At 62.5% G+C, this 57671-nt stretch carries 54 protein-coding genes and 1 tRNA gene (2 of these 55 only partly in view); 15 read left to right on the plus strand and 40 right to left on the minus strand.

The window, feature by feature from the left end:
• The 4 genes in view from YH3_RS31005 to YH3_RS31020 are tightly spaced (at most 5 nt apart) and all read left to right on the plus strand, a layout consistent with a single transcriptional unit that may run on beyond the window.
• Positions 1-1165, plus strand: the 3' portion of a protein-coding gene (locus YH3_RS31005) for a branched-chain amino acid ABC transporter permease (RefSeq protein WP_037120375.1). It extends 146 nt beyond the left edge of the window; the window shows 1165 of its 1311 coding nt (coding positions 147-1311); the start codon falls outside the window, past its left edge; its stop codon occupies positions 1163-1165.
• A gap of 5 nt (positions 1166-1170) precedes the next feature.
• Positions 1171-2160, plus strand: coding sequence for a branched-chain amino acid ABC transporter permease (locus YH3_RS31010; protein WP_064444685.1), 990 nt, complete (start codon positions 1171-1173; stop codon positions 2158-2160).
• Positions 2153-3181 carry an ABC transporter ATP-binding protein gene (locus tag YH3_RS31015; protein WP_007728722.1) on the plus strand — a complete coding sequence of 343 codons (1029 nt, stop codon included), beginning with the start codon at positions 2153-2155 and terminating at the stop codon, positions 3179-3181. Before YH3_RS31010 ends, YH3_RS31015 begins: the two co-directional genes overlap by 8 nt.
• Positions 3178-3984, plus strand: a complete 807-nt coding sequence (locus YH3_RS31020) for an ABC transporter ATP-binding protein (protein ID WP_007728720.1) — start codon at positions 3178-3180, stop codon at positions 3982-3984. Before YH3_RS31015 ends, YH3_RS31020 begins: the two co-directional genes overlap by 4 nt.
• Positions 3985-4055: 71 nt before the next feature.
• Here the strand turns inward: YH3_RS31020 and YH3_RS31025 are convergent, their stop codons facing one another.
• Positions 4056-5387 carry an ABC transporter substrate-binding protein gene (locus YH3_RS31025; protein WP_003944031.1) on the minus strand — a complete coding sequence of 444 codons (1332 nt, stop codon included), beginning with the start codon at positions 5385-5387 and terminating at the stop codon, positions 4056-4058.
• Between the two features lie 208 nt (positions 5388-5595).
• Complete coding sequence (locus tag YH3_RS31030; protein WP_003944029.1) at positions 5596-6213, minus strand: ANTAR domain-containing response regulator; 618 nt, start codon at positions 6211-6213, stop codon at positions 5596-5598.
• A gap of 107 nt (positions 6214-6320) precedes the next feature.
• Between YH3_RS31030 and YH3_RS31035 the strand changes: the two genes are divergently transcribed.
• Both YH3_RS31035 and YH3_RS31040 read left to right on the plus strand, forming a co-directional pair.
• Positions 6321-6397: transfer RNA gene (locus YH3_RS31035), tRNA-Leu, on the plus strand.
• A gap of 73 nt (positions 6398-6470) precedes the next feature.
• Positions 6471-7103, plus strand: a complete 633-nt coding sequence (locus tag YH3_RS31040) for a hypothetical protein (protein WP_064444637.1) — start codon at positions 6471-6473, stop codon at positions 7101-7103.
• 166 nt (positions 7104-7269) lie between these two features.
• On the opposite strand, the gene YH3_RS31045 is transcribed toward YH3_RS31040, so the two are convergent.
• On the minus strand, positions 7270-8205 hold the full coding sequence (locus tag YH3_RS31045) for a bifunctional 5,10-methylenetetrahydrofolate dehydrogenase/5,10-methenyltetrahydrofolate cyclohydrolase (RefSeq protein ID WP_193777212.1): 936 nt from the start codon (positions 8203-8205) through the stop codon (positions 7270-7272).
• 278 nt (positions 8206-8483) lie between these two features.
• On the opposite strand from YH3_RS31045, the gene YH3_RS31050 reads away from it, so the two are divergent.
• Entirely contained in the window at positions 8484-8987 is a 504-nt protein-coding gene (locus tag YH3_RS31050; RefSeq protein WP_042923025.1) for an SRPBCC domain-containing protein, read from the plus strand.
• A 33-nt stretch (positions 8988-9020) separates the two neighbouring features.
• Here the strand turns inward: YH3_RS31050 and YH3_RS31055 are convergent, their stop codons facing one another.
• The 12 genes from YH3_RS31055 to YH3_RS31110 all read right to left on the minus strand — a co-directional run bounded on the left by YH3_RS31055 (position 9021) and on the right by YH3_RS31110 (position 25409).
• On the minus strand, positions 9021-9902 hold the full coding sequence (locus YH3_RS31055; RefSeq protein ID WP_003944096.1) for an acyl-CoA thioesterase II: 882 nt from the start codon (positions 9900-9902) through the stop codon (positions 9021-9023).
• Positions 9903-11321, minus strand: a complete 1419-nt coding sequence (pyk, locus tag YH3_RS31060) for a pyruvate kinase (protein WP_003944038.1) — start codon at positions 11319-11321, stop codon at positions 9903-9905.
• Between the two features lie 82 nt (positions 11322-11403).
• Entirely contained in the window at positions 11404-12906 is a 1503-nt protein-coding gene (locus tag YH3_RS31065) for a glutamate synthase subunit beta (protein WP_007728709.1), read from the minus strand.
• Positions 12899-17398, minus strand: coding sequence for a glutamate synthase large subunit (gltB, locus tag YH3_RS31070; protein ID WP_064444638.1), 4500 nt, complete (start codon positions 17396-17398; stop codon positions 12899-12901). Before gltB ends, YH3_RS31065 begins: the two co-directional genes overlap by 8 nt.
• Positions 17399-17531: 133 nt before the next feature.
• The gene (locus tag YH3_RS31075; protein WP_007728705.1) at positions 17532-18359 is read right to left on the minus strand and encodes a TM2 domain-containing protein; all 828 of its coding nucleotides are present in this window, start codon (positions 18357-18359) and stop codon (positions 17532-17534) included.
• Between the two features lie 126 nt (positions 18360-18485).
• A complete protein-coding gene (locus YH3_RS31080) occupies positions 18486-18911 on the minus strand; it encodes a TM2 domain-containing protein (protein ID WP_007728703.1) in 426 nt (141 codons plus the stop codon).
• Positions 18908-19966 (minus strand): prolipoprotein diacylglyceryl transferase, encoded by a 1059-nt coding sequence (gene lgt, locus YH3_RS31085; protein ID WP_172403549.1) that lies wholly within the window; start codon positions 19964-19966, stop codon positions 18908-18910. The genes YH3_RS31080 and lgt overlap by 4 nt, the downstream gene beginning before the upstream one ends.
• On the minus strand, positions 19963-20766 hold the full coding sequence (gene trpA / locus YH3_RS31090) for a tryptophan synthase subunit alpha (RefSeq protein WP_003944010.1): 804 nt from the start codon (positions 20764-20766) through the stop codon (positions 19963-19965). Before trpA ends, lgt begins: the two co-directional genes overlap by 4 nt.
• Positions 20763-22112: a tryptophan synthase subunit beta gene (gene trpB / locus YH3_RS31095; protein WP_007728699.1), complete on the minus strand. Its 1350-nt coding sequence runs from the start codon at positions 22110-22112 to the stop codon at positions 20763-20765. The genes trpA and trpB overlap by 4 nt, the downstream gene beginning before the upstream one ends.
• Before the next feature lie 74 nt (positions 22113-22186).
• Positions 22187-22996, minus strand: a complete 810-nt coding sequence (trpC, locus tag YH3_RS31100) for an indole-3-glycerol phosphate synthase TrpC (protein ID WP_003944016.1) — start codon at positions 22994-22996, stop codon at positions 22187-22189.
• A 125-nt stretch (positions 22997-23121) separates the two neighbouring features.
• Entirely contained in the window at positions 23122-23826 is a 705-nt protein-coding gene (locus YH3_RS31105; protein WP_007728698.1) for a TIGR02234 family membrane protein, read from the minus strand.
• A complete protein-coding gene (locus YH3_RS31110) occupies positions 23823-25409 on the minus strand; it encodes an anthranilate synthase component I (protein WP_007728697.1) in 1587 nt (528 codons plus the stop codon). Before YH3_RS31110 ends, YH3_RS31105 begins: the two co-directional genes overlap by 4 nt.
• A 57-nt stretch (positions 25410-25466) precedes the next feature.
• On the opposite strand from YH3_RS31110, the gene YH3_RS31115 reads away from it, so the two are divergent.
• Positions 25467-25925 carry a peroxiredoxin gene (locus tag YH3_RS31115; protein WP_007728696.1) on the plus strand — a complete coding sequence of 153 codons (459 nt, stop codon included), beginning with the start codon at positions 25467-25469 and terminating at the stop codon, positions 25923-25925.
• A gap of 40 nt (positions 25926-25965) precedes the next feature.
• Here the strand turns inward: YH3_RS31115 and YH3_RS31120 are convergent, their stop codons facing one another.
• The gene (locus tag YH3_RS31120) at positions 25966-26748 is read right to left on the minus strand and encodes a dioxygenase (protein ID WP_003944012.1); all 783 of its coding nucleotides are present in this window, start codon (positions 26746-26748) and stop codon (positions 25966-25968) included.
• 174 nt (positions 26749-26922) lie between these two features.
• On the opposite strand from YH3_RS31120, the gene YH3_RS31125 reads away from it, so the two are divergent.
• On the plus strand, positions 26923-27432 hold the full coding sequence (locus YH3_RS31125) for a MarR family winged helix-turn-helix transcriptional regulator (protein WP_039973005.1): 510 nt from the start codon (positions 26923-26925) through the stop codon (positions 27430-27432).
• Between the two features lie 28 nt (positions 27433-27460).
• Here the strand turns inward: YH3_RS31125 and YH3_RS31130 are convergent, their stop codons facing one another.
• On the minus strand, positions 27461-28999 hold the full coding sequence (locus YH3_RS31130) for an FAD-binding protein (RefSeq protein ID WP_064444639.1): 1539 nt from the start codon (positions 28997-28999) through the stop codon (positions 27461-27463).
• Positions 29000-29219: 220 nt separating this feature from the next.
• Here YH3_RS31130 and YH3_RS31135 point away from each other — a divergent pair, with 220 nt between their 5' ends.
• Positions 29220-29810 (plus strand): TetR/AcrR family transcriptional regulator, encoded by a 591-nt coding sequence (locus YH3_RS31135; RefSeq protein WP_003943994.1) that lies wholly within the window; start codon positions 29220-29222, stop codon positions 29808-29810.
• On the opposite strand, the gene YH3_RS31140 is transcribed toward YH3_RS31135, so the two are convergent.
• From YH3_RS31140 to YH3_RS31235, 20 genes are all read right to left on the minus strand, one after another.
• Entirely contained in the window at positions 29807-30274 is a 468-nt protein-coding gene (locus YH3_RS31140; protein ID WP_007728690.1) for a hypothetical protein, read from the minus strand. The two genes, YH3_RS31135 and YH3_RS31140, sit on opposite strands and share 4 nt — an antisense overlap.
• Positions 30271-30807, minus strand: coding sequence for a hypothetical protein (locus YH3_RS31145; protein ID WP_100245432.1), 537 nt, complete (start codon positions 30805-30807; stop codon positions 30271-30273). The genes YH3_RS31140 and YH3_RS31145 overlap by 4 nt, the downstream gene beginning before the upstream one ends.
• On the minus strand, positions 30774-32093 hold the full coding sequence (locus tag YH3_RS31150) for an MCE family protein (RefSeq protein ID WP_007728686.1): 1320 nt from the start codon (positions 32091-32093) through the stop codon (positions 30774-30776). Before YH3_RS31150 ends, YH3_RS31145 begins: the two co-directional genes overlap by 34 nt.
• The gene (locus YH3_RS31155) at positions 32090-33223 is read right to left on the minus strand and encodes an MCE family protein (RefSeq protein ID WP_193777213.1); all 1134 of its coding nucleotides are present in this window, start codon (positions 33221-33223) and stop codon (positions 32090-32092) included. The genes YH3_RS31150 and YH3_RS31155 overlap by 4 nt, the downstream gene beginning before the upstream one ends.
• Positions 33220-34482, minus strand: coding sequence for an MCE family protein (locus YH3_RS31160; RefSeq protein ID WP_007728671.1), 1263 nt, complete (start codon positions 34480-34482; stop codon positions 33220-33222). Before YH3_RS31160 ends, YH3_RS31155 begins: the two co-directional genes overlap by 4 nt.
• Complete coding sequence (locus tag YH3_RS31165) at positions 34482-35495, minus strand: MCE family protein (RefSeq protein ID WP_007728668.1); 1014 nt, start codon at positions 35493-35495, stop codon at positions 34482-34484. The genes YH3_RS31160 and YH3_RS31165 overlap by 1 nt, the downstream gene beginning before the upstream one ends.
• A gap of 5 nt (positions 35496-35500) precedes the next feature.
• Complete coding sequence (locus YH3_RS31170) at positions 35501-36523, minus strand: MCE family protein (protein ID WP_007728666.1); 1023 nt, start codon at positions 36521-36523, stop codon at positions 35501-35503.
• Positions 36520-37689 carry an MCE family protein gene (locus tag YH3_RS31175; protein ID WP_007728664.1) on the minus strand — a complete coding sequence of 390 codons (1170 nt, stop codon included), beginning with the start codon at positions 37687-37689 and terminating at the stop codon, positions 36520-36522. Before YH3_RS31175 ends, YH3_RS31170 begins: the two co-directional genes overlap by 4 nt.
• Before the next feature lie 9 nt (positions 37690-37698).
• Complete coding sequence (locus YH3_RS31180; protein WP_003944051.1) at positions 37699-38571, minus strand: ABC transporter permease; 873 nt, start codon at positions 38569-38571, stop codon at positions 37699-37701.
• Positions 38568-39308, minus strand: a complete 741-nt coding sequence (locus YH3_RS31185; protein WP_030536769.1) for an ABC transporter permease — start codon at positions 39306-39308, stop codon at positions 38568-38570. The genes YH3_RS31180 and YH3_RS31185 overlap by 4 nt, the downstream gene beginning before the upstream one ends.
• Before the next feature lie 34 nt (positions 39309-39342).
• Positions 39343-40596, minus strand: a complete 1254-nt coding sequence (locus YH3_RS31190; RefSeq protein WP_007728658.1) for a cytochrome P450 — start codon at positions 40594-40596, stop codon at positions 39343-39345.
• Between the two features lie 53 nt (positions 40597-40649).
• The gene (locus YH3_RS31195; protein ID WP_007728656.1) at positions 40650-42287 is read right to left on the minus strand and encodes an acyl-CoA synthetase; all 1638 of its coding nucleotides are present in this window, start codon (positions 42285-42287) and stop codon (positions 40650-40652) included.
• A 26-nt stretch (positions 42288-42313) separates the two neighbouring features.
• Entirely contained in the window at positions 42314-43561 is a 1248-nt protein-coding gene (locus tag YH3_RS31200; protein WP_007728650.1) for a hypothetical protein, read from the minus strand.
• Positions 43562-43566: 5 nt separating this feature from the next.
• Positions 43567-44118 carry a hypothetical protein gene (locus tag YH3_RS31205; RefSeq protein ID WP_007728648.1) on the minus strand — a complete coding sequence of 184 codons (552 nt, stop codon included), beginning with the start codon at positions 44116-44118 and terminating at the stop codon, positions 43567-43569.
• Positions 44119-44155: 37 nt separating this feature from the next.
• Positions 44156-44347: a ferredoxin gene (locus tag YH3_RS31210; RefSeq protein ID WP_020907945.1), complete on the minus strand. Its 192-nt coding sequence runs from the start codon at positions 44345-44347 to the stop codon at positions 44156-44158.
• A gap of 2 nt (positions 44348-44349) precedes the next feature.
• The gene (locus tag YH3_RS31215) at positions 44350-45744 is read right to left on the minus strand and encodes a cytochrome P450 (protein WP_064444640.1); all 1395 of its coding nucleotides are present in this window, start codon (positions 45742-45744) and stop codon (positions 44350-44352) included.
• A complete protein-coding gene (locus YH3_RS31220; protein ID WP_064444641.1) occupies positions 45741-46547 on the minus strand; it encodes an SDR family oxidoreductase in 807 nt (268 codons plus the stop codon). The genes YH3_RS31215 and YH3_RS31220 overlap by 4 nt, the downstream gene beginning before the upstream one ends.
• The gene (locus YH3_RS31225) at positions 46547-47752 is read right to left on the minus strand and encodes a cytochrome P450 (RefSeq protein ID WP_003944019.1); all 1206 of its coding nucleotides are present in this window, start codon (positions 47750-47752) and stop codon (positions 46547-46549) included. The genes YH3_RS31220 and YH3_RS31225 overlap by 1 nt, the downstream gene beginning before the upstream one ends.
• Entirely contained in the window at positions 47749-48315 is a 567-nt protein-coding gene (locus YH3_RS31230) for a TetR/AcrR family transcriptional regulator (protein WP_024487471.1), read from the minus strand. The genes YH3_RS31225 and YH3_RS31230 overlap by 4 nt, the downstream gene beginning before the upstream one ends.
• A gap of 136 nt (positions 48316-48451) precedes the next feature.
• The gene (locus YH3_RS31235; protein ID WP_007728643.1) at positions 48452-49309 is read right to left on the minus strand and encodes a mycofactocin-coupled SDR family oxidoreductase; all 858 of its coding nucleotides are present in this window, start codon (positions 49307-49309) and stop codon (positions 48452-48454) included.
• Positions 49310-49526: 217 nt separating this feature from the next.
• Here YH3_RS31235 and YH3_RS31240 point away from each other — a divergent pair, with 217 nt between their 5' ends.
• The 5 genes from YH3_RS31240 (at position 49527) to YH3_RS31260 (ending at position 54734) form a co-directional block, all read left to right on the plus strand.
• On the plus strand, positions 49527-50993 hold the full coding sequence (locus tag YH3_RS31240; RefSeq protein WP_007728641.1) for an aldehyde dehydrogenase: 1467 nt from the start codon (positions 49527-49529) through the stop codon (positions 50991-50993).
• A 47-nt stretch (positions 50994-51040) separates the two neighbouring features.
• A complete protein-coding gene (locus YH3_RS31245; RefSeq protein ID WP_007728639.1) occupies positions 51041-51790 on the plus strand; it encodes an SDR family oxidoreductase in 750 nt (249 codons plus the stop codon).
• Positions 51787-52722 (plus strand): NAD(P)-dependent oxidoreductase, encoded by a 936-nt coding sequence (locus YH3_RS31250; RefSeq protein ID WP_007728637.1) that lies wholly within the window; start codon positions 51787-51789, stop codon positions 52720-52722. The genes YH3_RS31245 and YH3_RS31250 overlap by 4 nt, the downstream gene beginning before the upstream one ends.
• A complete protein-coding gene (locus YH3_RS31255; protein WP_003944075.1) occupies positions 52719-53180 on the plus strand; it encodes a carboxymuconolactone decarboxylase family protein in 462 nt (153 codons plus the stop codon). The genes YH3_RS31250 and YH3_RS31255 overlap by 4 nt, the downstream gene beginning before the upstream one ends.
• A gap of 87 nt (positions 53181-53267) precedes the next feature.
• The gene (locus YH3_RS31260; protein ID WP_007728632.1) at positions 53268-54734 is read left to right on the plus strand and encodes an FAD-dependent oxidoreductase; all 1467 of its coding nucleotides are present in this window, start codon (positions 53268-53270) and stop codon (positions 54732-54734) included.
• A gap of 10 nt (positions 54735-54744) precedes the next feature.
• Here YH3_RS31260 and YH3_RS31265 read toward each other — a convergent pair whose 3' ends face one another.
• The 3 genes from YH3_RS31265 to YH3_RS31275 all read right to left on the minus strand — a co-directional run.
• Entirely contained in the window at positions 54745-55566 is an 822-nt protein-coding gene (locus tag YH3_RS31265; protein ID WP_007728630.1) for a GNAT family N-acetyltransferase, read from the minus strand.
• A gap of 102 nt (positions 55567-55668) precedes the next feature.
• Positions 55669-56691: an alpha/beta hydrolase family protein gene (locus YH3_RS31270; RefSeq protein ID WP_003944025.1), complete on the minus strand. Its 1023-nt coding sequence runs from the start codon at positions 56689-56691 to the stop codon at positions 55669-55671.
• Positions 56692-56777: 86 nt separating this feature from the next.
• On the minus strand, positions 56778-57671 hold part of the coding region annotated (locus YH3_RS31275) for an amino acid adenylation domain-containing protein (protein WP_154100375.1) (this coding region is incomplete at its 5' end). The annotated region continues 11297 nt past the right edge of the window; 894 of 12191 annotated nt are visible.

The raw sequence follows: 57671 nt of genomic DNA on the forward strand, positions 1-57671 counted from the left end.
CAGCGGAAATCTCAACAACGGTGGCACACGCCTCGAGGGCGTCACCGTCCGTGCGCTCGATTCTTCCGGCACGGAAGTCGCCACCGGAGAATCGGCATCGAACGGCCGTTGGGAACTGGCCGTGGCACCGGGCACCTACACCTTCGAGATCGTTGCCGACACACTTCCCGACGGGGTCAGTGTGCAAGCCGCTGTCGAACGCGAGGTGGTGGCCGGCCGCGCGAACACCGTGATCTTCTCGTTCGGCGAGGTACGTACCGCCTCGAATGTCAGCTTCGGCGAGAAGCTGATCCGCACGACGGTCGACGGTCTGCGGTTCGGCCTCGTGATCGCGATCGCCGGTGTGGGTTTGAGCCTGATCTACGGCACCACTGGCCTGACCAACTTCGCTCACGGCGAGATGGTGACCTTGGGAGCCGTTGCTGCCTGGGTGATCAACACGTCCTTCGGCGTTCCGCTGATTCCCGCCACGATCCTCGCGATCTTCGTCGGCATCGGCATCGGCCTGCTGACCAACGGAATCGTCTGGAAACCACTGCGTAAGCGCAAGACCGGGTTGATCGCGCAATTGGTGGTCTCGATCGGTCTCGCGATTTCATTGCGCTACTTGATCCTGATCTTCTTCTCCGACCGCGCCGAACCGTTCGACGACTACCAGGGCCAGGTCGAGAAGAACTGGGGCCCGATCGCACTGACCGACGCCAACGCGATAGTCATGATCGTCAGTCTGGTCGTCCTGGTCGGCGTCGCACTGCTTCTGCAGAAGACTCGCATCGGAAAGGCCATGCGTGCCGTCTCCGACAATCGTGACCTCGCCGCTTCGTCCGGCATCAACGTCGAGCGCGTGATCATGTTCGTCTGGGGTCTCGGCGGCGGATTGGCCGCCCTCGGCGGTGTGCTGTTCGGCATCTCCGAACTCGGCGGACGCGTCCAGTGGGAAATGGGATTCAAACTGTTGCTGCTCATGTTCGCCGGAATCACCCTCGGTGGTCTGGGAACCGCGTACGGGGCGCTACTCGGCTGCGTCATCGTCGGACTTCTGGTCCAACTCTCGACGCTCATCATCAACCCAGACCTCAAATACATCGGCGGACTTCTCGTCTTGATCGTGATCCTCGTGGTTCGCCCCCAGGGCATCCTCGGATCCAGACAAAGGATCGGGTGACGAACATGGACATCATGGGAGCTTTCCAGGTTTCCTTCGCCCAGCTGATCGGGCCGTCGGCAATCTTCTACGCACTGTTGGCAATCGGGTTGAACCTGCACTTCGGCTACGCCGGACTGCTCAATTTCGGTCAGATCGGTTTTGCCCTTCTCGGCGGCTACGGCGTCGGCATCATGACCGTGACCTACGACCAGCCGCTCTGGCTCGGCATCCTCGTCGGACTCACCGCAGCCGGCCTTCTCGCGCTCGTGCTCGGTATTCCGACGCTGCGTCTGCGCGCCGACTATCTCGCCATCGTCACCATCGCGGCCTCGGAGATCTTGCGTCTGATCTTCCGCTCGACCGCGTCGGATTCGATGACCGGTTCCACCAATGGCCTGTTCGGTTTCGCAGACACGTTCACCGCACTGAGCCCCTTCGACTCGGCCAAGCAGTACTCATTTCTCGGCGTGAAGTTCTACGGAGACGACCTCTGGTCGATGGTCGTGGGGTGGACGCTGGTCTTGATCTTGTGCGGATTTGTCTACCTGTTGACGCACAGTCCGTGGGGGCGCGTCCTCAAGGCGGTTCGCGAAGACGAGGACGCAGCGCGATCGTTGGGCAAGAACGTCTTCGTGTACAAGATGCAGGCGCTGGTTCTCGGCGGCGTGATCGGTGGTCTGGCCGGGGTGTTCAACGCTTTGCAGACCAAGTCCATCAACCCGGACTTCTACTCGACCGCGCAGACGTTCTTCGCGTTCGGCGCACTGATTCTGGGCGGGGCGGCAACGGTGTTCGGCCCGGTGGTCGGCGCAATGTTGTTCTGGTTCCTCCTCGCCATCCCTGATGCCTTGCTGCGTCAGGCGATCTCCGGCGAGAATCCGCTGCTCTCGCTGACCGAACAACAGGTCGGGGCCACCAGGTATGTCCTGCTCGGATTGATGATTGCTCTCCTGATGGTCTTCAGACCGCAGGGAATACTGGGTAACAAGCGGGAGGTGCAACTCAATGCTTGACGCCGATACCAGAGCACAGATCTTTGCCGACGTTCCTCACCTTCCCGGATCGGCGAAACCCGACCCGGTGTTGGTCGCTGACAACGTCTCGCGGACGTTCGGCGGTCTCAAGGCCGTCGACGTCGATCACCTCGAAATTCAACGAGGGTGCATCACGGGTCTCATCGGTCCAAACGGTGCCGGAAAAACGACGCTCTTCAACCTCCTTACCGGATTCGACCGGCCGGACACCGGTACGTGGTCGATGGACGGTCAATCGCTGGGCCGCATGTATCCCCACCAGGTAGCCAGGAAAGGAGTGGTACGGACGTTCCAGTTGACCAAGGCGCTCTCCAAACTCACCGTGCTGGACAACGTACGTCTCGGTGCCACCGGCCAACGTGGTGAACGCATTTTTGCATCTCTAGTCCCGTGGATCTGGAAAGGCCAGGAACGCGAGATCACCGATCGCGCCAACGAACTCCTCGCACGATTCAAACTCGACACCAAGGCAGACGACCTCGCCGGTTCACTCTCCGGTGGGCAGCGCAAACTGCTCGAAATGGCTCGCGCACTCATGACCTCGCCCTCGGTGGTGATGCTCGACGAACCGATGGCGGGGGTCAATCCTGCTCTGACGCAAAGCCTGCTCGGACACATCAAGTCATTGCGCGACGACGGAATGACCGTCGTGTTCGTCGAGCACGACATGGACGTGATCCGAGATATCAGCGATTGGGTGGTGGTCATGGCGCAGGGCAGCGTCATCGCCGAATCCACCCCGGACGAGCTCTCGTCCAATACAGCCGTCGTCGACGCATATCTGGGCAGCCACCATGACCAGGCCCTCGAGTTCGACGACAACGGAAATCCGGTGGGCGAGACGGCCGTTCTGGCCGCCGCCCTGGCTGAAGCCGAGGTCGAAACCCTCGAGTCGGGCGGGGACCTGTCGGAACCCGACGTCGACAACCTTCCGGCCGATCTCGCCGCGACGCTGGAATCGAGTCCCGAGGAACCGCGCGGAAGGCACGAGAAGCCATGAGCGAGAACCACGCACGTTCACTCACGCCTGCAGAGTTCGCCGCGACGGCCGAGGAGCATCAGCGACTGTCGGCAGGTGCCCTGCTCCGCGCCGACAGCCTCGTCGCGGGCTACATTCCCGGCGTCAACATCCTGCGTGAATGCAACTTCTTCCTGAAGGAAGGGGAAATCGTCGGGATCATCGGACCGAACGGCGCAGGCAAATCGACACTCCTGAAATCACTGTTCGGACTGATACCGGTACGCGAAGGGTCGGTCACCCTACGCGAGGACAACATCACGTCTGCGCCCGCTCACGTCCTCGTTCAGAAGGGAGTCGGGTACGTCCCTCAAACGCAGAACGTCTTTCAGACTCTGACCATCGAAGAAAACCTCGAAATGGGCATTTATCTGCGTCCCAAGGCATTCGCGGAACGATTCGCCTTCGTGAGTGAACTGTTCCCTCTTCTGAGTGAACGACGAAAGGTGAAGGCCGGCGCACTCTCCGGCGGCGAACGCCAGATGGTCGCGATGGGCCGGGCCCTGATGATGGATCCGTCGGTGCTGCTGCTCGACGAACCGTCCGCGGGCCTGTCCCCCATGTTCCAGGACGAGGTGTTCATCCGCTGCAAGAAGATCAATGCTGCGGGTGTCTCGGTCATCATGGTCGAGCAGAACGCGCGCCGCTGCCTTCAGATCTGCGACCGCGGTTACGTACTCGATCAGGGTAAGAACGCGTACACCGACACCGGCGCCAATCTGATGAACGACCCCAAGGTGATCGAGTTGTACTTGGGAACGCTCGCTGGAAGCAAAGAGAAGTAGTACAGACACGAGAATGGGCCAGGGTCGCGAGACCCTGGCCCATTCTCGTTGGCTGCTTACCTGCCCACGACTTACTTGCCCACCACCACGAATCCTTCTGTGGTCAGGGTGTTCTCAGGGCCGAACTTGAGCTTTCCGTACGAACCGATGGACGGCTCCCCCGAATCGTTGAAGTCCAACTCACCGGTGATGCCGTCGTAGTCGATGTCGGTTCCCGCCTTCACCAACGGCAGGCACTCGACGTAGGACGTGCACTTGGTGCCGCCTTCGGTGACGCTGTTGATGTTGGCCGCGATGTCGGTACCGGCCGTCGACTTCGCCTGCTCGGCAGCGAGCGCTGAGATCACCACCGCGTCGTATGACTCTCCGGCGTAGTTGAAGTCGATCAGAGAGGGGTTCACAGCCTTCAGACGATCCTGGAAGGCAGCTCCGACGTCCGTCAGGGGCGTCGTTCCCTGCATGGTGTCGAGCAACGGCTTCGCCACGGATTCGCCGAGAGCGTTGCCCATGTTGCCGTCGACGCCGTACATCGCCATTCCGTCCGACGGGCCGATGCCCACTTCGTGCATGCGCGTGATGATCTTCGCCGACTCTTCGAAGCCCACCAGTGCCACTGCATCCGGATTGAAGTTCTTGACTTGATCGACTTCGGAGTTGAACGACTGCGCGTTCGGGTCGTAGATGATCTTCTCGATCTGATCGGAGGGGACACCCGAATCGATCAGATTCTTTTCGATGTTGTCCGCCAGACCCGTCCCGTACGGGTCGTTGAGGGCCATGATCGCTACGCGCTGACCACCGTCGTCCGAAATGAGCTGTGCGACGGCCTGAGCCTGCAGTACGTCCGTCGGAGCGGTGCGGAAGTACATGCCCTTGTCTGGGTAGCAGACGAATTGGTCCGAGGTGTTGGCAGGCGAGAACATCACGACGCCTGCGCTGGCGATCTTGTCGATCACCTTGAGCGAGACCGAAGACGACGCGGCGCCGACGATGACCTGAGTGCCTGCAGCCAATTCGCGGTCGACGGTGGTATTGGCGGTGTCCGTTGTGGTGTCACCCGAATCGCCGGGAATCAGCTGGACCGGTTGGCCGAGAACGCCTCCGGCTGCATTGACGTCGTTGACTCCCAGCTGGGTGCCCGCGACCATCGGCGGCCCGAGGAACGACAAGCTGCCTGTATCGGGAAGAAGCGTGCCGATGCGCAGCGCTTCCGTGGACGGGGTGGCGCCGGCCTTGGCCTGCTCCGGGGTGCAATCAGTCGTGACGGATGTCGTCGCGGCAGAAGCGCCGGACGTAGAGCCACTCGAAGACGAGTCATCCGACTTGTCCGAGCTACAGCCTGCAAGTGCCAGTGATGCCGCGCCGAGAACTGCAGCAGTACGCACAAGTGTTCGTCTAGCCATCCCACGCTCCTAAGATCAGCCGGTGCTCGCGCCACCCGAACTGGCGCTCGCTGTGGGATCAGACGCTAGACCTTGGAACCGTTTCGCGATCCTTCAAGAAAGCCCTGTGACCTGACTGTTATCTGAAGGTGCACAGTGTTTACACGGCTGTAGCGCTGCGCGACGTTTCGACGGTCGACGCAGCAACCGGGTAACCCGGACACTTTGCTCAAGCGTCCGGTTCACCGCCCAGAGTTTCCAGTACGACCTGTGCGACCGCCTTCATCGTGGAGCGCCGATCCATCGCGGCGCGCTGAATCCACTTGAACGCCTCAGGTTCGGTGAGCGCTTGGCGCACCATCAGAACACTCTTGGCTCGCTCGATCAGCTTGCGTGCTTCGAGCCGGTCCGAAAGATCAGCGACCTCACGCTCGAGCGCCGTCACCTCGCGGAAACGACTGACCGCCAATTCGACAGCGGGAACGAGGTCACTGATCGAGAACGGCTTGACCAAGTAAGCCATGGCGCCGGCATCGCGTGCGCGCTCGACCAACTCGCGCTGACTGAACGCTGTGAGAATGACAACAGGAGCGATGCGTTTGGCGGCAATCTCCGAAGCGGCGTCGATGCCGTCTCTCCTGGGCATTTTCACGTCCATGATGACCAGATCAGGCTTGAGCGACTCGGCCAACTCCACCGCGACCTGCCCGTCACCCGCCTCACCGACGACGTCGTAGCCCTCTTCGCGGAGCATCTCGACCAGATCCATGCGGATCAACGCCTCGTCTTCAGCGACGACAACACGACGGGGTGCGAGCTGATTGCCTTGCGGCTGCGGCGAATTCATGGCCACCATCCTCCTCCATCGAACCGCCCCGACACGAGACGCGAACGATTAGAGGGTACCGGTGTTTGACATTGAAATCGCATCTTCTAATGTAGTCATCGCAACAAGCCCTCGTATCCCAATTGGCAGAGGAAACGGATTCAAAACCCGTCCAGTGTGAGTTCGAGTCTCACCGAGGGCACCACCTGCCGCAGCCGCCGCACCGCAAGGTTCGGCATTCGGCTGTACCCCAGATCAACCGCAGCTAGATTCGATCCATGAACGGTCGTCGCCTGATTGCTCTGCTCGGAGCCATATCTTTTTTCGCGCTGCTCACCGGGTGTCAAACAGACGGCCAATCCAATACTGCCGGCGAATCCAGCACTGCCGGCGAATCTTCCACCCAGGCCGCGCTCGATGCTGCAACACAGACCGGCACCCTTCAGGTCGGCTCTCCCCCTGTCGATGCCCCATCCACCGAGATCTCCATGCCTCCCCCGTTCCCGAACGACACGGAGGTCCCTTCACCGACTCCGCGCGTCGACGTGACCGAGATCGACGTGATCGATCACGATGGTTTCACCCGCATCACCTATCGCTTCGACGGAAGCGGATCTGTGTTCTGGAAAACCGAATACGTCAGTGAAGCAATCCGAGCGGGTGACAGCACAGTCGTGGACGTCGGAAGTCGATCGATACTTCAAGTCGACCTGATGGGAGTCCAATCGGATTCGTCGATCAACTCCGTATCTCACGAGGGCGAAAACATCACGCGCATAGACAGTGCAGCCAGGAACAGTGCGATCCTGCAGTCGTTTGTCGGCACGGTCGACATCCGTCCGGCATACACCGTATCGACATCCGATTCACCGTCCCAGTTGACGATCGACATCCCCACAGCACACAGCTGACTGTCGAATACCCAATTGCGCGCTCAGCTCAGCCATTCCAGCGCAGCGGTGCTCGACGCGGTAATTCGGGTATCGCGGGGCGGATGAATACTCCGTCTCGAAACCGAGGTCTCACAATCGATCCGAGGCGATTGCGGGGTCCGGTTCAACACGACTGTCATGATTCTCACTCCATGCCCGAACTCTCACTGCATGCCCGAACTTCCGCTGCTCGAACTGCTGCTGCCAGTGTTTGTTCCAGCAGGACTGCCACCGTCATGGGGCCGACGCCACCCGGCACTGGTGTGATCGCACCGGCATGTGGGAGCGCAGCGGTGTACTCCACATCTCCGACGTTGCCCTCGTTGTACCCCGCATCGATCACCACTGCCCCAGGCTTGATCCACGCCCCTTTGATCAGTTCCGGAACACCGACGGCCGCGATGACGACGTCTGCCGAGGCGACGTGGGCGGCCAGGTCGACGGTTCGCGAATGGCAGTATGTCACCGTTGCGCCTCGACGCAGGAGGAGCATTCCCATCGGCAATCCGAGTATCGGGCTTCGGCCGACCACGACAGCATGCTTTCCGGTGAGTTCGACGCCTGTGGCGCCGAGCAGGCGCAGGATGCCACTCGGCGTACACGATTCGAATCCCCCACCGGTCAACGCCATTGCCGCAAAAGATGCCGAAGTGACGCCGTCAACGTCTTTGTCGGCCGAGATGGCATCGAACGCGGCCCGTTCGTCGATGTGGTCTGGCACCGGGTGTTGCAGCAGTATGCCGTCGATCGAAGGGTCCGCCGACAACGCTCTCAGCACGCCGACCAGTTCTTCGGTGGTTGTACTCACCGGGAGTTCGACCGTCCGCGACGTCATTCCGACGGCGACAGATCGTTTGGCCTTCATCTGTACATACGCCTTCGAGGCCGGGTCCGCTCCCACGATGACGGCGGCCAGGCAAGGAACGTGCCCCGCCTCATCACGAAACTGCCTGGTGCGCACTGACAGGTCCGCGAGCGCACCATCGGCAATTGCGCGTCCGTCGATTATTCGAGCGGGCGCGGTCTGGGTCGACAGATTCTTGGTAGAGACGTTTTCGGTAGGCCGATTCTCGGTAGACATGGATCCCCCTTCACACAAGATGTGTGAAGCACCCAGGCGGTCGATGCCTCGCGATGTGCACTCCCCGGTGGTAATCCCCACCCGCGCCAGTCGTGCGTGGTCAGCGTACCGCGCGGTTGCTTCACCGCCACGAAACGCGTCGAGAACGCCACTCACAAAACGAGACAAATCGACATAACCTATCAATAGGTAACGATCTGACCTGCAGTTATTCCATCCTGTGCAATTAGATGGCACGATGGGGGCAACCGCACGGGCACCAAGCATTGGAGGCACCGATGGACAACGGCAAGATAAACCTGACCTATGACGGTCGGGTGTCACTGAGCTTCCAACTGGCGATTCCGCACGCACCGGACAAGGTCTGGAAAGTGATAACGGAACGCGAGTACCTCGACGCCTGGTTCCCGGCGGACGTCGATTTCGATCTCACTCCCGGCGCGGATCTACTGTTCAAGGTGACACCGGAACAAGTCGAGCGTTTCGGACTGCCCGCAGATCACGTGACGCGCGGGACGGTCATCAGCGTCCACCCGCACCGAATTCTCGAATTCCTCTGGGACGCAGATACTCTGCATTGGGAACTGGCACCGGACGGCACCGGCGGCTGTTGGCTGACTCTCACCCACACGATGGAAGACGAAGAGTCCGCGTACGCGCACGCCGCCGGTTGGCACGCGGGCTTGGAAGTTGTTGCGGCCCAACTCGATGGACGCGAAGTCGACTGGTCTCCGTGGGACCGCGCCGACGAACTCTCACCGCAATATCGCAAGTCTGCTTGATTCTGGGCCCGAGTTCAGTCTCGGGCCCGCATCTCATTCCCCTTTACGCGGGAAATGCCTGATCATTCCTTCTTGGACCACCGTCGCCAACAGCAGTCCTTCCACCGAGAAGTACCGTCCCGTTGCCAGACCGCGCGAACCTGCGGCGACCGGCGATTCGGTGGCGTACAGAACCCAGTCGGTGAACCGGAACGGGCGATGGAACCAGATCGAATGATTGACCGTCGCCGCGACGATACGATCATGACCCCAGGACAAACCATGAGTGGTCAGAATCGAATCGAGCACGGTGGTGTCGGACGAATATGCCAGCGTCGCAGCGTGAATGAGCGAATCGTCCGGCAGATCACCGTCGGGGCGCATCCACACCCGATTGTGGTTGAGTTTCTCGCCGGTGCCCTTGAGGATCCACGCCGGATCGTTGGCGTACCGCATGTCGATCGGCTTGAGCGCCGCACTGAAATGCGGCAGTTTTTCCTCGTACCCCACCAGATGATCGCCGATGGGAGGCAACGACTCCGGAAGTGGAACATCCGGGATCTCGACAGCATGGTCGAGCCCCTTGCCGGAGTCCTGGAACGCCGCGAGCATCACGAACAATTCGTTCTCACCCTGATAGGCAGTCACCTGACGGTTGGCGAACGCCCGCCCGTCGCGATGACGATCCACCCGATACTCGATGGGCGCCTTGACATCTCCGCCGCGAATGAAATGGGCATTCACCGCATGGATGGGGCGATCACCGTCGACGGTCCGCCCGGCGGCCATCAGTGCCTGAGACACCAACTGACCGCCGAACGTCCGCGAACCTACCTGTTTCGGGTGGTATCCACGGAACGCGTCTTCACCGATCTGCTCCAGATCCAACAGACCGAGGAGAGTACCGAGGTCGGTGGACGCGTTCGCGTGGGTCACTCAGTGGTCCTCTTCGCCGATACGGTGGACGTGAATGAGGTTGGTGGAACCGACAGTTCCCGGAGGGGATCCGGCAACGATGACCACGAGGTCGCCCTTGACGTACCGCCCGAGGGAGAGCAACGCACTGTCCACCTGACGCACCATCTCGTCGGTGGTGGCCACCGCATCGACCAGGAACGTCTCGGTTCCCCACGTCAGCGTCAGCTGACTGCGCACCGCGGGCAGCGGTGTGAAGGCGAGCAACGGCAGCGGCGTGTGCAGACGAGCCAGTCGACGCACCGTGTCACCGGACTGAGTGAACGCAACCAAGGCCTTGGCGTCGAGACGTTCGCCGATGTCGCGTGCTGCGTACGAGATGACACCGCGCTTGGTGCGCGGGACGTGGGTCAACGGTGGGACACGGGTCGATTCGTTCTCGACGGCCTCGACGATGCGGGCCATGGTGCGAACGGTTTCCATGACGTACTTGCCCACCGAAGTCTCGCCCGAGAGCATGACTGCGTCGGCGCCGTCGAGAACGGCGTTGGCGACATCGGATGCCTCTGCGCGAGTGGGACGTGAGTTCTCGATCATCGACTCGAGCATCTGCGTCGCGACGATGACCGGCTTCGCGTTCTCACGAGCAATCTGGATTGCGCGCTTCTGAACGAGCGGGACCTGCTCGAGCGGCAACTCGACACCGAGGTCACCGCGGGCGACCATGACGGCGTCGAACGCGAGCACGATGGCTTCGAGATTGTCGATGGCCTCGGGCTTCTCGAGCTTCGCGATGACGGGAACGCGGCGCCCGACTCGATCCATGATGGCGTGAACCAATTCGACGTCCGCCGGTGAGCGAACGAAGGAGAGTGCAATGAAGTCGACACCCAGCTTGAGAGCGAACTCGAGGTCGGCGATGTCCTTGCCCGACAGGGCTGGAACGGAGACGTTCATACCGGGCAGTGAGAGGCCCTTGTTGTTGCTGACCGGACCGCCTTCGGTGACCCGACAGACGACGTCGTTGCCGTCGATGGACGTGACGACCAGGCCGACCTTTCCGTCGTCGACCAGCAGTCGATCGCCGGCCTTGGCGTCGCGCGCCAATTCCTTGTACGTGGTCCCGACGCGATCGTGCGTTCCCTCGACGTCGTCGACGGTGATACGAACCTCTTCACCGTTGGCCCAGGTGGTCCGCTCGTCCTTGAATCGGCCGAGGCGAATCTTGGGCCCCTGAAGGTCGGCGAGAACACCGACGGCCTTTCCGGTGGCGTCCGACGCGGCGCGGACGCGAATGTAGTTTTCTTCGTGATCGGCATGCTCGCCGTGGCTGAAGTTGAGGCGCGCCACGTCCATGCCGCTCTCCACGAGCTCACGGATGCGGTCGCCAGAAGCTGTCGCAGGTCCAAGTGTGCATACAATTTTTGTCCGTCGGTTCACGGCTCGAGCCTAGTCGCTACCCCACCGCACTTCTATCCGGCATTTGCGACCTGCACTTTCTGTACTTACTCGATTCAGTTGGTCAGCTCACGAACAGCGGAAATGCCTTTGGATGAACCGGAGCCGGAAGCGCCGACTCGCCTGTGAGAAACATGTCGACGGCACGTGCGGCCGACCGTCCCTCGGCAATCGCCCACACGACCAGCGACGCCCCGCGATGCGCGTCGCCGCAGACGAATACGCCGGGTGTCCGGGTCTGCCACCCGACATCACACTCGATTCTGCCGAGTGGATCGGTGCCGACATCAAGGTCGGTGAGCAGCGGGGCGGTTTCGACGCCGTCGAAACCCAGAGCGAGCAGGACCATCTCACACACCAGATCCGTCGTGTCGCCGGTCTCCACCAGGGTCCGTTGTCCGTCCTTCGCTCGTGACACGGCTACCGGAACCATCCGGATTGCGCGGACCGCACCCCCACCATCGTCGAGAAATTCCTGCGCCGCCCATCGGAATCGTTTGTCACTGCCCTCCTCGTCCGCCGGCGAGGTGCGTAGGAGCCGCGGCCACAGCGGCCATGGGTCGCGATCTCGATCGCGGTGTGCCGGAGGTGGGACGTGGTAATCCAATTCCGTCACCGAGAGGGCGCCTTGGCGATGCACCGTGCCGAGGCAGTCGGCGGCCGTGTCGCCGCCACCGATGATCACGACGTTCTTACCTCGCGCCGAGATGCTCGACGCACCATCACCCTCGCATTCGTGGTTGGCCGCCCGCAGGTACGTCATCGCACGATGGATTCCGCGAAGACTACGACCCGGTACGTCGGTGTCTCTGGCACGATCAGCCCCGACCGCCAGGACTACCGCCTCGAAATCCGTCGAGAGGTCGTGCGCGCTCACGTTCACTCCGACGGCGCAGTCGGTGACGAATCTGGTCCCCTCGGCGGTCAGTTGGTCCAGCCGCCGGTTGATGAGGGCCTTGGGCAACTTGAATTCCGGAATTCCGTAGCGAAGCAGTCCCCCGATCCGATCGCTCCGCTCGAACACCGTGACACTGTGTCCGGCTCGTGTCAGTTGTTGAGCCGCGGCCAGTCCCGCCGGTCCCGAACCGACAACCGCAACACGGTTTCCGCTGTGAACTACCGCAGCCTGCGGCCCCAACCAACCCGACTCCCAGGCGTTGTCGACAATCGCCTGTTCGATGCGCTTGATGGTGACACCCCCCGACGTGTGCTCGTCGTCGAGTGCGAGAACGCACGCCGTTTCGCACGGTGCGGGGCACAGATGTCCGGTGAACTCGGGAAAATTGTTGGTGGAATGCAGATTCTCCGAGGCTTCGGACCACCGTCCACGCCGAACCAGGTCGTTCCATTCCGGAATGAGATTGCCGAGCGGACACCCTACGTCGGCCGAATGGCAGTACGGCACAGCGCAGTCCATGCAACGCGAGGCCTGTGCAGATACGTCTCGATTCCGCACGACGAGATCCAGCGACTCGTATACCGACGCCCAGTCGCCGACGCGCACGTCGGTCGGTCTGGTCGGTGCGTCGGAACGTTTCACGTTGAGGAACCCGCGTGCGTCAGGCATGAGCCGGCTCCACCAGTTCGTTCTCTTCCACGACCTTCCGGTAGTCGACAGGCAAGACTTTGGTGAATCTCGGACTCTGGCCAACCCAGTCGTCGAGAAGTTTTGCCGCCACCGGCGAGCCGGTCGCAACCAAATGCTCGCCGAGAATGTCGACCAGCTGACGACAGTCTTCCGCCGAGGGCTGCTCCAGAACGACCATGTCGCGGTTGACCTTTTCTGCCTTCACGTCGAGTACGAAGACAAGTCCGCCGGACATTCCCGCAGCAAGGTTCCTACCGGTTGGGCCGATGATGACGATGCGACCCCCGGTCATGTACTCGCACGCATGGTCGCCGACGCCTTCCACCACAGCGACCGCACCCGAGTTGCGCACCGCGAATCGTTCCCCGACACGCCCCCGGGCATAGAGCGCACCGCTCGTAGCGCCGTACAGCAGCGTATTGCCGGCAATCACCTGCTCCTCGGCCACGAAGGGTGCGTCCTCACTCGGCCGAAGCACAATTCGTCCACCCGAGAGCCCCTTTCCCACGTAATCGTTAGCATCGCCGACAACGACCAGCGAGATGCCCGGTGGCAGGAACGCACCGAGTGACTGGCCTGCCGTTCCACTGAGCACGACGTCGATGGTGCCTTGAGGTAGCCCGACGGCGCCGTAGCGTCTGGTCACCTCAGCGCCCAGCCTCGTTCCCACCGCTCGATCCGTATTGTGTACTGGCAGTTCGATATGCACGGGTCGAGCGTCCTCGAGCGAGTTCGCAGCCAACTCGATCAGGGTGCGTTCGAGTTCGCTCGAAACAGGTACATACGGTTGGTAGGCCGCGCCGGCCGGCGTGGCCGGAACGTCGAAGAGTGGTGAGAGATCCAACGTCCGACTCTTCCAATGCGCCACCGCCGGAGACATTTCCAATACGTCTGCGTGCCCCAGCGCATCGTCGATACTTCGAAACCCCAGTTCTGCCAACAACCGTCGTACGTCGGCGGCGATGAAGCGAAAGAAGTTCTCGACGTACTCGGGCCGGCCGGTGAATCGCTCGCGCAGTTCGGGATTCTGCGTCGCTACTCCGACGGGGCAGGTGTCGAGATGACATACCCGCATCATGACGCACCCGGCCGCGATGAGTGGCGCCGTGGAAAACCCGTACTCCTGCGCTCCCAGCAACGCGGCGACGACGACGTCCCGCGCCGTGCGCAAACCCCCGTCACACTGGACGACGATCCGATCGCGTAACCCGTTGAGCACCAAGGTCTGCTGAGTTTCGGCCAGCCCGATCTCCCACGGCGTACCCGCGTGGTGGATGGACGAGAGTGCCGCAGCACCCGTCCCGCCGTCGTGACCGGAGATCAGCACCACGTCGGCGTGCGCTTTGGCCACACCTGCCGCAACAGTCCCGACTCCGACTGCGCTGACCAACTTCACGTGTATCCGCGCACGATCGTTTGCGCATCTGAGGTCGTAGATCAATTGGGCGAGATCCTCGATCGAATAGATGTCGTGGTGCGGGGGCGGAGAAATGAGCCCGACCCCAGGCGTCGAGTACCGGGTTTCCGCGATCCACGGGTACACCTTGGACCCCGGAAGCTGCCCTCCTTCACCGGGCTTGGCACCTTGGGCCATCTTGATCTGAATGTCGGTGGCATTGACCAGGTAATCGCTGGTCACCCCGAAGCGCCCACTCGCGACCTGCTTGACTGCGCTTCGACGCTTGTCGTCACGCAACCGCTCCGGCGACTCTCCGCCCTCACCGGTGTTGGAACGCCCGCCGAGAGCATTCATCGCAACCGCCATCGTCTCGTGCGCCTCCGCAGAGAGGGAGCCGTAGCTCATCGCACCGGTGTTGAATCGAGCGAGAATCATCTCGACGGGTTCGACCTGATCGAGCGGAATCGGCGGACGAACCTCACACCGAAATCGAAACAATCCCCGCGGTGTTCCGCCCTGCGCGCTCAGTCGATCGACTTCATCGCTGTAGCGGCGAAAGATTTCACTTCGCCCCGTCCGGGTCGCGTGCTGAAGGAAGAACACGGATTCGGGTGTGAACACATGCAATTCACCATCGCGGCGATACCGGTACTGTCCGCTGTCGGTCAACTGACGATTGTCGAACTGACGATGCTGCACTGCGGACGACGAGAACGCAGCCGTGTGGCGCATCAGAACTTCGCGCGCGACTTCGGTGATACCGATCCCGCCGATCCGGCTCCGTGTGTTGCAGAAGTATTCGTCGACCAACTCTCGACCCAAGCCCACGGCCTCGAATACCTGTGCGCCCGTGTAGGAGTGAACCGTAGCGATTCCCATCTTCGACATCACTTTGAGCACGCCGAAATTTGTTGCTCTCAGGTAGTTGTCCGACGCAGTCTTCGGATCTATCCCGGGAAGTTCGTCCTGCTCGCTGAGGGCTTGGACAGATTCGAGAGCAAGATACGGGTGGACAGCCGCCGCACCGTAGCCGATCAGCAGCGCGATGTGATGAACTTCGCGCGCGTCACCCGAGTCGACGACAAGGGAAACCTTGGTCCGCAGGCCATGACGAACCAGATCGTGGTGCACGGCTGATACTGCGAGCAATGACGGAATGGGAGCCTGCTCAGGGCCTGATCCACGGTCGGAGATCACCAGAATCTCGATTCCGGCTGCGGCAGCTGTTCGGGCGGACTCACGAAGCCTCTCGACGCCTTCGGTGAGACTGCCCCTCGGATCGAAACCTGTGCGAAGGACAGCGCTTCTCGGAGTTCTTGCGCCGTATAGTTCGGCGACCTTCGCCATCTTCCCCGGTCCGATCACCGGTTTGTCGAGAACAATCCTTCGGCACGACAGCGCCGACGCTTCGAACAAGTTCTGCTCAGCGCCGAGGGTGACACCAAGCGTAGTGACGACTTCCTCGCGAATCGCGTCCAATGGCGGGTTGGTCACCTGAGCAAAGAGCTGAATAAAGTAGTCGTACAACAGCTTCGGCCGATCCGAAAGAACGGCGAGAGGCGTGTCGACACCCATCGATCCCAACGGCTCCGATCCTGAGCTTGCCATCGGGACAAGAATGTCCCGCAGGTCCTCGGCGTGGTATCCGAAGAGCAACTGCCGTTGCAACAGCGGAGCCGGATCGCCTCGGGCAGGCGCAGTCTCGGGGATGTCCTCGAGGTCGACCAATCCCCCGTCGACCCAGTCCCGGTAGGGGGCTGTGCTCGCGAGTTCGGACTTGATCTCCGCATCGGAAACGATCCGATGGCGAGCGGTGTCCACGAGAAACATGCGTCCCGGTTCGAGGCGCCCCTTCTCCAACACCTCGGACGTGGGAGCGTCGAACACGCCGCTCTCACTGGCCAACACGATACGGTCGTTCTTCATCCGCCACCATCGCCCTGGGCGAAGACCGTTGCGATCCAACACGGCCCCGACAACAATGCCGTCGCTGAACGTCACGGACGCCGGACCGTCCCACGGTTCCATCAGACAACCGTGAAATTGGTAGAAGGCCTTTATCTCGTCGGGCATCGAAGAATCGTTCTCCCAGGCTCCGGGAATCATCATCGCGATGGCGTGTTGCACACTGCGGCCCCCGAGCGTCAAAAACTCCAGTACTTCGTCGAACGACGAAGAGTCGGATCCTCCCGGGGTGCAGATCGGAAACAGGCGATAGATGTCCCCACCTAAAAGTGTGCTCCGCAGCATCGGCTCGCGAGCGCGCATCCAATTCCTGTTTCCCACAATCGTATTGATCTCGCCGTTGTGGGCGATGCAGCGATACGGCTGAGCGAGTGGCCACGACGGAAATGTGTTCGTGGAGTATCGACTGTGCACGACTGCCAACGCAGTTCGCATTCGGTCGTCGCGTAGGTCGGTGAAGTAACCGGATAACTGCGTCGGCGTCAGCATGCCCTTGTACACGATGGTTCGGGCGGACAACGAGGGAAAATACACTGCAGTGTCGGCCGAGTGAATCCGCTCGGCTTGTCTCCTGAGGGCAAAGACTCGTCGGTCCAAGGCAATTCCGCCCACACTACGATCCCGTGACTCGGCGCACGTCACAAAACACTGACTGATGTACGGAGCGCACTGCGCGGCAACGGTTCCGACGCAGTCGCGGTCGACCGGCACCTCTCGCCACCCGATAATCCGCAGTCCTTCTGCCGCTGCGTACCGGTGTATCCGAACTACCGCGCGCCAACGTGCTTCCTGATCCACCGGGAGAAAGCAGTTTCCGGCCGCGTAGGTGTTCTCACCCATCGCGTTGGGTGGTGGAAGCTCGAACTCGGTCACCGCGTCGAAGAACTCCGTCGGCAGCTGAATCAGAATGCCCGCGCCGTCTCCGCTGTTGGATTCGCGCCCAACTGCGCCGCGATGGGAGAGATTGCCCAGGACCGCGAGCGCATCGTCGACAATGGAATGCAGGTGGCGTCCAGAGGTGTCTGCTACCACGGCTACACCACACGAATCGGTTTCCTGATCGGGGTCGTACAGGCCCCGAGGTTCAGGTATTCGAGAAAACAGCACTCGGCGACCTCCACGCGGACATGCAGCCGACGTGCGCTAGTTTATCAGCCCATAACCGCAGGTCGCGAGAGCAAAACGGTGACCCCCTGATACGGAGGCATCAGGGGGTCACACTTGCCGAGGGTCGTTTCGATCAGCTACGCAAAGGGCGGTTGTACTGATCGCGCACACTGCCGGTCAACATCATGATTCCGTCGATGAGCGGCCAGATGCCACCGATTCCACACGTCAACCAAGTGACCGCGATCTGTGCGACAGCCATGCCGGGCTGGTTGAGATAAAAACGTCCTGCACCGAATCCGCCGAGCAGAATGCCCAGCAATCCGGCAGTCGTCTTCGACTTGTCCGAGTACGGTTCACCGGTCATCGGGTCACGTCCGTATGGTGCGGACGGGTCGACCAGGCCGTAGCCAGGCTGAGGATAACCCTGAGCTTGTGGGTACCCCTGAGGCTGACCGTAACCCGGCTGTGAGTATCCCGGCTGGGGGTAGCCCTGCGGCGGAGCCGCGTAGGGATTCGGAGTCTGATCTGCCGGTGCACCGTAGACGGGACCGTCCGTCGGGGTTTGGGTCGGCCTCGAGTAGTCCGGCGCCGGATAGTCGGTCGCCGGATAGTTCTGAGCGGCGTAGCTTTCCTGCGACGTGTACGGCGCTGTCGGCTGATTCGGGGTGGAATCAGAATCGGCAGCGGGAAACGCTGTGGTCGATTCGGTTCCGGTCGGCGGCGGGTAGATGGGGTGGTTTCCCCACCCCGGACCGTTTCCGACTCCCGAATACGTGTCCCAGCCTGGACCGGTGCCGGTGGTCTCCGTCGACGGCGTCTTTTCGGTGGGTGCCGAGGTTTCCGTCAACGACGCATCCGCCGTCGCGTCGTAGTCGAACGGCGACCCGAACTGCGGTGGAACCGGCGGCTGTGATCCAGACGAGTCCCCCGACTCGGAAGGTTCCGGATTCTTGTTCAAGTTAGGCAACGTACTTTCCTTCGATTCGACGACGGTACGTAATAGCTTTTGTTATCGGACTTCGAGAAGGTTCGACCTTCTCGAGGCCAGTCCCCCACACATGTTTCCTCGGTTCGCGCTCGCGACTCATCCTCGCAATGGCCGGCGAGCACCGTCCCGCGCATTGCCCGAAAGTATCACGATGCCGTCGACGAACGCCCAGATCCAGATTCCGATCGCAAATGGAATTCCGATGAGGAACGCCGACATGAACAGCGCGAAGAACATGCCGAGCAGTTGGCACAATCCGATGCCGACACTTCCGATATAGAGGCGCCCGACTCCACAGATTCCGAAGAAGCCCAGCAAGATCTGCAACAGTCCAGCGGTGGCCTTCGACTTGTCGGAATACGGTTCCCCGGTTACCGGGTGCCGACCGTACGGGGCGTAGGGATCTCCGAACCCGTACATCGATGGAGGCGGCAATGGCTGCTGATATCCGTACGGATTGGGCGCGCCGTAGACCGGTCCCTGACCCTCGGGGAATCCCCCCTGCGAATAGGGACCTGTCACGGCTTGTCTTTCTTCGACAGCTTCACCGCGTCCGACGACTCATCCGACGCTGCCGTGGAGGCGCTTGCCTCACTGGAAGCGGATTCAGCAGCATCGGATTCAGAATCTTCAGCATCGGCCTTCGCCGAATCAGTTTCGGTAACTGGCGCCGCGACTCCTGCTTCGCCGGCAGCTACCGCAGCGACGTAGTCCTTCGACTTCAAATCAGCCGGATCCTCACGACCCTTCTTCGCCAGGAAGAAGTAGGCCAGTGCGGCGAAGAACACGATCCCCGAAGTGAATGTGTTGACGCGAATGCCGGCGATCTCATAGGCGAAATCGTCGCGCATCAGTTCGACGACGAACCGGCCCAGGCAATAGCCCGCGACGTACAGAGCAAACAGACGTCCGTGGCCGATCTTGAATCGGCGGTCGACGAGGACCAGCAGGATCACGATCAGGACGTTCCACACAGCTTCGTAGAGGAACGTCGGGTGAACGACCCGAATGACTTCTCCGTTGGAGACACCTGCCAGTTGATCGAGCTGGCCGGAAGAGTTCACACGCTCGAAGATCTCGAGGCCCCACGGGACGGTGGTCTCGCGACCGTACAACTCCTGGTTGAAGTAGTTGCCGATACGACCGATGGCCTGCGCGAGCAAGATTCCGGGCGCAATCGCATCACCGAGCGCGGACACCGGAATGCCGCGTCGACGGCAGCCGATCCACGCACCGATGCCGCCGAGGAACACTGCTCCCCAGATTCCGAGGCCTCCCTGCCACACCTTGAGTGCGTCGAGTGGCTGACCGTTCTCGCCGAAATAGGCGGGCCAGTCGGTCAAAACGTGGTAGAGCCTGCCACCGATCAGACCGAAGGGAACGGCCCAGATCGCGATGTCGAGAACGGTCCCCTTCTCGCCGCCGCGGGCGACCCAACGACGATCTCCCCACACGATCGCGACGATGATGCCGAGGATGATGAAGAGCGCGTAGGCGCGAAGCGCCACCGGTCCGACGTACCAGACGCCTTGGGGCGGGCTGGGGATATAGGCCAGCAGGTCCACAGTTGAGGTCACGACGCCACGGTAGCCGAGCGGACGCCCTCGGCGAGTTCTTCGGTGAGCGAGCGAACCGCTCCCAGGCCGTTCTCGACCGCGGAGACCAGAGCCGAGCCGACGATGACGGCATCGGCGTATGCCGCGATTTCGGCAGCCTGTGCGCCGGAGCGAACTCCCAATCCGACGCCGACGGGAATGTCGGAATGCGCGCGGATTCGTGCGGTCAGTTCCGGAGCCATCGAAGACACGGCGTCGCGAGCGCCGGTGACACCCATCGTCGAGGCCGCGTAGATGAATCCACTACTCGCATCGAGTGTCATCGCGAGTCGTTCTTCCGTCGAGGACGGAGCGACAAGGAAGATCCGGTCGAGGTGGTGCTCCTCGGATGCTTCCATCCAGGCGCCGGCTTCTTCCGGAATGAGGTTGGGGGTGATCAGTCCGAGCCCGCCGGCGGAAGCGAGGTCTCGTGCGAACTTGTCGACGCCGTACTGCAGTACCGGGTTCCAGTAGGTCATCACGACGGCCTTGCCGCCGACCGAACTGATCTGCTCGATCACGGTGAAGATGTCGCGAAGGCGAACGCCGTTGGTGAGTGCGGTTTCGGCTGCACGCTGGATGGTCGGACCGTCCATGACCGGATCGGAATACGCGACACCGACTTCGATGATGTCGCAGCCGCCGTCGACCATCGCCTTGAACACGTCGATCGATTCGGGAACGGTCGGATAACCGGCAGGCAGGTAACCGACGAGGGCGGCACGCTTGTCAGCCTTGCACGCGGCAAAGGTGGGTGCGAGGCGTGATGGTCGTTCGCTCACTTGTCCGAGCCTTCCGTGTTGTCGTTCTCGTCTGCTGCATCATCCGGAGCGGCTGCCTGACCTGAGGCGCCGTCGAAAAGACCGAACCAGCTTGCGGCGGTGTCCATGTCCTTGTCACCGCGACCGGAGAGATTGACGACGATGATCGCGCCCTCACCGAGTTCTTTGCCCAGTCGGAGTGCGCCGGCGACGGCGTGGGCCGATTCGATGGCCGGGATGATGCCCTCGCGGCGCGAGAGCAGCAGCAGCGCATCCATGGCTTCACTGTCGGTGACGGGTTCGTAGGTCGCACGCCCGATATCGCTCAGGTAAGCGTGCTCGGGTCCGACGCCCGGGTAGTCCAGACCAGCAGAGATCGAGTGCGATTCGATGGTCTGACCGTCTTCGTCCTGGAGCAGGTAGGAGTAGGCACCCTGGAATGCGCCAGGTGTACCGCCGGCGAACGTTGCTGCATGCCTTCCGGTTTCGACACCGTCGCCGGCTGCTTCGTAGCCAACCAGCCGTACCGACAGATCGTCGATGAACGGGTGGAAGATTCCGATTGCGTTGGAGCCGCCTCCGACGCAGGCTGTGACTGCATCGGGCAGGCGGCCGGTCAGTGCCTGAACCTGGACGCGTGTTTCGAGGCCGACCACTCGCTGGAAGTCCCGAACGATGGTGGGGAACGGGTGCGGGCCTGCCGCGGTACCGAAGCAGTAATAGGTGTTGTCCGCGTGGGAAACCCAGTCGCGCAAGGCTTCGTTGATCGCGTCCTTGAGCGTGCGCGAACCGGTCTCGACCGAGACGACCTCCGCGCCGAGAAGTCGCATGCGCGCGACGTTCAGTGCTTGACGTTCGGTGTCGACAGCACCCATGTAGATGACGCACTCGAGACCGAGCAGTGCACAGGCGGTGGCCGATGCCACACCGTGCTGGCCCGCTCCGGTCTCGGCGATGATGCGGGTCTTGCCCATACGCTTTGCCAGCAGAACCTGACCGAGAACGTTGTTGATCTTGTGAGAACCGGTGTGGTTCAGATCTTCACGCTTGAGAAGGATGCGCGCACCGCCGGCGAACTCGCTCATTCGCGTTGCCTCGAAAATCGGCGACGGGCGCCCGGTGTAATCGCGCTGCAAGCGGTCGAGTTCGTTCAAGAACGTGTCGTCCGCTCGAGCCTTTTCGTACTCCGCAGTGACTTCGTCGATAACCGCCATGAGGGCTTCCGGCACATGCCGTCCGCCGTAGACGCCGAAATGGCCTCCGGCGTCGGGATCGTGGGAGCGCTCGGTGAGTCCCGCGCTGGCCGGCGGCAGATTGCCGCCCTTGAATATTGCACCGGAGCCTGGTTCCTGAGTACGTGAAGTCACCCCACCAGTCTGCCCCAACGGTGTCGCTGGTCACCGCCCGGGTGCATCAAAGCACGCCGGGCGGGTGAAGCGATTTATCGAGATGGTTTGGGGCAGGACGGGTGCGCACCTGCATTGACCAGATCTGCGACGGCCTTGCGAGGGTCGCCGCTGGTCACGAGGCCTTCACCGACGAGCACTGCGTCGGCGCCCGCCCCGGCGTACGCCAACAGATCGGCAGTTCCGCGAACACCGGACTCGGCAATCTTGATCGTCTCGGTCGGAAGACCGGGAGCGATGCGACCGAAGGTGTTCTTGTCCACCTCGAGAGTCTTGAGATTGCGGGCGTTCACACCGATCACCTTGGCGCCGGCTTCGAGCGCGCGGTTGGCTTCTTCCTCCGTGTGCACCTCGACGAGGGCAGTCATTCCCAGAGATTCGGTGCGATCGATCAACGAGGCGAGCGCCTGCTGCTCGAGTGCCGCGACGATCAGCAAGATGACGTCGGCGCCGTGAGCGCGAGCCTCGTGAATCTGGTACGGCCCCACGATGAAGTCCTTGCGGAGCACCGGAATGGTGACCGCTTTACGGACTGCGTCCAGGTCGGCCAACGAGCCGTGAAAACGGCGCTCTTCGGTGAGAACACTGATGATGCGTGCGCCACCGGCTTGGTACGCCGCGGCAAGCTCAGCGGGATCGGCAATGTCGGCCAACGCACCCTTTGACGGGCTCGCTCGCTTGACCTCGGCGATGACGCCGATGCTCGATTCCAGAAGTGCTGCTGCAGCATCGAGTGCAGGCGGTGCAGCGGCCGCAGCAGCCTTGACTGCAGCGAAGTCGAGTACGGCTTCGCGGGCGGCGACATCAGCGCGCACCCCGTCGAGAATCGAGTCGAGTACGGTCATCGTGGCCCGAATCCTTTCTGGGCAAGAGCCCGATGTGAGATACGTCATCAGGGTGGTCTCAGCCTAGTGGGACGAAATTTTGCTACTCCGTCGGGGTACCCACGCAGGTGAGGGTTCAGTCTTACTCAGTGGGACGACCCCGGTTTCGCGCCGTTGTCTCCCCCAACTCCGTCGTCCCCGTCAGTCGCTGTCGGGTCCTCTCCGGCGTCGAGCGCATCCCACAACATCCGTTGTGTCACAGGCTCGTCCGATGCAGGTTTGTCTCCCTGACCGAGCTTGGCCGCGGCCTCGCGGCGCGCGGCAGGGTTGTCGTATTTCGACGACAACCCGCCTCGCACTGGAGGTTTGCGCATCAGAAGCACTGCCGCGCCGAGCGCCGCCACCGCTCCGAGCAACGCAAGCAAGGCAGGCAGTACCGAAACAGTCGTCGAGAGATCTTCCGGGTGACCGGACAACTCGGCCAACTCCACCGCTCGGTCCGCAGAGGCTCCGGACACCAACAACTGCACTGCCGGAACCGCTACCGCGATGGCGACGAGGGCAACCAACAGTCCGACTACCCGAAGTGCCCAACCTCGCACCGCAAACGACGCCGCGATCGCCGCCAGAAGCGCGAGCGCGAGCGGAGTCATCGCCGCCGCCCAGGTGCTGCCGTCGAGATCCGTCGTCCTCTCCAGCGTCTTGCCGTCGCTCGAGGTCAGATGAACCCACGTCATTCGTGAGCTGCCCCACAGAGCTGCTGCCGACAACGCCAGCAGAAGCGTTCTCGGCACGGCGGTGCCACGAGACGCGCTTGTAGGCTCCGCTGCACTCGACTCGTTCTCACTCACTGATCGTCACCTCCGATGGTGCGCAGGGTGTGCGCCGACGCAATCGCGCTCAGCACTGCCATCGCCTTGTTGCGGGCCTCGGTGTCCTCGTAGACCGGATCCGAGTCGGCGACGACGCCGGCGCCCGCCTGGACGTATCCGATCCCGTCCTTGATCAATGCCGTTCGGATCGCGATCGCGGTGTCGGCGTCGCCGGCGAAGTCGAGGTAGCCGACGATGCCGCCGTAGATACCGCGCCTGGTCGGTTCCAGTTCTTCGATCAGCTGCATCGCACGGACCTTGGGCGCCCCCGAGAGGGTTCCAGCGGGGAAGCATGCGGTGACGGCGTCGAGAGCGTGCTTTCCCTCGGCCAGATGTCCGGTGACCGTCGATACGAGATGCATCACGTGGCTGTACCGCTCGATGTGCCGGTAGTCGTGCACCTTCACCGTGCCCGGGCGACAGACACGACCCAGATCGTTTCGCCCCAGATCGACGAGCATGAGGTGCTCGGAGTTTTCCTTCTCGTCGGCGAGGAGGTCCTTCTCGAGCAGGATGTCGTCCTCCTCTGTGGCACCGCGCCATCTGGTTCCAGCGATCGGGTGTGTTGTCGCGACGCCCTCGGCGACGGTTACCAGTGCTTCCGGGCTCGAACCGACGATCGAAAACGCCGTCTCTCCATCACCGTTCGGCACGTTGAGCAGATACATGTACGGGCTGGGGTTCGACGCTCGCAGCATCCGGTACACGTCGATCGGCGCTGCAGTGCAATCGATCTCGAATCGCTGCGAGAGAACTACCTGGAATGCCTCGCCCGCTTCGATGTCGCCGATCAACTTTTCGACATCGACACCGAAGCTCTCGGTGGTGCGCTGACGACGGTAGTTCGGAGTCGCTTTCGAAAATGTCGACACCGTCGATTTCGCCGGCGCCGCGAGAGCACGAGTCATCGCGTCCAACCTTGCGACTGCGTCGTCGTACGCCGTGTCGACGCGCTCGTCCGTGCCGTCCCAGTTGACGGCATTGGCGATGAGGGTGATCGCCCCTTCGTGGTGATCGACTGCGGCGATGTCGGCGGCAAGCAGCATGACCATTTCGGGGATCTGCAGGTCGTCGACCGCGGAGTCACCCAATCTCTCGAGGCGCCGCACCGCGTCGTAGCCGAGGAATCCGACCATTCCGCCGGTCAGCGGGGGCAGGTCGGGCAGCCGCTCCGAACGAAGCAGCTCGAGGGTGGCACCGAGCGCGTCGATCGGGTCGCCGCCGGCCGGAGCGCCGGCCGGAACGTTGCCGTACCAGGCCGCCTCTCCGTCCACGACGGTCAGTGCAGCCGGACTCCCGACGCCGATGAACGACCACCGCGACCACGAACGACCGTTCTCGGCCGACTCGAGCAAGAAGGTGCCGGGACGATTGCCGGCCAACTTCTCGTACGCCGAGAGCGGAGTTTCGGAGTCCGCCAACACTTTCCGAGTGACCGGAACGACCCGGTGCTCAGCTGCGAGAGCTCGGAACTGCTCCCGGGTCGTGGTGGAATCGGACGCGTCACCGACGATCGCGGTGTCGGATGACCGTGCGGACATGGAGGTGGGCTCGCCGTGCATGGCTCCATCATCCCAGGCTCCCCCATGTGGCCGTCGTGCGCGGGTAACCTCGGCCGAATGAAACCAGGCCAACTCGCTCCCGATTTCTCACTGCCCGACCAGGACGGGACTCCGCGCTCGCTGACGAGCCTGCTCGAGAACGGACCCCTGGTCCTCTTCTTCTACCCGGCAGCCTCGACGCCGGTGTGCACCGCCGAGGCGTGCCACTTCCGTGACCTCGGCAGCGAATTCGCCGCGGTGGGCGCTTCGCGAGCGGGCATCAGCACCGATACGGTCGAAGCTCAGTCCACCTTTGCCACCGCACAATCCTTCGACTACCCCCTACTCGCCGACACCGACGGCAAGGTAGCCGAACAGTTCGGCGTCAAGCGCGGACTCCTGGGCAAGTTGGCTCCGGTCAAACGCTCGACCTTCGTGATCGACACCGACCGCACCGTCCTCAAAGTCATCTCGAGTGAACTACGCGCCAACACCCACGGCGACCAGGCGCTCGAGTTCCTTCGCAATCGAAGCTGACCCACCTGGGCGACCTGATTCTCTGCGCGATTTGAAATCTCTAGGCGACCTGAATCGAGCGCTTCGCAAGCCCCATCCAGAATCCGTCGATCACCTGGGTGGGCACCTGTTCCGGATCGGATGACGCACCGAGCGTGACGAACAACGGGGCGAAGTGCTCGATGGTCGGATGCGCGTACGGCATCCCGGGAGCTTGAGCGCGGAAGTCGATCAAGGAATCGACGTCACCGGCAGCGAACCTCTCCCCTGCCCACGCGTCGAATTCCGCCGACCATCCCGGGGCCTGCGCCTCCGGTGACGGATCGCGCAGGAACGGTAGCCCGTGCGTGGTGAATCCGGATCCCACGATCAGTACACCTTGCTCACGGAGTGGCCGTAGGCGCTGTCCGAGATGGAGCAAACGCTCGGGATCGAGGGTTGGCAGCGAAATTTGCAGTACCGGGATGTCTGCGTCCGGGTACATCACCGTGAGCGGCACGTAGGCACCGTGATCCAGGCCTCGATTCGGCTGCTGAACCACGCGTTCGTTGTCCGGCATCAACGCGGCAACCTGGGCGGCGAGTTCCGGAGCGCCGGGAGAGTTGTACTTCGCGCGGTAGAACCTCTCGGGAAAACCACCGAAGTCGTAGATGAGCGGGGTGCCCGTGGTCGTCGATCCGATCGTCAGCGGTGCTGATTCCCAGTGCGCCGATACGACGAGGATTGCCGTCGGCCGCGGAAGATCGCCGGCCCACGCCCCCAACTGGTCGACCCACAACGCGCTGTCCACCAGCGGCGGAGCACCGTGGCTGAGATACAGCGCAGGCATGGTTGTGGTGGACATACGGACTCCTCGGGATAGACATTCGTCGTAAGTTGAAGGTTCAACTTAATATAGAACTCAACACTTGCGTCCCGCAACTATTCCCCGCAGGATTCTTCTGGACATGCGTCTGAGACGCTGTACACAAGCACGCTCCGTGCACGAAGAATGCTCGACCCGAAGGAGAAGTCACCGATGAGTGAACCGACCGCGCAGCCCGACGCGCAGTCTCAGACGAAGTGGCTCACAGCCGAGCAGCAAGAAGCATGGCTGACACTGATCGCTCTCGTGACACGGTTGCCTGCCGCACTCGACACTCAACTACAACGCGATTCGGCACTCACACACTTCGAATACTTCGTACTCGCGGCACTCTCGGACGCCCCCGAGCACAAGCTCCAGTTGTCGGTACTGGCCCAGCGCGCGAACGCGTCCCTGTCCCGCCTCTCGCACGTGATCACGAAGATGGAGAAGGCCGGCTGGGTGAAACGGGAAGTCATTCGTGGCAGCCGCGGCTCCAACGCAGTGCTCACCGACGAGGGAATGGCAAAGGTGGTCGCGGCCGCACCGCCGCACGTCGCCTCAGTTCAAGGTCTCCTCTTCGAGGGCCTCGACGATCGCCAGGTCGCCCAGCTTTCGTCGTTGGGTACAGCAATGCTCACCCAACTGGACAAGGGAATCGCCGCCGGACTCGGCAAGGCCTGACCACATCCCCGAGACGAGCGACTGATGATCAAGACGGCAGCTTCGCGAGGTCGAATGCAGCCAAGTGACTGAACAGCATGCTCGCTCCGATCGGGTTTCCACCGCCGGGGTACGTAGTCCCGCTGGCCGCTGCCATCGTGTTCCCCGCCGCGTACAACCCGGCAATCGCCGTACCGTCGGCTTTGAGCACCCTCCCGGTCGCGTCGGTGCGTAGACCACCTTTGGTCCCGAGGTCGGAGATGCCGAACGCGGCAGCGTGAAACGGCCCTTGGTCGATCGGTACGAGCGGCGAAGCCCCTTCGGAGAAGGCGCGGTCGTACGCAGCGTCTCCTCGACCGAAGTCCGTGTCGACGCCAGTCGCCGCAAACGCGTTGAATCGCTTCACGGTCTCCACCAGTTCCGCTGCGGGAACATCGATCTGGGCAGCGAGGTCTTCGAGTGTCTGTGCACTCTTCCACAACCCCGCATCCACATACTGCTCCGTCTGTGCCATGGGTACGTTGGGCGCCTTCACCGGCGGCACTGCGCCTTCGCTGTTGTCGTAGATCATCCAGTACGGCGTGGTTACTTTCCCTGCCCGCATGTGTTCGATGACGGCGCGGCTCAAGCGGTCGTACGGCGCTGATTCGTTGACGAATCGGCGACCGTCGTCGTCCACGAAGATTCCACCGGTGAACCACAGCGCAAACGCGGAGCGGCCATCCGGATGGGTCAGTCCCGGCGACCACCAGGCCTCTCCCATGAGGTCGGTGTCGGCGCCCGCGGCGACCGCCGCCTGGTGTGCCTTCCCGAGGTTGCCGGGGCAGCCCATCGTGTCGAGAGCGGATCCGGGGACACCGAATTCGGCCCGCAAGGTCTCGTTCTGCTCGAATCCACCGGCGGCGAGGATCACTCCTCTGCGTGCCTGAATGGTTCGACGCCGACCATCTCGGTCGACGACCGCGCCGACGACCGATCCGTCCTCGACGACCAATTCTTCGAGAGTGGTCTTCAGGTGCATGGTGGCGTTCGGGAGTTCCGCAAGAGCCAACAGGAATCGACCGATCAACGACTGGCCGCCGACGAGGTACTTCGGCAACTTCTCCCCCAGCCGTTCCGTCGCCAGCGGCGGACGAAGCGAATCACGAAGGGCACCCATCTTGTTCGCGTTCATCGGCTTGGGAACAATGTGCCGTCCACTCGCTCGAGCCTTGGGCTCTTCACCGAAGTAGTCGGGCCACGGCAGTATCTGAAACTCGAAGTTCGAGTCCTCTTCGAGGTAGTCGATCAACCCGGCGCCACCTCGAACGTAGGCTTCCTGAACGTCGGCGGGCGTACGATCACCCACCACTGATCGGTAGTACTCCAGCGCATCCTCGATGGTGTCGTCGTCCCCGCCCCGACGAAGAACGGCGTTGCACGGGAACCACATTCCGCCGCCGCCCGAGTACGCCGTTGTTCCGCCGTACTTGTCGGTTGCTTCGATCGCAATGACGTCGAGGCCTTCGCGGGCTGCCGTGTACGCGCCGGTGAGTCCGCCGCCTGATCCCACAGCGAGTACGTCGCACGTCTCGTCCCACTTCGTCATCGTCAGCCTCTCTGATTCTGGGCACAGTTTCCGAACATGTTCTAGAAATCGTTCTAACACATGGACTTAGCGATCGCGGGGGTTCGAAATTCTGTCCCACCGAGCGGGAGCGAGACATGACGCCGAGGGGGAGCGAGACATGACACCGAGCGGGAGCGAGAACGAGCAGCGATAGCGCACACTTTGCTCGCACCGGTCTGATCCCGTAGTGTCTGGACACATGTCTGGTAAGACCAAGTTCGAGTCCACTCGTCGACGGCTCACACAGCAGCAAGCCGAAACCGTCGATCGATTGACCGCGGCAGCGATCACGGTCCTGCGCGACAAAGGGTTTGCGGATCTGACCGTGCGGATGGTGGCAGCGGAAGCCGGTGTCGCCGCGGCTACGGCGTACACCTATTTCTCGTCCAAGAGTCACCTTGTGGCAGAACTGTTCTGGCGCCGACTCGACGCGGTACCGCACGAGCCCTCCCCCGAGGCGGAACGAGAAGCGCAGGTCTGCTCGGTCCTGCGCAGCGTCGCACTCCTCGTTTCCGACGAACCGGAGCTGGCCGCGGCCGTGACCACGGCGATGATGGGCAACGATCCCGACGTCGAACACCTTCGGGGACGTATCGGCAAGAACATCCGCGAGCGGCTCATCGAGGCGCTGGGGCCGTCATACGATCCCGACGTACTCGAAGCACTCGAAATCTCCTGGTCCGGAGCGCTTGTCCGAGCCGGCATGGGTTACGAGTCCTATTCGCAGATCGCAGACCGGCTCGAAGTCACTGCCAGGCTGATCATGGCGGGCCGCGACAACCTTCACTAGATGGGGGTCATGGCACTCACCAGCCATGTGCCGTCGACTCGATCGAGTGTCACCTCGACTCGGCTCGACGTCGACGCTGGTGCCGGCCGCGCGATACTCGTCGTGATCTGATCGACGAACAGGAGCAATTCCGCTCGGTCTGCAGCAGCGGAGAGCACTCCGACATCGACTACTCGCGCCTTCGTGCTGATTCCTTGCTCCTTCGACTGGGGTGCAACGGTTTTCGATCCGAATTCAGCGAAGCGGTCCTGAAATGTTCCACTTGCGCCCTCGGCAGCATGTGCAAGATCCTCGTCCACCGTGTCGCTGTTGTAGCTCAAGAGATTCTCGACGAGCATCGGCGCCACACCGATCACCTCGGCACGTGCGGTTTCGGCGGCTGCCGAACGGTGGTGACTCCAGAGCAGAGTCCCGCCGGCTCCCACCAAGATCAGCGCTGCAAACGCCAAGACCACGCGCTTCACGGGACGAACTCAACACTCGACATCAGTATCCGCCCGTCAACTTCATCGACACCGACGCGAAGACGGTAGGTTCGCGCCGAAGACTCTCCCGCCGAATTGCCGACCTGAGCCGATGCCGCGATCAGTACCACCCCCGAGGTTCCGGATTCCGATGCCAGGGCTGCGGTGTCGACACGACCGTCGGAATCGACGGCAAAATCACGGATCGATGCGACGAACGCAGATTCACCGGACTTCAGTTCGTCTGCAAAAGTCCCCGTAGTCAGCGACTTCAGCTCCGCGAGATCCTCGTCGAGCGTGGAAGAGTGAACGTCGATCAGAGCGAGGGCTCCTGCGACCGCACCGTCGACGTACTCTTGACGCTGGGTCTCGCGCGCCCGGTCGGATTGAACTGCCAGAGCACCGAAGACCACAACGACGCTCAGAGCCGCGAGTGCAATCCAGACCAGGGCAGTAAGTACACCGCGCTTCCCTCCGACCGGATCCAGCACCTCACCTCTCAGCGATTCGTCGGCGTCAGCAACTGTTGCCACGGCTCACCCTCCCCCGGACCGGAGTCAGCCGGAGCCAACTCCGTGTGTTGATAGTCGACTCCGTCAGGCCCGGTGTACAACTCGCCGGGCGCATTGGTCCCCGACGGCACGTACGCTTCGGGGCTCCGACAGATCTCCGGGCTCGGTGCTCGTTTGCCCGGTACCTCCATACAGGGAATGTTCCGGGATCCACGAACTGCGAAGACCGAGTTCTGCGGAACTTTGCAGTACAGATCAGCCGGGGTGTCCGGCACACTCGTCTGGGTCGGGTCCCGTCGCTGATCGGCCGGAAGGTAACCGGTCGAGCACGCCGCGGGGTCCTGCGCTTGGAGGTGGAAGTTGACGTTCGCGGCGCCGTCCACCTGCCCGCGTTGTACGACGGTTTCCTGTGCCGCGACCAGTGGCGGCAAGATGACGAGCACCTGCTCCAACCCGGCGTTGTACGTCAAAGCCACCTGAGCGGTGCTGGTGAAATTGGCAAGCAGCACAGGCAAAGTGGGCTTGAGGCCGTGAAACAGCAGGTCGGCTTCAGTCGCGAAGCCCGGTCCGGTCTCGAGGATATTGCGCACGGACCCGTCGGCGACCGCCAACTGTCCACTGAGTTGAGCGACACTGGACGCCCACTGGCGAATCTGATCGCCCGTCACCACCTGTGTCTGCAGGAGCGGATCCAACTGCTGTACGAGCGTCGTAGCCGGCGTTGTGGCAGCGGACATCTGATCGACGAACGAAGTGGTCGAATCCAGCAGACGAGCCAGATCCTCTCCCCTGCCTCCGAAAGCTGCCGCGGACTCGTCGATCACCGATCGCAACTTGTCCTGCGGTACGGATGCGAGCATCGCCTGCGCCTGATCGAGGACCGGTCCGATCTCGGTCGGGATCGTGACAGCGTCGGGGCCGATCACGTCTCCGTCGGTCAGAAAGGGTCCGTCCGCGGTGCTCGGTTGCATGTCGACGTATTGCTCGCCGATGGCCGACACGCTTCGCACCGCTACTGCGAGCCCGCTGGAGGGAACGGGAACCGCACTCTCCAAAGATAATTCGGCGCGTACCACTCCCGGAGACAGACGCACCGACCTGACCTGACCGATGGTGTCGCCGCGATAGGTCACGTTCGCGTTCCGATACAGGCCGCCGGCGTCCGGCAGTTCGACTGTCACCGAGTAGCGCCCGATGCCGAGCATGGTCGGAACTCTCAGGTACGAGATAGCCGCTGCGCTCATGCCTATCACCGCCAGGATCGCGAAGATCGTCAATTGCCTTCGCACCAACTTCGTGAGAATCATCGTCCACCTCCCTGGGCGGGTTGCGCTGTGCCAGGTGGGCCGGGCTGCCCTGTGCCGAGTGGGGCGGTCAAGGGATCGACCAGTACTCCGTTCTCCACGGGGGTTTGCGGCGCCCCGAACGGAGTGCCGAAGCCGAGCCCCGACTGGAGACGATTACTCGTGAGGTCGATCAGCGCCCACAGATTGGTGTAATCGCCGCGCATTCCGTCGTCGATGGTCGTCTGAGGGAAGGGAAAGGTACTCAGGTTGCCCAAATTGTTGATCAGGTCCGGCCCCGTTTCGACCACCTTCTGCAGCGTCGATTCCAAGGAGCTCAAATTGGCTTTCAGATCGTCGCGGGTCCGATCGACCAGATCGGTCCCGATGTCCCCGAACCTACCGACCGCATCGAGCGCGGTGGTCAGGCTCACGCGCTGGGCGCTCAGTTCCGCCAAGGCAGGATCGAGCATCTCCAAGGCCTGACCGAGAACATCTCTCTGGGCCGTGATTTCACCGGCGAAGACGTCGAGATTCTCCATGGTCGTGACCATCGCATCACGTTGGCGGTCGAGTGTTTCGGTCACGGTATCCATCTGACTCAGCAGGTCGCGAGCCGCGTCGGTCCGTCCGCCGAGCGCCGTGTTCAGCTCCGTGGTGATGCTGTGAATCTGAGCGAGCCCGCCGCCGTTGAGGACCAATGACAGTGCCGTCAACGCTTCCTCGGTGGTGGGATAGACGCCGGCCGACGCGAGGGGGATCACCGATCCCTCCGACAACCGCCCTTCCGGCGCAACATCGGTAGGCGGCGCAAGCGCAACGTGTTTGGACCCGAGCAGGCTGGTTTGGCCGATCTTGGCCGTCGCATTGGCGGGCAGGGACACCGAGCCGTCGAGCGCAACCGTCACCCGTGCGTGCCAGTTGTCGGTCTCGATCGCACTGATACTTCCGACTGTCACGTCGTTGACCATGACCGGAGAGTTGGGACTGATCGACGTGACGTCCGGCATCTCGATCACGACCGAGAAACTTCCCTCACCGCGGCCGGCCGCGCCCGGCAGCGACACCGAATTCAGCCCGCTCCATTGACAACCCGTCAGAACGAGCACGGCGCTCGCCGCCACACACACTGTTCCCCACCGGCGGCCAGTCATCGTGATCCTGTCGACGGCATGAGCAAGCCGGTCAGATCAGACGCCACCGGTACCGTCGGAAAGCCCAAGGCGCCAGTCGGTTCCAGATCAGGCTCGCTGTACACCAGTTGGTCCGGAAGAGCGCCGAGCGCCCGGGTCGGATTGATGCTCAGGTCCGGGTAGTTGGCCTTGATCGTGTTGAGCAACGGGCCGAGGTATTCGATGCACAAATCCGCGCCCTTCTTCGAGGTGTCGTTGGCCAGGCCGGCGATTCCGCCGCAGATCAAGTCGATCGGGTTGCCGACGTTCTGGAATGCGGGCACACCCACCATCGCTCCTTGGGCCGGCCGGTAGACGTTGTAGTAGTTCGACAACGCTGTCGGAGCCAGATGCAGTACCTTCTCGAGGCCTGCGCGCTTGTCGACCAGTACGTGGGACACGTCGGCCAACTTCGCGATCTGCTCCGTCAAGCCGGTTCGGTTCTGTTCGACGAACCGCTGTACGTCGACGACGGCGGCGTCCAGATCGGCGAGAGCCGGAGCCAATTGCGTCCGGCTCTCGGCGAGCACACTCGAGACATTTGCCAGTCGTCCTTGGAACTGAACGATCTGTTCGTCGCTTGCGGCGAGTGCGGTCGTGAAGGTCTGCAGGCCGCGGATGGTGCCGAACAGATCGGCTCCGCCTTCGTCGAGTGTGCTCATAGCCTCCGAGAGTTCGGTCACCGAGCGCCCCAGCGCTTCCCCGTTGCCGGCCAGTGCGGATCCGGCACCGTCGAGGAAGTTGGCGGCGGGACCGCGATCGTCCCCGACGGGACCCAAAGCATCGGCAGCCCGGCCCAGCTGTTCCTTGATCTGGTCCCACTCGACCGGGACGGCCGTTCTGTCGAGTGGGATCTCCGCACCGTCATTCAGTGCGTCGGCGCCGTCCGTCACCGCCGGCGTCAACTGCACGAAGCGGGCCGAGACCAGCGACTGGGCAACGATCACCGCTTTCGCGTCCTCGGCGACGGGAACCTCGCGCGCCAATTTCAGTTCGACGCGCATTCGATCTCCCTGTGGGGCGATCGCGGTGACGCGGCCGACGTCGACTCCCACGACACGAACGTCGTCACCGACATACAGACCGGTCGTCGAGGTGAAGTAGGCCGTCACGTTGTAGTAGCGCAGATGTTGCACCGCAAGGTATCCCGACACGACGACGATCGCCGCACCGATGACGCTTCCACCAACGACGGCGATTCGACGCCAGTTCACCGGTTTGCGAACTCGTAAGGCACCCATCATCGAACCTCCGGAATCGGTAGCGGCGCAGGTGGTAGCCCGAACATCGCGTTGATCAACGGTTGGGTGTATTGCGCTGGCACCAGGTTCTGGACGTAGGCGTAGTAGAAGGGGCCGCTGGCCACGGTGTCACCGAGCGTGCCCACGTACGTACCGAGACCGTCGATTCCCTGAGAAAGGTTGTCCTTGTTGTTCTGCAGAATTCCGACAACCGTGTCGAGTTTGCCGAGGACCGGCTGCAATTGCGCCTCGTTGTCGTGGACGAGTCCGCTCAGCTGGGTCGACAACGCCGAGATGTTCGTGATCACTTCCCCCAGCGCCGCCTGTCGCCGATCCAGTTCTCCCAACAAGGCGTTGCCGTCGACGAGTAGCGCGTTGACCTGTGGTCCACGCTCGGCCAGCGTCCCGGCGACGTCGTTTGCATCGGACAGCAAGGTGCGCAACATGTCGTCGCGTCTATTGACGCTGTCGGAGATCCGTGCGACACCGTCCAGCGCCGGCCTCAGGTTCGGCGCACTGTCGGACATCACCTGTCCCACTGCGTCGAGCGATTCGGAGAGTTGGTCGAGATCGATGTCCTCGACCGTCGTGGTGAGGTCACCGAGCACGTCGGGCAGCGAGTACGCCGATCTTGTTCGCTCGACCGGGATCTCGCCGCCGACCGCGATCCTTCCCGGACCGTCCAGATCGAGCGATACCGCTCGCTTGCCGAGCAACGACATCGTGGTGACGGCCGCCGATGTGCTTTCTCCCAAACCGATCGAGCCTTCCAGTGTGAAATCCACGCGCGCGAGTCCGTGCTCGACCTCGATCCGGTTCACCGTTCCGATCTTCACTCCGGCGGCGTTGACTTCGTCTCCCGGCGCGAGACCGCTGGCGTCGGCGAACACCGCGCTGTACCCGACACCCGATTTCAGGAACTGCAGATTCTGATACTGGAGCGATGCCAATACGACGGCGGCCGTGACGACCAATCCCACGACCCCCACGCGTACGGCCTGGCTCTGTGCCATCTCTCTCATCGTGGTGCGCACCTTCCGGTCGTCTGATCCACCAGGTCGACAGTGAGCGGCGTACCGTCGGCACCGTCGACCTTCAGTGCGATTCCGCACAGATAGAAGTTGAAGAACGACCCGTACGAGCCGACTCGGATCAGCTGCTTGTAGTTCGAGGGCATGGACGCGAGAATCCGATCGAGCTCACTCTGTTGCTCGATCAGCGGATTCAGGCTTGCGTCCAGCTTCGACAGGTTTCCCGCGATGTCCGGGCGAACTCCGGCGAGGAGATCGGCGAAGGTGCCTGATGCGGTGTTCACACTCTCGACGGCAGTCCCGATCATCTCCCGGTCCGCCGCGAGCCCGCTGACCAGCTGTTGTAGGTGATCGAGAGTGTCACTGAACTGACCACCGCGGCTGCGCAATTCGCTGAGCACACCGTCGAGGTTGCCGATCACTCGACCGATCAGTTGGTCGCGGTCTGCGAGAGTGTTCGTAATCGATCCGGTGTGCGCCAGCACCGATGCCACAGTTCCGGACTGGCCTTGAAACACCTCGAGCAAGGACATCGACAACGCGTTGACCTGCTCCGGGTCCAGGGCTTGAAACAGCGGCTTGAAACCACCGAGTAGCGCATCGAGGTCGAGTGCCGGTGCGGTGCGATCGACGGGGATGCTCTCGCCCTCCGGTTGCGGTTCCGCGATCCCCGGATCGTCGAGCAATTCGAGGTATCGATTGCCCACCAGATCCTGATATCGAACAGCGGCTCTGGTCGATACAGTCACGGTGTCACCCGTATCCACACTGAAACTCACGTGGGCACGGTGATTCCCACCGAATTCGACGGAGCCGACAGAACCGACCGGCACACCGGCGATGCGCACCTTGTCGCCGGCTCTGAGCCCGGAGGCGTTGACGAACTCCGCCGAGTACGACCTCGCGTCGCCACCTCGCATCTGGCCGAACACGAGGATCAGCCCGGCGTTGACGAGGATCATCACCAGAACAAAAATTCCGAACTTGACGGTGTACCCACGAACTTTCATCGGATCTCCGTCCCGAACAGGTAGCTCATCAGATCCGGGACCGTGTTCATCGGTTGCCCACCATTCGGCTGACGCTCGGGCGCAAACGGATTCACCCCGGTGTCGGTCACCAGGTACGGAGCATTGACGTTCGGGTCGCGCAGTGGAAGGCCCATACACTGCGGGCCACCTGTTGCCGCGACCTTCGAGAGGTCGTCGGGATATCGGTACGGTTCGGTTCCGGCGATCAGACCGATCGACATCTTGATTCCTGGTTGTCCGTTGTAGGCGCCGTCGCCGATCTTCTTGCTCTCCTGCAGTCCCTGGAACATGCAGGGAATCACCGGGGAGTATTCCTCGAGCAGTGCGGTGGTCGGCCGCAGTAACGACAGAACGGTGTCGATACCGTCGGCGTTTTCTCCCAGTACATCTTCTCCGGTGCGGGCGACCCCGATCACGTTGAGCAAGAGGAGATCAAGATTCTGCTGCTCGTCGAGAACAGTGGTTCCCGTCGTCGTGAGCGAGTCGAGTGTGTCCATCAAGTCGAGAACAGCGTCGCGGTAGGTCTGTGTGACGGCTGATAAATCCGTCAACACATGATCGAGAGCCTCACGTGCAGTGTTGAATTCGAGCAAGGAGGAATCTGCTTGTTCGAGTGCGACCCCGAGCCGTTCGCCGCGTCCTTGCAGAGCAGTCGAGAGGGCACCCAATGTCGAATCGAGTTTGCCCGGGTCCACCGTCCGGAGCACGGTGGTGAGTTTCTCGAACACCGTGTTCAGCTCGACGGTCACCCGGGATGCGTCGATCGTCGCTCCGGCGGCAAGTCGCGCACTACTCGGCTGCTCCGGCGAGGACAGGCTGACGAACTTCGCGCCGAAGGCCGTGTTCGACGTGATCGCCACATCCACGTTTGACGGAATCGATTCGAGCGCTTCGGGATCGATCGACAACGACAGTTGTGCGGTGGCGTCGTCAGTCGGCGTGATGGACTCCACCGAGCCCACGGTCACCCCGGCCATCTTCACCCGCGCGCCCGGATCCATCACGAGCCCCGCGCGCTCCGCGATCACCGTGATCGGGACGCGAGCGACAAACACCTGGTTGAAAGACGCGACCGACAAAGCGATGACCCCGACGATCGCCGCAGCCAAGCCCAGAGCAGCCAACTTGTAGCCGTATCTGTGCACGCAGTCCCCCTAACCGGACAGATTGAAGTTGCCGGAACCGCCGTAGAGCGCGAGTGAGACGAGCAGGGTCACCGCCACGACGCAGATCAGCGAGAGCCGAACCCCGCGGCCCACTGCAGTTCCCACGCCCGACGGTCCCCCGGACGCGTTGTAGCCGTAGTACGTGTGGATCAGCATCACCAGTAGTGCCATCACGAGCACTTGAACGAAGGACCATGCGACGTCGACCGGATCGAGGAACGTCGTGAAGTAGTGGTCGTAAAGACCGGAGGACTGACCGAACAGCACGACCGTGGTGAATCGTCCGGCCAGAAATGATCCCACGAGCGCCAGTGAGTACAGCGGCAAGATCGCGATCATCCCTGCGGTGACGCGGGTGCTGACGACGTACGGGACCGAACTGATCGCCATCGATTCGAGGGCGTCGATTTCCTCACTGATGCGCATGGCACCGATCTGCGCGGTCGAACCTGCTCCGATCGTGGCCGACAGGCCGATTCCCGCGATGACCGGCGCGGCGATACGAACATTGATGAAGGCGGAGAAGAATCCGGTGAGCGCTTCGACTCCGATATTTCCCAGTGAGCTGAAACCTTGGATCGCTATGGTGCCGCCCGAGGCGAGAGTCAGAAATCCCACGACCGCAACCGTGCCGCCGATCACTGCCAAAGCTCCGGTGCCCATGCTGATCTCGGCTACCAGTCGCAAAACTTCCTTAGGGTGTTTGCGAATTGCCCACGGGATGTGAGCGATGGCGCGCGCGAAGAAGACAGCTTGTCGCCCGACATCGTCGATCGAGCGTGACGTTCGAGCCACCCGCGCCCGCGTGCGTCCGAACTTGCCGATTTGCGCCAGCGAATCCGACAGCGTCACCTCGATCACCCCGCCGTCAATCGGATGCCGACCGCGGTGACGATGGTGTTGACGACGAACAACGCCATGAATGCGTACACCACCGTTTCGTTGACGGCCTCCCCCACGCCTTTCGGCCCACCCCGTACCGACAGTCCGCGATAGCAGGCCACCAATCCCGCCAGCATCCCGAACAGTGCAGCTTTGACCATCGACAACGCCACCTCGGGCAGGCCGGTCAGCAACGTGATTCCCTCGACGAAGGCGCCAGGGTTCACGCCCTGGAGAAACACCGAGAAGGCGTAACCGCCGGCGATGCCGATGACGCAGACGAGTCCGTTGAGCAGCAAAGCCACCACGGTCGACGCGACCACCCGAGGAATCACCAGCCGAGTGATCGGATCGATCCCGAGCACCTCCATGGCGTCGATCTCTTCACGAATCGTTCTCGATCCCAGATCGGCGGCGATGGCAGTCGCGCCCGCACCTGCCACGATCAGCACCGTCACCACCGGACCGACCTGAGTCACGGCGCCGAGCGCGGCCCCGGCGCCGCTGAGGTCGGCGGCACCGATCTCACGGAGCAGGATGTTGAGCGTGAAACTCACCAGGACCGTGAACGGCACGGCCACCAATACGGTCGGCACGATCGACACCCGGGCGATCATCCAACTCTGCTCGAGAAACTCCTGCACCTGAAAGCGGGTGCGGAACAAGCCCACTGCGACATCGGCGCCCATCCGGTAGAACTGGCCGAGTTCGCGCATCGGGCCCGCAAGTGCAACTCTTCCGCTGTACACGTCAATGCCCCGAAGGACATGACGTGGAGTTGCCGTAGTCGACCTTGAATTGCTTGATCCCGTTGAGCCAACCGGACGAGAGCCTGCTCGGATCGCCGAGCTTGCTGATGTCGGGCATGTGATCGGCGATCTTGCCGAAGATCAGATCGACCTCCATTCTGGCCAGGTTGGCGCCGACGCAGTAGTGCGGCCCGGTTCCTCCGAACGCGAGGTGCGGGTTCGGGTCTCGGGTGATGTCGAAGACGTCGGGGTTCCCGAAGACGGTTTCGTCGAAGTTCGCCGAGCCGTAGAGCAGTACGACGCGCTGCCCCTTCGCAATCGCAGTGCCGGCAATCTGTGTGTCCACCACTGCTGTTCGTTGCATCGACGTCAGTGGCGAAGCCCAGCGGATGATCTCGTCCGCGGCGGTGCGCGGACGCTCGCGCTTGTACAATTCCCACTGATCCGGATGCTCGAGAAATGCCATCATGCCGAGTGTCGTTGCGTTTCGCGTCGTTTCGTTGCCCGCGACAGCCAACATGATGACGAAGAAACCGAACTGTTCCGGGGTGAGTTTCTGCCCGTCGATGTCGGCATGCACCAAGCGTGAGATGATGTCGTCGAGCGGTTCCTCCCGTCTCGCCTCAGCCAGTTGATAGGCGTAGCCCAGGATCTGCGCCGACGCCATCCGAGACTCGCCGGCGAGCGACTCGTCGTCGTATCCCGTCATCTGATTCGACCATTCGTACAGCTGACGGCGCCCGTCCTGCGGTACACCGATCAGCTCCGAGATCGCCTGCATGGGTAACTCGCTGGCGACCTGGCTGACAAAATCACCGCTACCTTCCGCCACGGCAGCCGACGCTATGTCTTCTGCCCGCGCTTCCAACCCGGCCCGCATCGCTTCCACCGACCGCGGAGTGAACAAGCGCGCCACCAACTTGCGCAGCTGTGTGTGCTCAGGGGCGTCCTTGTTGATGAGGACGTGTTTTGTCGCCTCCAACTCCTCCGCCGAGATGTTGTCTTCATGCCGCGGAATGCAGCCGTTGACGTTGCTCGAGAACTCCTCGCTGCGCAACGAGACGTCGCGGACGTCTGCGTGGCGGGAGACAACCCAACAACCACCGTCGTGAAATCCGCCGGTACCCGGTTCCTGGGCGTTCCACCAGACCGGAGCGCATCGTCGTAGTTCGGCGAACTCGGCAAGCGGGACGCGCTCGCCGTACAGATGCGGGTCGGTCACGTCGAACCCGTCGGGAAGGTCGATCTCAGGCATTGCAGATGCTCCTTTACGGATGGGTGCCGGGTGCCGGGTGTTGCGTGTGAGCGCTAGTCGATCCGGTGGACCGGGTCGCTGTTCTGTGAGAACTCCTTGGCCCAGCGGTAGTCCGGCTTGCCGCTCGGCGCTCGAACGACCTCGTCGGCGATCCAGAAGGAACGCGGAATCTTGTAGCCGGCGAGGTGACTGCGGGCGTGCTTCTCGATGGATTCGAAATCCGGTTCCACACCGTCGCGGATGCGAAGCACCGCGGCCACCCGATTGCCCCACCGCTCGTCCGGAACACCGATCACTGTCGCGTCGTAGATGTCGGGATGGGCCTTCACCACGGCTTCGACTTCTTCCACGAAGACCTTCTCGCCGCCGGTGTTGACCACCATGTTTCCCCGTCCGAGGAGGGTGACCGAGCCGTCGTCCTCGATCCGCGCCCGGTCTCCGGTCACCACTGCCCGCGCGCCGTTCACCTCGCGGAATATCTCGGCCGACTTCACCGGATCGTTGTAGTAGCCGAGTGGAACGTTTCCGAGTTTCGCCAGCCATCCTTCGGCGCCCGAGCCCGGCTCCAACACTCGGTTGTCGTCGTCGACGACGACCGTGAATCTGTTGGCGCCCACTTTGGGTCCGCCACGCTGCTCGAGCCCTTTGGTTGCGAATCCGATTCCGCCGAAGCCTGTTTCGGACGATCCAACCGAATCGGAGATCATCAGATTCGGAAAGACGTCGAAGAACGCATCTTTGACCGATCCGGAGAAGAGCGCAGCGCCGGAGGCGAGCACGGCCAGGCTCGACGCATCCGGTTGCAATTCGTGATGGGCTTCGACCAGTGGACGGCCCATGGCGTCGCCGGTGATGACCATGACCTGCGGGCGATATTCGGCGACGACTTTCCAGACCTGCGCCGCATCGAACTTCGGTTCGAAGATGACGGTGTTTCCGGAGAACAGAGCGTTGAACGTCGGCATCAGTGCCGAGGTGTGGATCAGCGGTGGAAGCATGCACCACCGCATCGGTTCGGCTGCCGCGGCGCCACCGCGCGACTGCTGGTACTCGTCGGCGATCGGCTCACCCGAATAGAAGTCGTAACCGCCGGCCAACACGCGCCAGATGTCTTCCTGCCGCCAGACGACGCCTTTCGGTCGTCCGGTTGTTCCGCCGGTGTAGAGAACGTAGACGTCGTCGCCGGAACGCTCGGGAAAAGCATGTTCACCTACGCGCAGCGGGGATTGGTTGCCGAGCGCATCCTCGTACGCCACTGCCCCCGGAATCGACGGTTCGTTCCCGAGAGCGAGTTCGTCCGCCACCTCGATCACGTACTTGACCCGCGGCGCGGACACCAACGCCTCGGCAACCCGCTCAGCGAAACCACGATGGAAAACCAACGCCGTGAGATCCGCGTTCTCGTACAGGTAAACCAATTCGTCGCTCGTGTAGCGGTAGTTCACCGTGATGGGAACGCCGCGGATCTTGAAGGCCGCGAGGACAGCAACCATCGCCTCGATCGAGTTGTGCAGTTGAATACCGATGTGCGAACCGACACCCAACCCGACGGACTGGAAGTAATGCGCCAATCGGTTGGCCCGCTCGTCGAGCTCACGGTATGTCACCTCGTCGCCGGAAACGATCAGCGCGAGGCGATCGGGCATCGCATCGACGGAATGCTCGAACAGGTCTGCAAACGTGTACGCCATAGGTTGAGTCCTTCGGGTTCGGCCGGTCAGACGACGAAGAGAGGCAAGGGGATTCCGCGATCTTCGAATACGAATGCCGCGCCGGTACTGACCTTCGTGATGGCGACTTCGACGCATTCCGGAGCGGGAGCTTCGGTGATGTCGACGGCCAGAAGAAGCCCCGCGGCATCTTCGGCCACCACTCTCACGGTGAAGTGCGGATTCACGCCGCGGACCAAAGCTTGGAGAGGATCGAGGTGCTCGCTGCCGAGCAAGGTCGGCCAACCGCCGTCTCGGTCGACAAGAGCTTCTCGCGAGATCCGCAGCTCCAGAGCACCGCCGTCCTGTCGAATCTCGCTCTCCACATACTGCTTCGGATTCAGCAAGGGATGCACGGACAGGACCAATGCCAACGATTCCAGCGTCGAAGGAAGCCCGAGCGCATCTCGAATACGCTGTGCCGCAACTCCCGCGATTCCGGTCAATTGCTTTCGCGTGATCTCGCGAGCCTTGTCTTCGTCGGCACGGCGGCGAACCGCTGCCAGAAAGCCCAACGCCAACAGATGATGCTGCACGCAGATCTCCTCTGCGATACGAACCAAGGCTGATCGCGAGAAGTCGGAAAACCTCAGGTCGGACAACAACGGACCCGAGTAGTCCGCCCTACCGTCCCCACCGTGATCGATCGGGCTCAGCTCGACCGTCACCGCGGCGGTGCTTCCGATCTGCTCGGTGTGCGCGGTCATCACGGGAGGCGTGTGCGACGGGTCGATGGACACGGTCCAGGCGCAGTGCGGATGTCGGTCGGCGGGCCTGCGCGGTGGTCGGTGAATCGGCCGGATCTGGGCGCGCGGGTTGGTCGCGATGGCCGTTGCATCGAAAGTCGGATCCTCGATGTCGTGACACATCGAGGTCACGAACTCATCGCCCAACGGCTCGACGTCCATGAGTGCTCCGCAATGGTCGAGCCAGAATTCACCGTGCAGCGGATCGTCGACCCGGTATCGAAAGTCCATGAACTGTGGAGGAGCGCCGATGTCGAGTTGTAATCCTTTGAAGATCGTCACGACGTCGTCGCCCTCGTATCCGAGAGCCTTCTGCATGCGGCGGGTGTACCAGGGGCTGGCCGACTCCCACTCCTCGACGGCCACCTGTGCCATACCCTCGCGTCCGAATTCGACGATCAGATGCGCCATGCCCGAGCGATCGATCAGCTGCCCGCACAGGAGCAACTCGGGCACCAGCACGGCAAGGTCGCGCTGCGAGAGTGCCTCGAAGGAATCGCGCACCGGCATCGGACTCACCACAGCGAAACCGGCGCGGTGCCCACCGGATACCAGCCCGGTAGCGGGTCGCCCGAGATCGATCGCTGGATCCGGCCCTGCATCCCCTTCGAGAGAGCGTTGTTGCCGATCATCTCCATGAACAGTGCCGACACGTTCCCGAAGTCGAAGAAGTCACGCTGCCACGACCATTGGAAATCCCCGCCGTAGCGGAACCAACTACCACCGATACCGTAGACGGAGTAGTTGCTACCGTCCTCACGCTTGGCATCGGAAATCTGCTTCCACAAGCCGATCACGTTTCCGCTACGGTCGTCGATCACAAAGTCTTGATACGGATACTCCCAGCCTTCGAGGCCCTTCATCTCGAGACCGAGCGCGACTTCGCGAATCTCCTCGCGCCCCACCGCCATGAAATCCTGCTTGGGGCCGTAGTTCCACCCGTACGTGGCGTCCTCGGTATACATGTCCGCCAACGGTTTCCAATCGCCGGCGGCTTCGGCCTTTTTGTTCGCCTCGATCCAGCGTTGGACCATCTCGTCGAGCTCTGCGCGGTCGAAACCCGTCATCTGAACTTCCTCCCTCGAGCACATGAATTCGCTGCAATCAATCGACAATTCTCAGGGCGCCGGTCGGGCAGTACCTGACCGCCATCTCGGCTTCACCGCGGAGCGACTCGGGTGGGTCCGAGTCCAGAAGACTGACCTTCCCCCGCTTCGGGACGACAAAGATCTCCGGTGCCTCCAGCTCACACGCCGCATGGCCTTGGCACAGGTCGAGGTCGACTTCGACGTGCATGATCACCCCTCACGCCCGGGACGTGTTCGGCGCCGGTACCTCACCGCGCACGGCTGCTGCAACTGGACGACCATCTTGCTGTGGTCGTTTCGGTAGGATTCCGACGGCTGCGCCATCTCGAACTCGAAGTCCCGCAGCAGGATCGAGAAGATCGCTTTGAGCTGCATCTGGGCGAACGCAGCGCCGACGCAGCGATGCCGGCCGGCTCCGAACGGAATCCACGTCCAGCGGTTGACGATGTCCTCTTGATTCGGGTCGATGTACCTCCCGGGATCGAAGGTGTCCGGCCGGGGAAAGTCCTCGGCGATTCGATTGGAGATCGCGGGTGTCGCGGCGACAAGATGGCCCTCTCGGATCTCGAAGCCGCCCACTTCGAAATCTCCACGTGCCACCCGCAACAGGATGATCAACGGCGGATGCAGTCGAAGGGTTTCCTTGACCACAGCCTCGAGAACCGGAATCTGGCGCAGGGCATGAAAACTGATGTCGGCGCCGTCGGAGTACAGATTGTCGAGTTCGTCGACGACGTCCGTCATGGTGTCGGGATGCCGCAACATCTCGATCAGCGACCACGCTGCCGTGCCGGAAGTCGTATGGTGGCCGGCGAACATCATCGAGATGAAGATTCCGGTGATCTCGTCGGCACTGAACCGGAGGTCGCCGTTCTCGTCCTTGACCGAGACCAACACGTCCAACATGTCGCGGTCATCCTTGCCCTGCGGAGGATTCGCGATGCGCCCGTTCATGATGTCCTGTACCAGAGCGACCAACGCCAACCGGGCCTCGTCGCGGCGGCGGAAACTCTCGATCGGCGCGTACGGATCCACGAAAGCCAATGCATCCGTTCCCTGTTCGAGCTCGTGATACAGCTTGGCGAAGCTATCATCCAGTTCGTCGCGGAACTTCTTGCCGATCAGGCACGCCGACGAGGTGTAGATGGTCAGCTCGGCGAAGAAGTCGAGCAGATCGATCTCGCCTTCGTCTCCCCACTGCGCGACCATCGCCTCGACTTCCCGGCCGATCGTGGCGGCGTGCCCGCGCATCTGTTCGCCGCGCAGAGCCGAGTTGTGCAGCATCTCTTTACGCCGCTCCGGGCTGGCGTCGAAGACGACGCCTTCACCGAATATCGGCTTCATGAAGGGGTAAGCCGCTTGTTGGTCGAGATCCTCGTCGGTGGAGCGGAAGAAGAACTCGTTTGCCTCGGCTCCGGACAGCAGGATCACTGTGCGGTCGGCAAGTTGAAAGGCGCCGACGTCACCACATTCCTCACGCACCCAGCGCATGAGCGCTATCGGGTCGGTTCGCAGTTCCTCGAGATGCCCGTGCGGGAGATCCCCGCCGGACACCCGCGGCGGCTCTGGCAGTGTTCGCGACGTCTCTTGCACTCCGTGCGTCATGTCGTCTCCTGTGAGTTCGCAGTGGGAAGTTTGTCCAGTGGCGCCTCGGGCTGAACTTCGACGAGCACGATGTGTGCTCCTCGCGGCGCCGACACAACGGCGACGATGGCATTGGCGATGTCCGAGGCGCGCAGAAAGTAACCATGGCGGGCGAACCCCCACTTGCTCCACGATTCCCCGACCGGTCCGATGATCTCCGGCGTCGTGTCCATCCCCATGCCGGTCAGTGTCGGCCCGGGTCGCACGATCGACGCGCGAATGCCTGTTCCCTCGAGCTCCATTCGCATCTGACGCCCCATTGCCTCGAGCCCGGCCTTCGCTGCGTCGTACGCACCCATGAGTGGACGCTGGCGCTCGGCACAATCCGAGCCGATCAGTACGAAGTCACCGCGCTGTCGTTGCCTCATACCGGGGAGTACGCGATGCGCCAATCGCTGCGCACCGACGAGGTGAACTTGGATCTGCCGTAGAAACGCCTCAGGATTCATCTCGTCCGCAGCCCCGAATTCGAGGTCTCCGGCACCGGAGACGACGATTTCCGCGGGGCCGTGGACTGCCTCTGCGGCCGAGACGAACCCGTCGACCGAATCACCGTCCGTGACGTCGAGGAAGTGGGCGAACGCTTCACCACCGCTGCTGCGGATCTTCTCGGCGATGGCTTCGCATTCGGCGACTCGACGCGCACCGAGTGCAACCGGATGCCCGAGTTCGGCCAGGGCATACGCGGTGGCTGTGCCGATTCCCGACGACGCACCACTGATCAGTGCCGGCCGGCGAACAGGATTGGGTTCGAAACGAGGCATCAGCGCACCTGCACTTTCACCGGCAGGGCCGCAAAGCCCCGGACATTTGTCGAATGAACACGCTCGATTCCAGACTCGACGACTTCGTAGTCGCTGACCCGACGCCCGAACTCCGCCAGGGCGATCTTGGCTTCGAGCTTGGCAAGGTGGGCACCGAGGCAGAAGTGCACGCCACCACCGAAACTCGCGAGTTTGCCCGACGAACTCCGGCCGATCTGGAAGCTGTCGGCATCGTCGAAGACGTCGGCGTCTCGGTTGGCCGATCCGATCAGGAGCAGGACCTTCTCCCCCGCCGGAATGGTGCGTCCGTGGTATTCGAGGTCGACAACCGAAGTCCGAGCCACGATCTGACTCGACGTGTCGTAGCGAAGAGTCTCTTCCACCCATTCCGAGGCTCGTTCGGGATCGTCGAGGACCGGTGCGATCTGCTCCCGGTGGTGCGAACCCCAGTACAGAGCGTTTCCGAGAAGCTTGGTCGTGGTCTCGTTTCCGGCCACGACCATCAGAAACATGAATCCGAGGATCTCCTGGTCCGAAAGCTTGTCTCCGTCGATCTCGGCGTCGAGCAAGGCCGAGGTCAGATCGTCCGTCCGCGATCGGCGACGCTGCGCGATCATCTCCTTGTAGTAGCCCATCAAACTGATCGAAGCCTCCACCGCAGGTTGCGGCACGTCGAGAACACCCGCCTCTCGATGCACCACCAGATCCGCCTTGCGCCGCAGTTCGGCTCGGTCGGGTTCGGGGACACCCATGAGTTCGGAGATGACGTCCATCGGCAGCTTTCCCGCCACCTCCGTAATCCAGTCGAACTCCCCCGCGCCCAGCGCGGGTATCAGATGTTGCTTCGTCAGTTCGAGTATCCGGCCGTCGAGCTCCGCAACACGCCGCGGTGTGAATCCGCGAGAAACCAACTGGCGCAACCGCATATGGCGGGGATCATCCATAGCGAGAAACGACATCACATAATGCGCGTGTGGACCGTATGCAGCGGGGTCGAGTGATACTCCGTTTGCGCTCGACAGACGCTTGTTGTCCTTGAATCCGTCGACCACGTCCGCATATCGCGACAATGCCCAAAAGCCCACGTCCGGATTGTGATACAGGGGTGATTCTTCGCGCAGACGCTTGTACGTCGGATACGGATCGTCGTGAAAGTGGTAGTCGTACGGATTGAAGACCACCGGATCGATCAAAGCTTCTGTCATGATTTCTCCAGGATCAGTAGAGCTGAGGCCTCGAGGCGTCCAGCGATTTGCGCGTAGGTTCCGTAGCCGATCCCTGCCCGCAGAAGCGCCCCGGCATAAAGCATTTCGAGCGCTTCCAACACTTCGGGTTCGCCATTCGGATCCAACGCCGAGGCGAGTCGTTGATGGATCTCGAGCCCGATCCGGCCGCGAAGATGTTCCACTTCAGGGTCGGATCCGAGCAGTGCATTGGTCACGGCGGCCGATACCTCCGGTTCGTCCGCGAGAAGCAGCGCGATATTTCGAAGTACAGACAGCACGTGCGCGGTACGATCCAACCCTGAGCCATCAGGCGCCGACGAGTTCTGAAGTCTTCGCCAGAAAACCTCTGCGACGAGATGCTCCTTGGACGCGAAATACGTGTAGGCGGTCGCAGTTCCTACGCCCGCTTCGGCCGCAACCGAACGGACAGTCAGTCCGGAAAACTCTTGTTTGCGTAGAACTTTCACTGTTGCTTCGGCAAGCCTGGCCACAGTTTCCGCCTGTTTGCCCGTGAGGCGCCTGCGAGTGGATTCGTAGACAATCGATCCCCCGCCACTTGAATCGCCCCGTTTGCTGGACACGTGTCTGGACGTTACTACAGCGTCCTGTCCAGGGCAACGAAATGGGGAAACTTGGAAAATTCACCACGAACAGGCAGCAGCAACGCGAAAAGTTCTACTACAGACCGATCTTCATCCCGGCACCAGCGTCCACGCGCAGTTGCTGGCCGGTGACGAATCGCGACTCGTCCGAGGACAGGTACACGACTGCATGCGAGATGTCCGCGGGTTCGACCCACGGGGTCGGCATCGCCTGCATGAACGGGAACGTCACAGCCGCATCCTCGGCGGTCGGATTCTCGAGGTCGGGACGGAACGTCCGGTACATCGGCATGCTCTGCAACATGTCGGTGTTCACATTGGTCGGATGAATCGCGTTGACGCGAATGGAACTCGGCCCGAGGGTCAGCGCCAACGAACTGGTGTAGGCCTGAATCAGCTTCTTGGCCAGGCCGTATCCGTCGCCACCCGGACCCTGGAGCGCCTGTTGCCCGTTGAATCCGGTCTGCGGCACCAGACCGGCAACAGAGCCGATCGCGATGATCGAACCCCCTTCGCCGAGGTATTCCATCGACGCGTGCACTGTATTGACGACACCGAGAAAGTTCACATCGAAGGCGTCGACGAAACCGGCGGTCGACACGTGTTTGCCCAGCGGACAGATACCGGCGTTCGCCACGACGACATGCAATCCGCCCAACTGCCCTACCGCCTCGGCAAGTGCTGTTTCGAGTCCGGCGCGATCACGGACGTCGACACGCGCCGTCACCACCTGCTGCCCGGCCTCTTTCACCAGGCGAGCGGTTTCCTCCAGATCGGCTGGACTGGCGAGCGGGTATTCGTTGCTGGCGATGTCTGCGCACAGATCGAAGGCGATGATGTGCGCGCCCTCCTGCGCGAGACGGACGGCGTGACTGCGCCCCTGACCTCGAGCAGCGCCGGTCACCAACACCACTTTTCCGTCAACTCTGTTCATTTCGACCTCTCTCCTGTGGATGTGAAGACGTGGTTGTGAATGTGCGGTGAACCGTAGCGGCGCCGCACCGGACACGAGGCGCTTTTCGTCGAAGCAGATCCGAGACCCTCTCGAGACCGCTGGGCTCTCGAAATCTCTTATGCCCCAAAAACCATTGCCTCAACCACAAGTGTGAACTAGAGTCCAGACACATGTCCAGAAAGAGAGGGTTTGCGCTATGACGCTTCGACCCGCAGACAGTTCTGCACTTCTCGTCGACGGAAAACTGGTTCCCGGATCCGGCGGGACCTTCGAAGTTTTCAACCCGGCGACCGAGGAACTGATCGGCCGTGCGGCCGAAGGCACCGCCGCGGACATGGACGCGGCCATCGCCGCTGCGCGCCGTGCGTTCGACGACACCGAATGGGCACGCGATCACGGGTTTCGCGCTCGCTGCCTGCGCCAACTGTGCGATGCACTCCAGTCCCACATCGAGGAGTTGCGTGAGATCACCGTCGCCGAGGTCGGCGCACCGGTCATGCTGACGAGCGGTCCGCAACTCGAAGGCCCGATCGAAGATCTTCGCTACTGGGCCGATCTGATCGAAACCTATTCGTGGGAACAAGATCTCGGGCACGCGTCACCCATGGGGATTCCGACCCATCGCCGACTGCTCAAGGAAGCCGTCGGCGTCGTCGGCGCAATCACACCGTGGAACTTTCCGCACCAGATCAATTTCGCCAAGCTCGGTCCCGCCCTCGCAGCCGGCAACACCATCGTTCTCAAACCCGCGCCGGACACGCCCTGGTGCGCCGCGCTGGTCGCCAAGGTGATTGCAGAAGAAACCGAGATCCCGGCCGGCGTAGTCAACGTCGTGACGTCGACGGATCACTCCCTAGGCGCGCAGCTGTGCAGCGATCCGCGCGTCGATCTCGTGTCCTTCACCGGTTCCACCGCCACCGGACGCACAGTGATGGCCACGGCCGCGCAAACTCTCAAGAAGGTCTTCCTCGAACTCGGGGGTAAGTCCGCATTCATCGTCCTCGACGATGCGGACATCAAAGGTGCATGCTCGGTTGCCGCGTTCTCCGTCTGCGTTCATGCCGGTCAGGGATGCGCGCTCAGTACCAGACTTCTGGTGCCGCGCGCTCGGTACGACGATGCTCTGGCCGCGGCATCTGCCGCGATGGCGGGTATCCGAGCCGGCGACCCCAGCGCGCGCGGAACGGTGTGTGGCCCGGTCATCTCGGCGCGCCAGCGCGCCAGGGTGGAGAGCTACCTCACCCTCGCGGTCGAAGAGGGCGGCACGATCGTGACGGGTGGGGGCCGTCCCGACGATCGCGAGAGGGGTTTCTTCGTCGAACCCACTCTCATTGCCGGGCTGGACAACTCGTCTCGCGTAGCGCAGGAGGAGATTTTCGGGCCCGTCCTCGTGATCCTTCCGTACGACAACGACGACGACGCTATCCGGATTGCCAACGATTCCCCCTACGGCCTGTCCGGGTCGGTGTGGGGCACCGATCCCGATCGCGTCGCGCACGTCGTTGCCGGTGTCAGAACCGGAACGCTGAGCGTCAACGGCGGCGTCTGGTATTCGGCCGACGCACCGTTCGGCGGCTACAAACAATCCGGGATCGGCCGCGAAATGGGCCTCGCGGGTTTCGAGGAATACCTCGAAACCAAGCTCGTCGCTTCACCTTCCTGACATTCCACACCCTCACCACAGGATCATCACCACGAAAGTAGGTCGACATGGGACGTTTCGACGGTCGCACCGCGATAGTCACCGGAGCAGCGCAGGGTATCGGAGAGGCGTATGCCCGCGCTCTGGCCGCGGAGGGGGCCAACGTGGTCGTGGCGGACCTCAATCGCGAACTCGGTGAAGCTGTCGCCAAGCAGATCACGGCAGACGGTGGAAGTGCCGTGTTCAAGGACGTCGACGTCGCCGACGGGGAGTCGACTGCGGCACTTGCCGACTTCACGATCGAGCAGTTCGGCAGCATCGAGCATCTGGTGAACAACGCTGCCATCTACGGCGGAATGAAGATCGATTCCCTGTTGACGGTGGACTGGGACTACTACCGAAAGTTCATGAGCGTCAACATGGACGGCGCACTGCACGTGTGCCGGGCGGTCGTACCTCATATGCGAGCGAAGGGCGGTTCGATCGTCAACCAGTCCTCCACAGCAGCCTGGCTGTACTCGAACTACTACGGACTCGCGAAAGCCGGTGTCAACAGCCTGACACAACAACTCGCGACCGAACTCGGCTGGTCGAACATCCGGATCAACGCCATCGCTCCCGGTCCCATCGACACGGAGGCGACTCGAACCGTCACCCCCGGCAACATCGTCAAGGACATGGTGAAGCGAATCCCGTTGCAGCGCATGGGAACGCCGGAGGATCTCGTCGGCATGTGCCTGTTCCTTCTCTCCGACGACGCAGGCTGGGTGACCGGGCAGATCTTCAACGTCGACGGAGGCCAGGTGTACCGGTCATGACGCAATCGGCGCCGAAAGCCAGCGCTTCGAAAACCAGACTGGGATACATCGGCCTAGGCAACATGGGCGCGCCGATGGCGCAGCGCCTCCTGGACTGGCCGGGCGGACTGGTGGTGTGTGATGCCCGCGCAGAAGCGCTCGAACCGTTCACCGCTGCGGGCGCGAGCGCAGCATCGACGCCCGCCGACGTTGCAGCGCAGGCGAGCATCATCTCCGTCACGGTGCTCGACGACGCGCAGGTTCGCGAGGTTGTGTGCGGGCCGCACGGGATTCTGTCGACCGCACAGCCAGGCACTGTCGTCGCGATTCACTCCACTATCTCGGACACCACGGCGGTGGAACTCGCTGACATCTGTCAACAGCGTGGTGTTCTGCTGGTCGACGCGCCGATCAGTGGCGGTGCCGGCGGCGCAGCGCAGGGCAGGCTGGCAGTGATGATCGGCGGCTCCGACGAGGCGTTCGAAGCCGTCCGCGAGCCCTTCGGATCCTGGGCCGAGCTGGTGGTTCACGCCGGTGACGTCGGCGCTGGAACGCGAATGAAGCTCGCACGCAACCTTCTTCACTTCGTCTCGTTCACCGCCACGACCGAGGCCGCGCGACTCGCCGAAGCAGCAGGACTCGATCTCCGCACGCTCGGAAAGGTCGTCAGGCACACCGATGCGATCACTGGTGGCGCGGGCGCGATCATGCTCCGCGACACCACCGCACCGGTCTCGGAGGACGACCCGTGGTTCTCGATACTGCGGCATGTTCGCAATCTCGGGGAGAAGGACTTGGCCTTGGCCATCGACCTCGGTGATCGGCTGAATCTCGACCTGCCGCTCGCGCACCTTGCGCTCGCCGGACTCGGTGCCGGTCTGGGCGTCGGGAATGACAGCGAAGACAGGCCGGCCGAACCTTCGACGGCATCTACTACTCGGGAGCACGCATGACCGACACCACTCACATGACCGATGCCGGTGGAACCGACGAAAGCCGCATCTCCGAGGCCCGTGCTCGTGGCGTCGCGAAGATGAACGAGGTGTACGGCTGGGAGCTTCCCGCCGACGTTCCCGGCGACTTCTTCGCGGTCACCGCCGACCACCTCTTTGCCGACATCTGGACGCGACCGGGACTGTCGGTACGTGATCGACGACTACTCCTGATCGGTGCCATCACCGCCCAGGGGCAGAACGATGTGGCGAAGATCCAGATCAACGCTGCTCTCCACAACGAGGAGTTGACCGAGCAGCAGTTCGAAGAGGCCGCAATCTTCCTGTGCCACTACGTCGGCTGGCCGCTGGCCACCGGGCTCAACAATGCGCTGATCGCCGTGAAGGCCGACAGACGTAAGGCCGCGCGCGCCAAGGAGAAGGCCGCGGCCGATTCCGCGAAAACGGACACCGACTGACTTTCGGTCGAGATACTGCCATCAGGGCATCGATCACACCCACCGATTCCCCCACCAACCAACCAGAAGAACGAAGGATCCGAATCCATGGCCGAGGCCAGCTCAATCCGTCCGCAGTCCTCCGCAAACATCGAGCAGTGGCACTTCGAGGCTGACGTCGTCGTCGCCGGCTACGGCATTGCCGGAGTGAGTGCTTCGATCGAGGCCGCGCGAGCGGGCGCCGACGTGTTGGTGCTCGAGCGCACGAGCGGCTGGGGCGGCGCTGCGGCGCTGGCAGGCGGATTCATCTATCTGGGCGGCGGGACCCCGTTGCAGCAGGCACTCGGGTTCGAGGACTCCCCCGCCAACATGAAATCGTTCATGATGGCCGCACTCGGTCCCGGCGCCGACGAGGAGAAGATCACCGACTACTGCGAAGGCAGCGTCGAGCACTACAACTGGCTCGTCGACAACGGTGTGCCGTTCAAGAAGAGTTTCTACGGCCAACCCGGCTGGGAAACACCCTTCGACGACGGACTCATGTATTCCGGCGGCGAGAACTCGGCACCGTTCAACACGATCGCGACACCGGCCCCTCGCGGGCACGTTCCACAGATGAGCGGCAAGCGCACCGGGGAGAAGGGCGGTGGTTTCATGTTGATGAAGCCACTGATCGAGACGGCCGAAAGCCTCGGCGTACGAGCAGAATACGACATGCGAGTCCAGCGCCTGGTCGTCGACGGAGATCGAGTGGTCGGCATCATCGCCAAGCAGTACGGCAAGGAAGTGGCAGTTCGAGCACGCACGGGTGTCGTTCTGGCGACGGGAAGCTTCGCCTACAACGAAGCGATGATCCAGTCGTACGCCCCACGGCTGATCGGGCGCCCCGGTGCGGCTATCGAAGAGCACGACGGAAAGTCCATCCAGATGGCGCAGGCTCTCGGGGCCGACCTCGCGCACATGGACGCCACCGAGGTCGCATTCTTCGGCGACCCCCAGTTGATGATCCGCGGCATTCTCGTCAACGGACGCGGCCAGCGCTACGTCAACGAGGACACGTACCCGGGAAGAATCGGCCAGGAGACGCTGCTGCGCAACGAGAATCAGGCCTACCTGATCATCGACGAAGCTTCCTACGAAGAGGGCTGCGCCGCCGACAGTTCCACACCGTTCTTCAGATTCCAGCCCAAGTGGGTGGCCGAGACCGTCGAGGAACTCGAATCCGACATGGGTCTGCCGGAAGGCACCCTCCAGTCGACCGTCGAGGTCTACAACCGCCACGCCGCCCGTGGTGAGGACCCCGTACTGGGAAAGAAGAAGGAGTGGGTCAAGCCGATCGGCTCACCCGTCGCTGCGCTCGATCTTCGCAATTTCACCGCCGGATTCACGCTCGGCGGTCTGCGCACGTCGATCAACTCGGAGGTCATGCACGTCTCCGGCGAACCGATCCCGGGTCTGTTTGCCGCTGGACGATGCACCGCCGGTGTCTGCGCTGGAGGGTATGCCTCCGGAACGTCCCTCGGAGACGGCAGCTTCTACGGGCGACGCGCCGGAATCAGCGCTGCCAAGGGCTGAGCGTCTCTTCTCAGATGTCAGCGTCCTCGCTGCGACGTTCGAGGAACAACGTGTCACGCCACCGCCCACCCAGTTGAGCGATACGCGAGCGAGTGCCGACGACTCGGAATCCGACGGCCTGGTGCAAGGCGACGCTTGCCCGGTTCTCCGGGAAAATCGACGACTGCACTGTCCAGATCTCACTGGCGTCGGCGGCTTGCACCTGTCGGCGAAGCAGCAGCTTGCCCACGCCGCGCCCGCGAGCGCCGCTACCGATGTAGATGGAGTTCTCGGCGACCCCGCGGTAGCAGTCTCGCGAGGACACCGGGCTGAGGCTCGCCCAGCCTTCGACGCGACCGTCGATCTCGGCCACCCATCGATGATCGGGTAACCATTGCGCGTCGAGCTTCTCGGCGGATGGCACCGAGGTGGTGAACGTCGCGGTTCCGGTGTCGATTCCTTCGCGGTAGATCGAGCGGACGGCATCCCAGTCGCCGGATTCCATGCGGCGCACCACCACGTCATCGGGAAGAACTCCCAGTGTGTCTTCGACCGGACCGCGAGCAGCCACGACGGCGGCCGCTGCCATCAGATCGGAGTATGCCGTTCCGGCAACACTGACAACCGAAGTGCCTTCACGCACCGAAGCCTCGACAAAACCGACCTCGATCAAGGCCTCGAGGTGGGCACTCAACGCCGACGGCTCGAGTGATGCGGCGTGTGCAATCGTGTCGATGTCGATCGGACCGCCGGCAGCAAGTCGGAGCACTCGCAGCCGCGTCGGATCACCCAGGCACGCAAACCTGCGCGCAAGTACGTCGGTGTCGAGGGGAGCGAGTGTTTCTGAACTCATGAGGCGACTATAACGCCGCTGACCTGCAGTTCGGTCGGCTAGGTTCGGCAAGAGTGTCCCGGAGTGAGAAACAACTCAGCCACCGACCCCAGGGTTCGCCGGCTAACGCGCACCGATCGACGCGGCAATCATCGACCACGAGTTGTGAAGATCGTCCTGCCAGTAACCCCAAGAGTGAGTGCCAGTTGCCCGGAAATCATAGGTGGCCGGGATGCCCAAGGAGTCGAGCCGCTCGGCCAAACGCTGGGTGCACTGGTTCGTCCCAGCCTCGATGACTCCACCCACGATCACCTGGTTCGCCAGAACGCCGAGGTCGCCGTTGACCATCGGTCCGCCCAGATTCTCGTGTGGGCCGGGCAGGCCCGATCCATTGCTGATGTAGAGGTCGACCCCCCGCAATCTCTCGGCGTTGACCACAGGATCGTTGGCTACCCAGCCCGGACCGCCGGGAGGACCCCACATGTTGTCCACGTTGCCGCCGCGGAATCCGACCACGAATCTCACGTAGTCCTGACCGGGTTGAGTACTCGTCTCGGCACACCCGCTGAAAGCACCGACGGCACGGTAAACGGATGGCGCCGCCTCGGCCAGGCTCAGAACCGAGGTACCTGCCATCGACAATCCGGCAACGGCATTCGTACCCGTAGTCCCGAGCGTGGCATCGACGATCGGTGGCAACTCCTGGGTGAGAAATGTGGTCCACTTGTTCAGTCCGAGAACAGGATCGGGCTTCTCCCAGTCGGTGTAGTAGCTGTAGGCACCGCCGATCGGGTTGACGACGTTGACGTTCTTGTCGCCGAAGAAGTCGACGACGTCTGTCCGTGTCTGCCACGTCGCCGTGTCCTCGCCTCCGCCGGCGCCATTGAGTAGATAGAGGGTCGGCCGGGGCGCACTTGTGTCTGCCGGCCGAATCACCTCGAGCGGAATCACCTTGTCCATCGCAGCCGAGTAGACGTACATAGTCAGCTGACGGGCGTTGATCTCCTCGACGTGATCGAGAGCTGAACCGCCTGAAGGGGATGTCGGGGCCGGGTCAGCCGAGGCCAACGCTGCTTCGCCGAACAGTCCCGTCCACGCGACGAGGGCGACGACAAGCATTGCCCGAGTACGTCCGATTCTTCTCATTGCCGCTCCTCGTGCTCGATTGCGGTGCCCGGCAACAGCTCGGTGGCGCTCGCTTCGCGGGCGTGCGGCTTGGTGGCTTGAAGTTGTCATGCCCGTTCGGGGTATCCGGAAAACATCGAGAGCACCCGGGCGAGCTCCGGTCCGATGACCGCCATGGCCGGAGGTTCGATCATCTCGTTGTGTTCGCAGCGCACGGGCACCTCCACGATCCGGCCCGTAACGAGTGGGCTCCATTCCTGCGGCGACCTGTCGCGCGGAATCGTGTCGTCTTCTCCCGATGCCAGGAAGATCAGCAGATCTCCTTCGTAGACCTGGGGAACGAACTGGTGCGTGATTCTCTGTGAAGTCTCGTACCCTCGGGCAATCCGTTCGAGGTCCCGACCGTCGACTCCCGTCTCGGGCCCGAGCCTCCGGGCCAACACGGCCGCCGCCTCGTCGAAGGTCAGATCTCGGTCGGTCTCGATCTCGAGGCCGAGTCCTCGCAGTAGGTCTCGGACGTCGAGTTCGGCTGACGCAGGGGCATCGCCGTTGTCGGGGTAGCTGTCCATCATCGCCAGTGTGGCGACGTCGCGGCCGGACGATTGCAGTTCGACGGCCATGGCGTGCGCGATGACTCCGCCGAGGGACCACCCGAGTAAGTCGTACGGCCCGTCCGGCGAAACGGCCTCCACCTCTTCGACGTAGCGATGGGCTAACTGTTCGATCGACTGATAGTCACCGTCGTCGCTGAGAGCGGGGAGCTGAAGTCCGTACACGGGTCTGTCCTCGGGCAGATACCGCACCAAGCCGGCATACCCCCAGGACAGGCCGATACCGGGGTGCACACAGAACAGCGGTCGCCCAGTCCCTTTCGTCCGCAGTGGAACAACCACGGCGAGAAGCTCTTCCATACCGGCGTCGGCTGTCGGCATGTCGAGGCGTCGAGCGATTCCAGCGGGTGTCGGGTCGAGGAACATCCACTGAAGCGGGATTCTCCGTCG

Source organism: Rhodococcus sp. YH3-3, from assembly GCF_001653035.1.
GTDB classification, from domain to species: domain Bacteria; phylum Actinomycetota; class Actinomycetes; order Mycobacteriales; family Mycobacteriaceae; genus Rhodococcus_F; species Rhodococcus_F qingshengii.

What these genes read in the sequence shown, in the direction of transcription:
- YH3_RS31215 (WP_064444640.1), bottom strand. Translation starts at nt 45,744, where the DNA reads ATGACGCACGGAGTGCAAGAGACGTCGCGAACACTGCCAGAGCCGCCG.
- YH3_RS31265 (WP_007728630.1), bottom strand. Translation starts at nt 55,566, where the DNA reads ATGAGTTCAGAAACACTCGCTCCCCTCGACACCGACGTACTTGCGCGC.
- YH3_RS31135 (WP_003943994.1), top strand. Translation starts at nt 29,220, where the DNA reads ATGTCTGGTAAGACCAAGTTCGAGTCCACTCGTCGACGGCTCACACAG.
- YH3_RS31040 (WP_064444637.1), top strand. Translation starts at nt 6,471, where the DNA reads ATGAACGGTCGTCGCCTGATTGCTCTGCTCGGAGCCATATCTTTTTTC.
- YH3_RS31240 (WP_007728641.1), top strand. Translation starts at nt 49,527, where the DNA reads ATGACGCTTCGACCCGCAGACAGTTCTGCACTTCTCGTCGACGGAAAA.
- YH3_RS31050 (WP_042923025.1), top strand. Translation starts at nt 8,484, where the DNA reads ATGGACAACGGCAAGATAAACCTGACCTATGACGGTCGGGTGTCACTG.
- YH3_RS31250 (WP_007728637.1), top strand. Translation starts at nt 51,787, where the DNA reads ATGACGCAATCGGCGCCGAAAGCCAGCGCTTCGAAAACCAGACTGGGA.
- YH3_RS31245 (WP_007728639.1), top strand. Translation starts at nt 51,041, where the DNA reads ATGGGACGTTTCGACGGTCGCACCGCGATAGTCACCGGAGCAGCGCAG.
- YH3_RS31190 (WP_007728658.1), bottom strand. Translation starts at nt 40,596, where the DNA reads ATGCCTGAGATCGACCTTCCCGACGGGTTCGACGTGACCGACCCGCAT.
- YH3_RS31065 (WP_007728709.1), bottom strand. Translation starts at nt 12,906, where the DNA reads ATGCCTGACGCACGCGGGTTCCTCAACGTGAAACGTTCCGACGCACCG.
- YH3_RS31025 (WP_003944031.1), bottom strand. Translation starts at nt 5,387, where the DNA reads ATGGCTAGACGAACACTTGTGCGTACTGCTGCAGTTCTCGGCGCGGCA.
- YH3_RS31225 (WP_003944019.1), bottom strand. Translation starts at nt 47,752, where the DNA reads ATGACAGAAGCTTTGATCGATCCGGTGGTCTTCAATCCGTACGACTAC.
- YH3_RS31115 (WP_007728696.1), top strand. Translation starts at nt 25,467, where the DNA reads ATGAAACCAGGCCAACTCGCTCCCGATTTCTCACTGCCCGACCAGGAC.
- YH3_RS31015 (WP_007728722.1), top strand. Translation starts at nt 2,153, where the DNA reads ATGCTTGACGCCGATACCAGAGCACAGATCTTTGCCGACGTTCCTCAC.
- YH3_RS31270 (WP_003944025.1), bottom strand. Translation starts at nt 56,691, where the DNA reads ATGAGAAGAATCGGACGTACTCGGGCAATGCTTGTCGTCGCCCTCGTC.
- YH3_RS31120 (WP_003944012.1), bottom strand. Translation starts at nt 26,748, where the DNA reads ATGTCCACCACAACCATGCCTGCGCTGTATCTCAGCCACGGTGCTCCG.
- YH3_RS31165 (WP_007728668.1), bottom strand. Translation starts at nt 35,495, where the DNA reads ATGGCACAGAGCCAGGCCGTACGCGTGGGGGTCGTGGGATTGGTCGTC.
- YH3_RS31195 (WP_007728656.1), bottom strand. Translation starts at nt 42,287, where the DNA reads ATGGCGTACACGTTTGCAGACCTGTTCGAGCATTCCGTCGATGCGATG.
- YH3_RS31205 (WP_007728648.1), bottom strand. Translation starts at nt 44,118, where the DNA reads ATGACGGGTTTCGACCGCGCAGAGCTCGACGAGATGGTCCAACGCTGG.
- YH3_RS31155 (WP_193777213.1), bottom strand. Translation starts at nt 33,223, where the DNA reads ATGACTGGCCGCCGGTGGGGAACAGTGTGTGTGGCGGCGAGCGCCGTG.
- YH3_RS31020 (WP_007728720.1), top strand. Translation starts at nt 3,178, where the DNA reads ATGAGCGAGAACCACGCACGTTCACTCACGCCTGCAGAGTTCGCCGCG.
- YH3_RS31130 (WP_064444639.1), bottom strand. Translation starts at nt 28,999, where the DNA reads ATGACGAAGTGGGACGAGACGTGCGACGTACTCGCTGTGGGATCAGGC.
- YH3_RS31010 (WP_064444685.1), top strand. Translation starts at nt 1,171, where the DNA reads ATGGACATCATGGGAGCTTTCCAGGTTTCCTTCGCCCAGCTGATCGGG.
- YH3_RS31260 (WP_007728632.1), top strand. Translation starts at nt 53,268, where the DNA reads ATGGCCGAGGCCAGCTCAATCCGTCCGCAGTCCTCCGCAAACATCGAG.
- YH3_RS31150 (WP_007728686.1), bottom strand. Translation starts at nt 32,093, where the DNA reads ATGATTCTCACGAAGTTGGTGCGAAGGCAATTGACGATCTTCGCGATC.
- YH3_RS31030 (WP_003944029.1), bottom strand. Translation starts at nt 6,213, where the DNA reads ATGAATTCGCCGCAGCCGCAAGGCAATCAGCTCGCACCCCGTCGTGTT.
- YH3_RS31160 (WP_007728671.1), bottom strand. Translation starts at nt 34,482, where the DNA reads ATGGGTGCCTTACGAGTTCGCAAACCGGTGAACTGGCGTCGAATCGCC.
- YH3_RS31045 (WP_193777212.1), bottom strand. Translation starts at nt 8,205, where the DNA reads ATGTCTACCGAGAATCGGCCTACCGAAAACGTCTCTACCAAGAATCTG.
- YH3_RS31185 (WP_030536769.1), bottom strand. Translation starts at nt 39,308, where the DNA reads ATGCGCGAACTCGGCCAGTTCTACCGGATGGGCGCCGATGTCGCAGTG.
- trpC (WP_003944016.1), bottom strand. Translation starts at nt 22,996, where the DNA reads ATGACCGTACTCGACTCGATTCTCGACGGGGTGCGCGCTGATGTCGCC.
- YH3_RS31255 (WP_003944075.1), top strand. Translation starts at nt 52,719, where the DNA reads ATGACCGACACCACTCACATGACCGATGCCGGTGGAACCGACGAAAGC.
- YH3_RS31125 (WP_039973005.1), top strand. Translation starts at nt 26,923, where the DNA reads ATGAGTGAACCGACCGCGCAGCCCGACGCGCAGTCTCAGACGAAGTGG.
- YH3_RS31110 (WP_007728697.1), bottom strand. Translation starts at nt 25,409, where the DNA reads ATGCACGGCGAGCCCACCTCCATGTCCGCACGGTCATCCGACACCGCG.
- YH3_RS31235 (WP_007728643.1), bottom strand. Translation starts at nt 49,309, where the DNA reads ATGAACAGAGTTGACGGAAAAGTGGTGTTGGTGACCGGCGCTGCTCGA.
- YH3_RS31200 (WP_007728650.1), bottom strand. Translation starts at nt 43,561, where the DNA reads ATGCCGGTGCGCGATTCCTTCGAGGCACTCTCGCAGCGCGACCTTGCC.
- YH3_RS31220 (WP_064444641.1), bottom strand. Translation starts at nt 46,547, where the DNA reads ATGCCTCGTTTCGAACCCAATCCTGTTCGCCGGCCGGCACTGATCAGT.
- YH3_RS31210 (WP_020907945.1), bottom strand. Translation starts at nt 44,347, where the DNA reads ATGCACGTCGAAGTCGACCTCGACCTGTGCCAAGGCCATGCGGCGTGT.
- YH3_RS31170 (WP_007728666.1), bottom strand. Translation starts at nt 36,523, where the DNA reads ATGAAAGTTCGTGGGTACACCGTCAAGTTCGGAATTTTTGTTCTGGTG.